This window comes from Myxacorys chilensis, from assembly GCF_059505265.1.
This window is the reverse complement of sequence record NZ_JCACKG010000094.1, coordinates 210843-267470: the sequence shown is the minus strand read 5'-3', so window position 1 is coordinate 267470 and position 56628 is coordinate 210843. Positions and strand designations below refer to the sequence as shown.

56 protein-coding genes (2 of these 56 running past the window's edge) are annotated in these 56628 nt (G+C 48.2%); 29 read left to right on the top strand and 27 right to left on the bottom strand.

What is annotated here, in order from left to right:
- The 4 genes from AC5JLB_RS07290 to AC5JLB_RS07275 form a co-directional block, all read right to left on the bottom strand.
- Positions 1-385 carry the 5' portion of an ABC transporter substrate-binding protein gene (locus AC5JLB_RS07290; protein ID WP_495873170.1) on the bottom strand. 1484 nt of this gene lie to the left of the window's left edge, so the window shows 385 of its 1869 coding nt (coding positions 1-385); the start codon lies at positions 383-385; the stop codon falls past the left edge of the window.
- Positions 386-416: 31 nt separating this feature from the next.
- A complete protein-coding gene (locus AC5JLB_RS07285; RefSeq protein WP_495873169.1) occupies positions 417-2201 on the bottom strand; it encodes an ABC transporter substrate-binding protein in 1785 nt (594 codons plus the stop codon).
- A gap of 67 nt (positions 2202-2268) precedes the next feature.
- Positions 2269-3951 (bottom strand): ABC1 kinase family protein, encoded by a 1683-nt coding sequence (locus tag AC5JLB_RS07280; protein WP_495873168.1) that lies wholly within the window; start codon positions 3949-3951, stop codon positions 2269-2271.
- Between the two features lie 279 nt (positions 3952-4230).
- Positions 4231-6348, bottom strand: coding sequence for a GAF domain-containing sensor histidine kinase (locus AC5JLB_RS07275; protein ID WP_495873167.1), 2118 nt, complete (start codon positions 6346-6348; stop codon positions 4231-4233).
- Between the two features lie 376 nt (positions 6349-6724).
- Between AC5JLB_RS07275 and AC5JLB_RS07270 the strand changes: the two genes are divergently transcribed.
- On the top strand, positions 6725-8407 hold the full coding sequence (locus tag AC5JLB_RS07270) for an ATP-binding protein (RefSeq protein ID WP_495873166.1): 1683 nt from the start codon (positions 6725-6727) through the stop codon (positions 8405-8407).
- 8 nt (positions 8408-8415) lie between these two features.
- Here the strand turns inward: AC5JLB_RS07270 and AC5JLB_RS07265 are convergent, their stop codons facing one another.
- A complete protein-coding gene (locus AC5JLB_RS07265; RefSeq protein ID WP_495873165.1) occupies positions 8416-9285 on the bottom strand; it encodes a hypothetical protein in 870 nt (289 codons plus the stop codon).
- Positions 9286-9456: 171 nt separating this feature from the next.
- Positions 9457-10197 (bottom strand): histidine phosphatase family protein, encoded by a 741-nt coding sequence (locus AC5JLB_RS07260; RefSeq protein WP_495873164.1) that lies wholly within the window; start codon positions 10195-10197, stop codon positions 9457-9459.
- Between the two features lie 159 nt (positions 10198-10356).
- Between AC5JLB_RS07260 and AC5JLB_RS07255 the strand changes: the two genes are divergently transcribed.
- Positions 10357-10707, top strand: coding sequence for an NAD(P)H-quinone oxidoreductase subunit M (locus AC5JLB_RS07255; protein ID WP_495873163.1), 351 nt, complete (start codon positions 10357-10359; stop codon positions 10705-10707).
- Between the two features lie 5 nt (positions 10708-10712).
- Positions 10713-11765, top strand: a complete 1053-nt coding sequence (locus tag AC5JLB_RS07250; RefSeq protein ID WP_495873162.1) for an N-acetyltransferase DgcN family protein — start codon at positions 10713-10715, stop codon at positions 11763-11765.
- Here the strand turns inward: AC5JLB_RS07250 and AC5JLB_RS07245 are convergent.
- On the bottom strand, positions 11762-11974 hold the full coding sequence (locus AC5JLB_RS07245) for a hypothetical protein (RefSeq protein WP_495873161.1): 213 nt from the start codon (positions 11972-11974) through the stop codon (positions 11762-11764). The genes AC5JLB_RS07250 and AC5JLB_RS07245 overlap by 4 nt on opposite strands.
- Before the next feature lie 661 nt (positions 11975-12635).
- Between AC5JLB_RS07245 and AC5JLB_RS07240 the strand changes: the two genes are divergently transcribed.
- The 4 genes from AC5JLB_RS07240 to trpA all read left to right on the top strand — a co-directional run bounded on the left by AC5JLB_RS07240 (position 12636) and on the right by trpA (position 15882).
- The gene (locus AC5JLB_RS07240) at positions 12636-13232 is read left to right on the top strand and encodes an SMI1/KNR4 family protein (protein WP_495873160.1); all 597 of its coding nucleotides are present in this window, start codon (positions 12636-12638) and stop codon (positions 13230-13232) included.
- Positions 13233-14476: 1244 nt separating this feature from the next.
- Complete coding sequence (ndhL, locus tag AC5JLB_RS07235; RefSeq protein ID WP_162424593.1) at positions 14477-14689, top strand: NAD(P)H-quinone oxidoreductase subunit L; 213 nt, start codon at positions 14477-14479, stop codon at positions 14687-14689.
- A 9-nt stretch (positions 14690-14698) separates the two neighbouring features.
- Positions 14699-15016, top strand: coding sequence for a DUF3007 family protein (locus AC5JLB_RS07230; RefSeq protein ID WP_495694268.1), 318 nt, complete (start codon positions 14699-14701; stop codon positions 15014-15016).
- 65 nt (positions 15017-15081) lie between these two features.
- Positions 15082-15882, top strand: a complete 801-nt coding sequence (gene trpA / locus AC5JLB_RS07225; protein WP_495873159.1) for a tryptophan synthase subunit alpha — start codon at positions 15082-15084, stop codon at positions 15880-15882.
- Between the two features lie 100 nt (positions 15883-15982).
- Here trpA and frr read toward each other — a convergent pair whose 3' ends face one another.
- From frr to AC5JLB_RS07210, 3 genes are all read right to left on the bottom strand, one after another.
- Positions 15983-16531 (bottom strand): ribosome recycling factor, encoded by a 549-nt coding sequence (gene frr, locus AC5JLB_RS07220; protein WP_495873158.1) that lies wholly within the window; start codon positions 16529-16531, stop codon positions 15983-15985.
- On the bottom strand, positions 16518-17246 hold the full coding sequence (gene pyrH / locus AC5JLB_RS07215) for a UMP kinase (protein ID WP_495694265.1): 729 nt from the start codon (positions 17244-17246) through the stop codon (positions 16518-16520). Before pyrH ends, frr begins: the two co-directional genes overlap by 14 nt.
- Before the next feature lie 134 nt (positions 17247-17380).
- Positions 17381-17590 (bottom strand): hypothetical protein, encoded by a 210-nt coding sequence (locus tag AC5JLB_RS07210; RefSeq protein WP_495873157.1) that lies wholly within the window; start codon positions 17588-17590, stop codon positions 17381-17383.
- Positions 17591-17664: 74 nt separating this feature from the next.
- Between AC5JLB_RS07210 and AC5JLB_RS07205 the strand changes: the two genes are divergently transcribed.
- The 5 genes from AC5JLB_RS07205 (at position 17665) to AC5JLB_RS07185 (ending at position 24044) form a co-directional block, all read left to right on the top strand.
- Positions 17665-18954 (top strand): glycosyltransferase, encoded by a 1290-nt coding sequence (locus tag AC5JLB_RS07205; RefSeq protein ID WP_495873156.1) that lies wholly within the window; start codon positions 17665-17667, stop codon positions 18952-18954.
- A gap of 256 nt (positions 18955-19210) precedes the next feature.
- The gene (locus tag AC5JLB_RS07200; RefSeq protein ID WP_495873155.1) at positions 19211-20845 is read left to right on the top strand and encodes a DUF2079 domain-containing protein; all 1635 of its coding nucleotides are present in this window, start codon (positions 19211-19213) and stop codon (positions 20843-20845) included.
- Between the two features lie 177 nt (positions 20846-21022).
- Positions 21023-21835: a glycosyltransferase gene (locus tag AC5JLB_RS07195; protein ID WP_495873154.1), complete on the top strand. Its 813-nt coding sequence runs from the start codon at positions 21023-21025 to the stop codon at positions 21833-21835.
- A complete protein-coding gene (locus AC5JLB_RS07190; protein ID WP_495873153.1) occupies positions 21835-23268 on the top strand; it encodes a NupC/NupG family nucleoside CNT transporter in 1434 nt (477 codons plus the stop codon). Before AC5JLB_RS07195 ends, AC5JLB_RS07190 begins: the two co-directional genes overlap by 1 nt.
- A 5-nt stretch (positions 23269-23273) precedes the next feature.
- On the top strand, positions 23274-24044 hold the full coding sequence (locus AC5JLB_RS07185) for a hypothetical protein (protein ID WP_495873152.1): 771 nt from the start codon (positions 23274-23276) through the stop codon (positions 24042-24044).
- A 3-nt stretch (positions 24045-24047) separates the two neighbouring features.
- Here AC5JLB_RS07185 and AC5JLB_RS07180 read toward each other — a convergent pair whose 3' ends face one another.
- Positions 24048-25238, bottom strand: coding sequence for a glycosyltransferase family 87 protein (locus AC5JLB_RS07180; protein ID WP_495873151.1), 1191 nt, complete (start codon positions 25236-25238; stop codon positions 24048-24050).
- 269 nt (positions 25239-25507) lie between these two features.
- Between AC5JLB_RS07180 and ilvC the strand changes: the two genes are divergently transcribed.
- A complete protein-coding gene (gene ilvC / locus AC5JLB_RS07175; RefSeq protein ID WP_495694258.1) occupies positions 25508-26503 on the top strand; it encodes a ketol-acid reductoisomerase in 996 nt (331 codons plus the stop codon).
- Between the two features lie 317 nt (positions 26504-26820).
- Here ilvC and AC5JLB_RS07170 read toward each other — a convergent pair whose 3' ends face one another.
- A complete protein-coding gene (locus tag AC5JLB_RS07170; RefSeq protein ID WP_495873150.1) occupies positions 26821-27054 on the bottom strand; it encodes a hypothetical protein in 234 nt (77 codons plus the stop codon).
- A 165-nt stretch (positions 27055-27219) separates the two neighbouring features.
- Here AC5JLB_RS07170 and AC5JLB_RS07165 point away from each other — a divergent pair, with 165 nt between their 5' ends.
- The gene (locus AC5JLB_RS07165) at positions 27220-28092 is read left to right on the top strand and encodes an EndoU domain-containing protein (protein WP_495873149.1); all 873 of its coding nucleotides are present in this window, start codon (positions 27220-27222) and stop codon (positions 28090-28092) included.
- A gap of 16 nt (positions 28093-28108) precedes the next feature.
- On the opposite strand, the gene AC5JLB_RS07160 is transcribed toward AC5JLB_RS07165, so the two are convergent.
- Entirely contained in the window at positions 28109-29518 is a 1410-nt protein-coding gene (locus AC5JLB_RS07160; protein WP_495873148.1) for an amidase, read from the bottom strand.
- A gap of 218 nt (positions 29519-29736) precedes the next feature.
- On the opposite strand from AC5JLB_RS07160, the gene AC5JLB_RS07155 reads away from it, so the two are divergent.
- The gene (locus AC5JLB_RS07155; protein ID WP_495873147.1) at positions 29737-31266 is read left to right on the top strand and encodes an MFS transporter; all 1530 of its coding nucleotides are present in this window, start codon (positions 29737-29739) and stop codon (positions 31264-31266) included.
- 143 nt (positions 31267-31409) lie between these two features.
- Here the strand turns inward: AC5JLB_RS07155 and AC5JLB_RS07150 are convergent, their stop codons facing one another.
- On the bottom strand, positions 31410-32690 hold the full coding sequence (locus AC5JLB_RS07150; protein WP_495873146.1) for a metallophosphoesterase family protein: 1281 nt from the start codon (positions 32688-32690) through the stop codon (positions 31410-31412).
- A gap of 124 nt (positions 32691-32814) precedes the next feature.
- Positions 32815-35484, bottom strand: a complete 2670-nt coding sequence (locus AC5JLB_RS07145; RefSeq protein ID WP_495873145.1) for a hypothetical protein — start codon at positions 35482-35484, stop codon at positions 32815-32817.
- A gap of 643 nt (positions 35485-36127) precedes the next feature.
- Between AC5JLB_RS07145 and psaA the strand changes: the two genes are divergently transcribed.
- The 3 genes from psaA (at position 36128) to AC5JLB_RS07130 (ending at position 41030) form a co-directional block, all read left to right on the top strand.
- The gene (psaA, locus tag AC5JLB_RS07140) at positions 36128-38383 is read left to right on the top strand and encodes a photosystem I core protein PsaA (RefSeq protein WP_495873144.1); all 2256 of its coding nucleotides are present in this window, start codon (positions 36128-36130) and stop codon (positions 38381-38383) included.
- 23 nt (positions 38384-38406) lie between these two features.
- Complete coding sequence (gene psaB / locus AC5JLB_RS07135) at positions 38407-40608, top strand: photosystem I core protein PsaB (protein ID WP_495873143.1); 2202 nt, start codon at positions 38407-38409, stop codon at positions 40606-40608.
- A gap of 296 nt (positions 40609-40904) precedes the next feature.
- Complete coding sequence (locus AC5JLB_RS07130) at positions 40905-41030, top strand: hypothetical protein (protein WP_495873142.1); 126 nt, start codon at positions 40905-40907, stop codon at positions 41028-41030.
- Positions 41031-41500: 470 nt separating this feature from the next.
- Here the strand turns inward: AC5JLB_RS07130 and AC5JLB_RS07125 are convergent, their stop codons facing one another.
- Together AC5JLB_RS07125 and AC5JLB_RS07120 are read right to left on the bottom strand one after the other, a co-directional pair.
- Positions 41501-41692: a replication restart DNA helicase PriA gene (locus AC5JLB_RS07125; RefSeq protein WP_495873141.1), complete on the bottom strand. Its 192-nt coding sequence runs from the start codon at positions 41690-41692 to the stop codon at positions 41501-41503.
- Between the two features lie 481 nt (positions 41693-42173).
- The gene (locus tag AC5JLB_RS07120; protein ID WP_495873140.1) at positions 42174-42878 is read right to left on the bottom strand and encodes a DUF4230 domain-containing protein; all 705 of its coding nucleotides are present in this window, start codon (positions 42876-42878) and stop codon (positions 42174-42176) included.
- A 212-nt stretch (positions 42879-43090) separates the two neighbouring features.
- Here AC5JLB_RS07120 and clpS point away from each other — a divergent pair, with 212 nt between their 5' ends.
- Both clpS and AC5JLB_RS07110 read left to right on the top strand, forming a co-directional pair.
- Entirely contained in the window at positions 43091-43417 is a 327-nt protein-coding gene (gene clpS, locus AC5JLB_RS07115) for an ATP-dependent Clp protease adapter ClpS (protein ID WP_495873139.1), read from the top strand.
- Positions 43418-43434: 17 nt separating this feature from the next.
- A complete protein-coding gene (locus AC5JLB_RS07110; protein WP_495873138.1) occupies positions 43435-43728 on the top strand; it encodes a DUF2103 domain-containing protein in 294 nt (97 codons plus the stop codon).
- Between the two features lie 37 nt (positions 43729-43765).
- Here AC5JLB_RS07110 and AC5JLB_RS07105 read toward each other — a convergent pair whose 3' ends face one another.
- Positions 43766-44086 (bottom strand): hypothetical protein, encoded by a 321-nt coding sequence (locus AC5JLB_RS07105; protein ID WP_495696669.1) that lies wholly within the window; start codon positions 44084-44086, stop codon positions 43766-43768.
- A 139-nt stretch (positions 44087-44225) separates the two neighbouring features.
- Between AC5JLB_RS07105 and AC5JLB_RS07100 the strand changes: the two genes are divergently transcribed.
- Positions 44226-45143, top strand: a complete 918-nt coding sequence (locus AC5JLB_RS07100) for a histone deacetylase family protein (protein ID WP_495873137.1) — start codon at positions 44226-44228, stop codon at positions 45141-45143.
- A 4-nt stretch (positions 45144-45147) separates the two neighbouring features.
- Here the strand turns inward: AC5JLB_RS07100 and AC5JLB_RS07095 are convergent, their stop codons facing one another.
- The 3 genes from AC5JLB_RS07095 to AC5JLB_RS07085 form a co-directional block, all read right to left on the bottom strand.
- Positions 45148-45444, bottom strand: a complete 297-nt coding sequence (locus AC5JLB_RS07095; protein ID WP_495873136.1) for a Uma2 family endonuclease — start codon at positions 45442-45444, stop codon at positions 45148-45150.
- The gene (locus AC5JLB_RS07090) at positions 45429-45713 is read right to left on the bottom strand and encodes a Uma2 family endonuclease (protein ID WP_495873135.1); all 285 of its coding nucleotides are present in this window, start codon (positions 45711-45713) and stop codon (positions 45429-45431) included. Before AC5JLB_RS07090 ends, AC5JLB_RS07095 begins: the two co-directional genes overlap by 16 nt.
- Positions 45714-45848: 135 nt before the next feature.
- Entirely contained in the window at positions 45849-46550 is a 702-nt protein-coding gene (locus AC5JLB_RS07085; RefSeq protein WP_495873134.1) for a response regulator transcription factor, read from the bottom strand.
- A 361-nt stretch (positions 46551-46911) separates the two neighbouring features.
- Between AC5JLB_RS07085 and AC5JLB_RS07080 the strand changes: the two genes are divergently transcribed.
- Genes AC5JLB_RS07080 through AC5JLB_RS07070 form a run of 3 tightly spaced genes read left to right on the top strand, consistent with a single transcriptional unit; the run spans position 46912 to position 49300 of the window.
- A complete protein-coding gene (locus AC5JLB_RS07080; protein WP_495873133.1) occupies positions 46912-47523 on the top strand; it encodes a CPP1-like family protein in 612 nt (203 codons plus the stop codon).
- 24 nt (positions 47524-47547) lie between these two features.
- Positions 47548-48180 carry a DUF4129 domain-containing protein gene (locus AC5JLB_RS07075; RefSeq protein WP_495873132.1) on the top strand — a complete coding sequence of 211 codons (633 nt, stop codon included), beginning with the start codon at positions 47548-47550 and terminating at the stop codon, positions 48178-48180.
- Entirely contained in the window at positions 48164-49300 is a 1137-nt protein-coding gene (locus AC5JLB_RS07070; protein WP_495873131.1) for a DUF4350 domain-containing protein, read from the top strand. The genes AC5JLB_RS07075 and AC5JLB_RS07070 overlap by 17 nt, the downstream gene beginning before the upstream one ends.
- A gap of 98 nt (positions 49301-49398) precedes the next feature.
- Here AC5JLB_RS07070 and AC5JLB_RS07065 read toward each other — a convergent pair whose 3' ends face one another.
- A complete protein-coding gene (locus AC5JLB_RS07065; protein ID WP_495873130.1) occupies positions 49399-49785 on the bottom strand; it encodes a nuclear transport factor 2 family protein in 387 nt (128 codons plus the stop codon).
- A gap of 52 nt (positions 49786-49837) precedes the next feature.
- Here AC5JLB_RS07065 and AC5JLB_RS07060 point away from each other — a divergent pair, with 52 nt between their 5' ends.
- Together AC5JLB_RS07060 and AC5JLB_RS07055 are read left to right on the top strand one after the other, a co-directional pair.
- On the top strand, positions 49838-50428 hold the full coding sequence (locus AC5JLB_RS07060; protein WP_495873129.1) for a TetR/AcrR family transcriptional regulator: 591 nt from the start codon (positions 49838-49840) through the stop codon (positions 50426-50428).
- A gap of 63 nt (positions 50429-50491) precedes the next feature.
- Positions 50492-51241 (top strand): SDR family oxidoreductase, encoded by a 750-nt coding sequence (locus tag AC5JLB_RS07055; RefSeq protein ID WP_495873128.1) that lies wholly within the window; start codon positions 50492-50494, stop codon positions 51239-51241.
- 222 nt (positions 51242-51463) lie between these two features.
- Here AC5JLB_RS07055 and AC5JLB_RS07050 read toward each other — a convergent pair whose 3' ends face one another.
- On the bottom strand, positions 51464-51940 hold the full coding sequence (locus AC5JLB_RS07050; RefSeq protein WP_495873127.1) for a GNAT family N-acetyltransferase: 477 nt from the start codon (positions 51938-51940) through the stop codon (positions 51464-51466).
- 124 nt (positions 51941-52064) lie between these two features.
- Between AC5JLB_RS07050 and AC5JLB_RS07045 the strand changes: the two genes are divergently transcribed.
- Positions 52065-52649 carry a TetR/AcrR family transcriptional regulator gene (locus AC5JLB_RS07045; protein ID WP_495873126.1) on the top strand — a complete coding sequence of 195 codons (585 nt, stop codon included), beginning with the start codon at positions 52065-52067 and terminating at the stop codon, positions 52647-52649.
- Between the two features lie 80 nt (positions 52650-52729).
- On the opposite strand, the gene AC5JLB_RS07040 is transcribed toward AC5JLB_RS07045, so the two are convergent.
- Positions 52730-53128 carry a tetratricopeptide repeat protein gene (locus AC5JLB_RS07040; protein WP_495873125.1) on the bottom strand — a complete coding sequence of 133 codons (399 nt, stop codon included), beginning with the start codon at positions 53126-53128 and terminating at the stop codon, positions 52730-52732.
- A 150-nt stretch (positions 53129-53278) separates the two neighbouring features.
- Between AC5JLB_RS07040 and AC5JLB_RS07035 the strand changes: the two genes are divergently transcribed.
- The gene (locus AC5JLB_RS07035) at positions 53279-53884 is read left to right on the top strand and encodes a DUF4126 domain-containing protein (protein ID WP_495873124.1); all 606 of its coding nucleotides are present in this window, start codon (positions 53279-53281) and stop codon (positions 53882-53884) included.
- On the opposite strand, the gene AC5JLB_RS07030 is transcribed toward AC5JLB_RS07035, so the two are convergent.
- From AC5JLB_RS07030 to AC5JLB_RS07020, 3 genes are all read right to left on the bottom strand, one after another.
- Positions 53873-54334 carry a DUF2141 domain-containing protein gene (locus AC5JLB_RS07030; RefSeq protein ID WP_495873123.1) on the bottom strand — a complete coding sequence of 154 codons (462 nt, stop codon included), beginning with the start codon at positions 54332-54334 and terminating at the stop codon, positions 53873-53875. The two genes, AC5JLB_RS07035 and AC5JLB_RS07030, sit on opposite strands and share 12 nt — an antisense overlap.
- Before the next feature lie 29 nt (positions 54335-54363).
- A complete protein-coding gene (locus tag AC5JLB_RS07025; protein ID WP_495873122.1) occupies positions 54364-54930 on the bottom strand; it encodes a L,D-transpeptidase in 567 nt (188 codons plus the stop codon).
- A 242-nt stretch (positions 54931-55172) separates the two neighbouring features.
- Positions 55173-55613, bottom strand: coding sequence for a DUF29 domain-containing protein (locus tag AC5JLB_RS07020; protein ID WP_495873121.1), 441 nt, complete (start codon positions 55611-55613; stop codon positions 55173-55175).
- A 376-nt stretch (positions 55614-55989) separates the two neighbouring features.
- Here AC5JLB_RS07020 and dnaK point away from each other — a divergent pair, with 376 nt between their 5' ends.
- Positions 55990-56628, top strand: partial view of a molecular chaperone DnaK gene (gene dnaK / locus AC5JLB_RS07015; protein WP_495873120.1) — the beginning only. It continues 2244 nt past the right edge of the window; the window shows 639 of its 2883 coding nt (coding positions 1-639); it begins with the start codon at positions 55990-55992; the stop codon falls past the right edge of the window.

The window sequence follows — 56628 nt, the reverse complement described above, 5'->3', positions numbered from 1 at the left end:
TCAAATTAGGTCTTAACGTAAAGATGACTTGCTTTTTATCTTCAGAAATCGTCCATGATTCAGCTAAATCTGGCTCATATTTGCCCGTTAATCCATTCTCTTTCGTTAGTCCCGCATAGGTAAACAGAAAGATATTGGGAAAGGATTGATTATTAGCGTAGTTAAACGTCTGGGGATCGCTCGGTGCTGTTAATACGAGTTGAGAAACCTGGGCGGCTTGAGTTTTGTAATCTTGAGCATTACAGCTTGCTAATGTAAATGGAAGCAAAAGCGCGATCGCAAACAGAAATGCAGTTAGCAATCCTTTGGAACTTGACTTTGCCAATCGCGCGATCGCACAAACCCAACGCCAACCTCTTTGAACCGTCAATCCTCTAACTGTCATAGCAGGCAAATATCAACAAAGGACGCACAATCTATTTATCTTCAATGACTTGCATCTTCGCCACATTCCACATCGTTTGTTCATATCTCAGTGGTGACAGTTCAACACCTTTAACTGTGTTTCGCGCCGCCGAGAACGCTAACGAATTGACTAAGTGAATCAAGGGAAGCTTTTCTTGAGCAATTTGCTGCATTTTGACATACAGCGCTTTTCGTTTCGTTTCGTCGTATTCTCTCGCTGCCTGAGTAAAAATGCTACCAATTTCTGCTTCCCAGTCGGCAACCACTCGCCCTTCAACTTTCCCAGTTAAAGGCTTTTGATTGAATAGATGAGATTCCCCATCAGGCTGCCACAAGTTAGCCACACTATTTGGATCAACATCATTGCCAAAGCCTAAAAAGACGCAATCAAAATCCAAACTATTGGTAATCTTTTCTACCAAAGTTCCAAAATCAATAATTTGTGCATCAACCTGAATTCCAATCTTGCTCAAATCTCCTTTAATTTGTGAAAGCAAGGCTTCGACCGTCCGACTTCCAGAGTTGCCGTTAATGGTAAACCGGACTCGATTGCCGCCCGAATCTAGAAGTTGACCTTGAGCATCGTACTTAAATCCTGCCGACTTTAGTAATTCTTTCGCCTTTTGCGGATTATAGTCATACGCTTTCAAGCCTTGTTGAGGAGACAAATAGTAAGGACTTTGAGTTGCAACCGGAGAATCTTGAGGTTCTGCTAATCCCCGATAAATGTTGTTAATCATGGCAGAACGATTGATGCCATAAGCAACCGCTTGCCGAAACTCAACGGTATTAAACCAGCGAGATTTAATCGGGTTGAGAAGCGGTTTACCATTGCGTTTTCCTTGATTCAGGTTAAATGCAATAAACGAAGTGCCCGCCGAAGTTCCGCCATTGTAAATAGTGAAGTTTCCTCGCTTCTCTCCTGCTTTGAGGAGCTGAAACGACGTTGGACCAATATCCAAAACGTCTAAACTCCCCGATCGAAATTGAATCAAGGCTGTATCACTCGATTCAACGATTTGCGACACAACTCGCTCAATGTACGGCAGGGGGCGACCTTGCTGATCTTTGCGCCAGTAGTAAGGATTTCGCTCATACACAATGCGCTGATTCGGATTATAAGCAGCGATTCGGTACGGACCATTCACTACAATCTCACTCGGATTTGTTCCGGTTCCCCAGGTTGAAATAAATTTTGGGTTCCCCTTTGGGTCGTTCTCTACAACGGCTTTCCGTAGAGCGTGAGCCGGTAGAATAGCAGACTGAGAAATACTTCGCAGAAACGGAGAAAACGGCTCTGGTAGCGTGAATTCAACTTGACGATCGCTGACTTTCTTCACAGCAGGTAAAGCTCGTGATTCACCGATCGCAAAAATACTCCGTACATTTGTCGGAATTTTAGGATTAAAGTAAATATCTTTAAACGTAAAAATTACATCGTCTGCGGTTAATGGCTGCCCATCTGACCACTTCAGCCCCTCTCGCAGCGTAAAGACAAATTTGAGTTTATCGTCTGAAACCTTCCAGGACTCAGCCAAGCCAGGCTCTAGCACTCCCGCGCCTGTTGTATCAATCAGTCCTGTGTAGGTATAACCAAAAATATTGGGGGACGAATCGTTCATTGCATAGTTAAACGTTTTCGGTCCCGACCCCATCCGAGCAACAATTTGGGTGGTCTGTGCGGCTTGCGTTTTAAAGTCTTGGGGATTACACGCCGCTACCGCGATCGCAATCCAACCCGTCAAAAACGCAAAGATCCAAAACCGCCAAAACCCTCGACCGGAAGCAGCAATCATATGTCGGATGCAGAAACGTCAAATTGTTCTTGATCTGTTCTACACCCTAAAGTGAACTTCTGGAAAATTACTGATCAATCAATCGATTAATTCGTCCTTGAAGCAAAACGTGAATGAACGACTTGAGCAGCATCACCCCCGACACTGCCGCAATGATGAATGCTGCTACCGCCCCACCTGCATACGAAGCACTGGTTAAAAGTAGAACTCCAATTAGGGATGAGAACCCAGTCAGAGAGCCGTAAATCAGTGTTTTGAGCGTCAGCTTGAGAACTTTGATCGAGCGATCGCGCTCCACTAGCTGCGACTGCATCTGCAATTCTCCCTGCACTAGCCGTTCTTCTAACCGTCGAATAGCTTGCTGTGTCGAGTTGGGTTTTGTCAGTTGATACGTTACAAAACTTTTTGCTTGTCGCGCCAGTTCTCCCATTCCTCCCCCTTGAGACGCGGGAAGAGTGGCCAAACTTTTGACGAATGGCTTGGCGGCAGCGAGCAAGTTGTACTGCGGATCAAGATCTCGCGCCACACCATCTAAAGTCGTTAAGGCTTTGACAATAAAGGTCATTTTAGCAGGCAGGCGAAACGGCTGCTGCTCAAACACAGTGTATAACTCGTTTCTCAAGCTCTTAAATGCCTGCATCTCAATCGGCTTATCCGCAAATCGCTCGACTAAAACACTGACAATTCGCTTGATGGGAGTCATATCAGACGTCGGCTCGATCAAGCCCATATCAATCATCGTTTGGATCACCTGATCGGTGTCCTTCTTTAGCACAGCAAAAAAGGTCTGAACCATCTGATTCCGATTGATTGGCTGCACTTCCGCCATCATGCCGAAATCGTAGAAGATGAGCTTGCCATCATAGCTAACCGCCATATTTCCAGGATGGGGATCGGCTTGAAAGAAACCATCTTGAAGCAACTGTTTGAGATAGGCGCAAATTCCTAAATGGTTGATCTCTTTAGGATCAAGCCCGATCGCCATCAAGCTTTGCCGATCGTTGACTTTGATTCCCGGCACGTACTCCATCGTTAGCACACGCCGAGTCGTATAGCGAGGATAAATTTTCGGAACTACTATGCGGGGATGATTGACAAAGTTGTGACGAAAGCGATCGGCGTTCATCGCTTCCTGAACATAGTCAATCTCACGAGATAGAATCTCTGAAAACTCCTGGTGAATTGCTTTGAGATCGTAGTGCTTCGCCACAGGAAAGAAGCGCGTGATCAGGTTCACCAATCGCCCCAGCGCTTGAAAATCGGTTTCAAATAGTTGCTCTAACCCCGGACGCTGAACCTTGACAACAACTTCTTCCCCAGTATGAAGTCGAGCGCGATGCACCTGTCCTAAACTTGCCGCCGCGATTGGAGTCTTCTCAAATTCCTGGTATAACGTCTGAAGCGGATTGCCAAGCTCTGACTCAATGATCGCGATCGCATGATTTGGGTCAAATCCCGGTACGCCATCCTGGAGGTGCCCCAACGCTTTGACATACTCTAGCGGCAGCAGATCAGCGCGAGTCGAAAGCGCCTGTCCCAGTTTAATAAACGTTGGACCTAAATCAAGCAACGTACCAACTAGCCACTGAGCGCGGCGGTTTCGATGAGCTGAAGAAAGCGTTGTCGAGTTACGGTCGCACCACAAATAGTAGGCAAGCTTACCTGCCGACCTCGAAATATCCACCTGTCGAGCCAAGGTGGACGATTGATGCCGTTGCCAGCGTAACGATGGGGCCGTGGTTTGTAACATAACTTCAGGCATTATACCCAGCTAAGGCAGGTAATTTGTAGTCAACTTCGATCCACCTTGCCAAACTCATAGGAATAGAGGCTGGCAGAAGGACTGAATTTCTCAATCTTGCTGCATGCTAAACGATGAGATCCAAATCGACATCGCTTGATGAAAGAGCCAATGAATTAGCGATTGGCGTTGCCAAACTCCAAAGGATCACTCAACTAAATCATTCACCGCATTGCCACAGTATTGATCAGCTACAAATTACAAATTATTTTTACTCACCAAGGTCAACTACTCACCAAGGTCAAGGTTTTGCGGCAACAAAATGGTAAAACAGGTTTCGTAAGACTGAGACCCATCCATTGGCAGACTTGAGGCTGTGATTGTTCCGTTCAGGTGCTGGACTAAACTCTTCACTAGGGCAAGTCCCAAGCCGGTACCTGAAACCGCATTTTTTGTCATTCCTTGACAGCGACGGAACTTATCAAAAATATGAGGTAGCTCTTCTTCAGAAATACCAGAGCCAATATTTGACAACATCACTTGAATTTGTTGTCCAGGCATCTGTGATATTTTCAGGAAAATAGTGCTATTCGGATCAGCGTATTTTCCAGCGTTGGTCAGCAGTTCCAACAAAATTCGATTAAAGCTCGCTACATCTGTATTAAACTTCGGCGATCGCGGCGGCAAGTCCATGTCTAACTTCAAACCCTTGAGCGCCCAACGCTGATGGAACGATTGCACCAAATCTTGAATCGCTGGATTAAGATTGACCTGCTGAAACTGGAAAGCAACCTGTTTCGTTTCTAATTCTTGCAGCGCTAATAAATCATTGATCAGGCTTGTCTCTTGGGCACACTGCTGCTCCAGAATATTGAGATACTGCTGACGCCGCTCTGGCGATAAATTTGCTTCCCGCAGCATCCGAATTGCCAGCATCATGCTAGTCAGTGGTGTCCGCAGTTCATGACTTAGCGTACTGAGAAATTCATCCATTCGTTGATTCATTTCCCGTAGCTTCTCAATTTGCCGACGAGTGATCTCGTACAACTTGGCTTGAAGCTCTAAGCTCTGCTGAAGTTGAGATGTCCGTTCCTCAACGAGCGATTCAACTTGGCGCAGCGTCTCTTTTTGCAAAATCGCTGAACTCACTTGAGCCGCGACCAATTCAACGAGTTCGACTTCTTCTTGCAGCCAAGTCCGGGGTTGACGCTGCTGCAATGCAATAAACCCAAGTAGGCGATTTTTGCTCTCAAGCGGAACTAGCATCAAAGAAGCCATTGTTTCAGGATCGAAGATCGGAGCGATGCTAGTCGTCTCGGTCAGCGATGGAAAAGCAGACTTGTTTGAAAATGTGAGAAATTCCTCTGTGCTGTTGAGGGCGGTCTGGCAGATCACACACTCGGACGCCCAAAACGATTGGCTCAAGGGCAATACCGCCTCTAGGTCTTCCGAGCTAGACAGTTCTAACGAGCTGTGCTGCCAGTGGCAGTCGACGATTACTCTTGCTTTTGGAGGAACGCGATCGACAATCCGCAAGCTTTGCCTAGGATCCCAATACTTCAATCGCAATAAAAATGCACGTTCGGCTCCAAGCGCTTGTGCGGTTCCTCGAATGGCAAGTTCTGTAACTTGTGACAGTTCAGCAGAATTTTGAATCGCCAAAGTGACTTGTCGCAGTAGCGTTTGGTACTGAGCTTGCTTGTGAACTCGTTGCTGCAATAAAATCTGCGAAATTGCAACGGCCACTTGATCAGCAATTGTGTTGAACGTATTTACTTCAGCTTCTGTCCAGTAGTCAACCGGGCAATCAGAAACTGACATAAGCGATCCTTCAGAGCCTCGCAGCAAGCTAACTACTGCATTCGTCTGCCCTTGACACTGAGTGGCTAGACTGATTACTGTTCCTGAAACGCTGTCGCTATGCTGTAGCTCTAGAGTAAATACATCAGTAGATTCCTCAAATCTGGCTGCGGTTCTTTCAAGCTTGCCTTCCACACTAATCGCATTGTGGTGAGATACGATTTCTGGCAGTGTAGTGGCAATCTGCGAATTAGAAAACCAGTAGATCAACTGTTCAGACACGGTAGAACTGGCTTGCACCGAAATAACACACCCTGCTGCGCCGAAGGTTTGGCTTAACGTTTCTGCAAGGCTAAACAAGGCACACACAGGCGCAGCGGTCGCTACAACTTGCATCAGCCGTCGCGCTGCTATCACCTCTAATGAGCTATGGCTAGACGGACTCGATATTGAGTGCGATGCCGTAGGCTCGACGGGATAGCTAGATAGTAAAGGTACACAATTGGATTGAACGAGAAGAAGGTCTTCTCTAGGATTTAGGGAGTCCATGACTCGTCCCATCACTTCTTGCAATTCTGGCTGCGATCGCGAAATTCTTGCTTGCATCCTGTCATATGCCCGTGCTTACAGTACCTTCGAGTCAACTCACCTTAAAGTCAGGCTGGCAGAGTAGCTGTTAGCGACTAGAGAAAAGTTGGCATTGTTGTTAAAGTTGGTACCTTTTTACCTACGCCTCTTTAGTCATGCTCCTTGCTTTCAGGTTAGCGTGTGCAGACATGAAGAGTATCCGTAAATTCGCGTGATTGAAAACCTAAAAGACAAAATAAAGTCAAGAGGTGTAGGCGAAGGGGAGAGACAAGACATGAAGCTAAGTAGAATGCGAGAATAAAGCGGCGAAAATTGCTGGTTTTATTCGTTCTTTCGGCGTTGGCATAGTACACTTGAACGGACATTAGGTGAATCACAGCAGGCGGTTTTGCCCATGAGCAGAGAGCATTCCCCTTCTTCTGGCGTCGTTGGCACGGTCAAAGGTCCGGGTGAAAACGGCAATCAGTATGTATTCATTACATCGGACAATCGCTATGTCAAGATTGGCGAGTACGTATACTACCAAGTTTCTGAAGCTGGAGAGCCGCGCAAAATTTTGGGCAAAATTTCGGATAGGCGATTGATTGATCACTTACCTGACCGTATTTTTGCAGATACAGAAATTAGCCCAGAAGCGATCGCGGCGCTCGTTGGATTCACATACGCCAATCCTGAGATTTACGAAGTCAGCGTTGATGTGATTGGTTATTTTCACACCGCACTGGGCTTTATGAATCCTCGCAAGACGCCCGATCCAGGGGCGAAGGTGCATTTAGCAGACGATGATATGTTGCGGCACATTCTTAACCGCAAGCAGCCGCGGGAAGTAGGAGCCGCACACATTGGGTCATTGCTGCTAAGAGAAGGAGATGCTGTGCCGATCGCGCTTGATGTGAAAGAGCTAGTTAGCACGCACATGGCGATTTTGGCAGGTACAGGATCGGGAAAATCTTATACCGCAGGAGTCTTGGTCGAAGAACTGCTATTGCCGCACAACCGAGCGGCAGTTCTAATTTTTGATCCGCATGGTGAATATGGAACGCTAACGGACATGCGAGGGCATCCTAGCTTCCAAACACCCGATGGCTATGCGCCAAAGGTAAAAGTGATGACGCCAGATGATATTAGAATTCGGGTGTCGTCATTGGATTATTACGATGTCTTGACGCTGCTGCCCGAGATGAGCGATCGTCAACAATCGATTCTTAACAAAGCCTATCGGTTGTTGCAGCGACACAAGAAAGGGGACTATCGCTGGGGCATTCAGGACTTAATCGCGGCGGTGCGAGAAGCCGATATTCAAGTCGATGATGATGGTAATGAGAAATCTGGTTCGTCGGCTCCTGCGCTGGAGTGGAAATTGGAGCGACTGGAGCGATCGCAGTACTTCCACCCGCTAGAACACAGTATTGGACCCAAAGAACTATTTGAACCGGGGCAAGTCACTGTTCTACAGATGAATGAGATCAGCCAAGAGGAACAGCAGGTCATTTGTGCCGCCGTTCTCCGGCAGACGAATCAAGCCCGGATGAACACTCACAAGGAATTAATTGCCAAAACAGACGAACATTATTTGCCGTTCCCGGTTTTCATTCTATTAGAGGAGGCCCATCGATTTGCGCCTTCTAACGAGCCTTCGCGCTGTAAAGCAGTGATCCGTACCATTCTTAGTGAAGGTCGAAAGTTTGGGCTAGGCGTGGGACTCATCACCCAACGTCCTGGAAAACTAGATTCGGATGTGCTGTCTCAGTGCATGAGTCAGTTCATTATGCGAATTGTGAATCCAGTCGATCAAGATAGTTTGAAGTATGGAGTTGAAGCCGCAGGGCGCGATCTGCTGAAAGAACTGCCTGCTTTAACGAAGGGGCAAATCATTGTGGCGGGAGCCTGTGTCAATACTCCAGTACTATGTAAAGTGAGGCAGCGACTCACCAAACATGGCGGAGAAACGTTGGATGCCCCCGCCATGTGGCAAAGCCACTTCCAGGTTCATCACATTCAAGAACGCACCCTTGAAAGAGCGCCCGTTGCCGTTCCTAGTCGAGCAAAAACGGTTCGAGGGCGCAGTATCGATTAGAGAAGCATTTACTTCAGTCGTTCTAGAGTAGATTCTTTGTACTTGCGGTAGAGAACCGTACGATCTTGCGCGATCGCGCTCCGTTTGTCGGATTTAGGAACAGATGCCATCAACTCAGATGCCTGTTCCCACAGCTTCGCAACGTCCTGTTTCTGTGGAGCCGTCTGAGCCGTTGTACCCATTTTAGAGGCTTTCTCAGCTAGCCGGACAGCCACAGCAAACGGATCTTGCGCCAGATTAGACTTCTTCACTTCCTGACTGCTTGGGGCTGTATCCGATGCAGGAACCAACTTCTGCGCCGTAATTGCTAACGTAGATTGGAGCAATTGAGGAAAGCCTCCAGTTTGCCAAGAGTAGGCACCCCAGCCTGCGGCTAACACGGCAGCACTGATTCCTAAACCGCCAAAAACACCCTTAGCGAACAAACGCTTTTCACGGGCAGCTTGAACCGATAGCGGCTTCCGAAAATCGTCTTTATAAGCAAACGCTTCGCGCCACTCTTCAGCGCTTCGGCGAAGAATATTTTTGCACTTCAGCGATATTTCTTTTGACCACAGCACTTGTCCATCGGGATCGCGATGAATCTCATCCAGCCAAAGAAGCTGCTGCTCACGAACGAGCCGGGAATTGATATTGACTCGCCGAATGTTCTTTGGCGAAATCGATTCGAGGGTTTGGCGGATGCGATCGATCAAATAGGTTTGCTCTAGCTGTTCGGCGGTCGGAGCTTCGCACAGCAATTGCAACACGCCGTTTGCAAAAATAGCGCGAGTTCGTACTCCCGAATCCGCAAGTTTGTCGTTGAGAACTTGGATGATAGCTGCAACACTGCCCTGATGAGCCTGTCGAAGGATGTCGTTCGCTGGATTCGCAATCATGAATTTAGCAGTAAACGATGAAAAGACCCTGCATTTGAAACCAATACGATAATATATCGCTTGATTTGACTTTACTAGATAAAAAACAGGAACCGCGACACGAATGAAGTATGGATTAGCTAGCAAAAAGTGCAGAAATAGTTTTTTGTCTCGAAGTTAGAGGTTTATTTTCTAGTGCAAATGACGATTGTCGTTGAAGCGCCGAATCTGCCATAGGTCAGTATTAAAGCGGTTTTGGTTATCTAAATTCCAACGCGATCGATCGAGCCAAAATTCAAATAAGGCGGTATTTCCAGCACGCAGTCGCCACGAGCGATCGCTGCCCAGTAATTCTGCAATTAAATGCTGCAAAATCCAACTGTGGCTTACGATCCAGACTTGATCTCCATCTTTGTGAAGATTTAGTAAACGCTGTATAAATTTTCGAGCGCGATCGCGAGCGTCTTTCAGCGATTCTGCTTCAGGAATCTGAATCCAGTCTGAGGACGCTTCAAGTTTGCGACAGAACTCGGGATAGCGAGATTGTGCTTCTACCCAAGTCAGACCCTTGAAGACGCCATTTTGAAATTCTTTGAGTTCTTCCGCGTATTTCAGTACGATCGGGCGACGAATCGGTTTATCTTCTGGCGGAGCTTCGGTGGCGGAATCGATTAGATCGCTCACCGTTGAGGGCAAGATTGCCGATTGAAACCCTGATAACAAAATTTCGGTTGTCTGAGCGGCACGTTTGAGCGGACTGCTGTAAACGTGACTTGGACGCCAAGAATCAGCTAATAAGTGTTTTGATAACTTTTCGGCTTGCTGTCTGCCGAGATCCGATAACTCAAACTCTTCATGTCCCTGCATCCGTTTTTCAACGTTGCCTTGAGATTGGGCGTGGCGGATGAACAGGAGTTTTAAGACTTTAGGCATGGACGTGAAGGAGGGTTGAGGGACGGAGTTAAAAGATGGGTTGGGTGAATCTAAAGATGGGGAGTGAAAATTTTAAGTTCGCTCTTAGTAAGCTGACGTGATCGGTCATAAGTACAACTACAATTGCAAGAGAAGAGCCAAGAAAAGCTAGTTTGACCTATGACATTAGTGAAGTCCACGACGCGCCACATTCATATTTTCACAGCAGAAGTGCAAGATAACGAGTTAGTTCCTAGCAACAACGTTATGACGCTGGATGTTGATCCAGACAATGAGTTGAACTGGAACGATGATGCGTTGCAAAAGGTGTATCGCAAATTTGACGATCTCGTTGAGTCGTATGACGGACAAGATTTGACCGAGTATAACCTACGCAAAATTGGATCGGATCTCGAACATTTTGTACGATCGCTACTCAATAAGGGCGAGATTTCTTACAACCTGAATAGCCGCGTGCTGAACTACAGTATGGGAATGCCGCGTCTCAATGTGGATGATACGACTCCGTAGACCCAATGTTGAAGTCTACTGATCGCATTGCTGTCCTCTTAAGCGGAGGAATTCGGGGAACCCAAGGAAAGACAGGACTGGCACTGATTCGCTTTCGTTCTGATGCGATCGCAGTGGTGATTGATCGAGACTGTGCGACTGAATCGCTGCGATCGCTGACGAATACTGCTTGTGATGCGCCCATTGTCGCCTCAGTTTCCGAGGCTTTAGCCTATCAACCTAACGTTCTTGCGATCGGGATTGCGCCATCTGGTGGAGCATTGCCGGATGAATGGCTACCCGAACTGACGCAAGCCGTTGCATCGGGCTTATCGATTGTGAACGGTTTGCACACTCGTCTAGCCGACCTTCCCGAGCTTCAAGAACTGCTTCAACCCAGGCAGTGGATTTGGGATATTAGACAAGAACCTCCGGGCTTAAACGTGGGAAGCGGACAAGCGCGAGAGTTGCCCTGTCGAAGAGTTCTGACGGTGGGAACCGATATGAGCGTCGGCAAGATGTCTACCAGTTTGGCACTCGATCGCGTCGGGCAAAAGCGAGGACTGCGATCGCGCTTCCTGGGCACTGGGCAGGCAGGCATCATGATTGCAGGCGATGGGATTGCGCTAGATGCCGTCCGAGTCGATTTTGCGTCAGGAGCCGTGGAACAGTTGGTGATGCGCCACGGGAAAAATTACGAGATTTTGCACATTGAAGGACAGGGATCTCTGTTTAATCCTGCGTCAACTGCGACGCTGCCGTTACTGCGGGGAAGTCAACCTACTCATCTGATCTTGGTGCATCGGGCGGGGCAACTCCAAATCCGCAATTTTCCTCATGTACCAATTCCGCCGCTCAAGGACGTGGTGACGGTCTATGAAACAGTCGCGGCAGCCGGAGGATCGTTTGCGCCGACTAAGGTTGCGGGCATTGCTTTAAATACGGCACATCTGAATGAGGATGAGGCAGCGGGTGCGATCGTAATCACCCAAGAAGAAACAGGATTGCCTTGCACCGATCCGATTCGCTTTGGCGCAGAGGTACTACTCGATGCCATTCTCGATCGTGAAGCTGATTAGACAACAACTCCGAAATCTTGATCACTGCCGTTTGCGATGTCTGCTTCGGCTTGAGCAATCAGGCCATCCAATTTACCTGATGCCAAATCCGCTTCAATTTGCTGATCCCACATCTCATCAAGGTATTCCTGAAGCCATTTTGCAAGATTGCGGACTTCTTCTTCTGGTAGTTGCTTGATCGCCGATTCAACTTCTAGGCGAGTGGTCATAAGCACTCCACATTACAAGAGTGTACTTGTATGGCCACCAATTATAGCTTGGAGGTCAGCAGTATTGAAAACACTTGAATGAGGCAGCGGGTGCGATCGCACTAGAGAAAGCCGATCGTAAACGATGAACAGTAGACGAACGAATCGATCGTTCATCTGTGCAAATTGAACGCATAATCAATTAGCTCCTTAGCTATGTCAGTAGTTATGGAGTCAGGGCTAGTAGGGTATGACCAGTACTCTGCTAGTCCGTTCTATTGAACGCTAGTGTATCAACACGGGATCAAAAATACTACTGTTTGATTAGTCTTTTTATTATGAAGAAGTGCTTTTAGATGAGTCACTAGAATAATTGGTTTAGTGGATGAGTTCGCCACGGAATACAATTTACTAAAGCATAGATAAAAATAGATATATGACAGTTTGTTCCCCAATCCTTTCAATGCCTGAATTGAGGCTTATTGTCCTGCTTACACTTTCTGGTAAAAACATTAATTATTTAATTAATGTTTTTACCAGAAAGGAAGCATGAGGGAGAACTCATACTTCACAGATTCTATAGAGCACCCCTGAGTAGCTTTATATCTATACTGAAACACTTGAAGTACTGTCTTACAGATGACGAAAGCTTACTGAATTGCAGAAAGTAAAAGTTTCAATCATGTTGCAAGATTTTGAACAGGCAATGTTAGAAGTCCAAGTTGTTGGCGACGAATGGAATAAATCCAATCGTGCAGACCTTGATGCCTTTGAAGCAAGAACCGGATTGCTTCTACCTGAAGAATACAAGGAGTTTTGCCAAGTCTTTGGAGACGGATATTTTCGCTTTGGCATAATCTCTACGCCCTCAGAAGAAGGAAACAACTTTACCGAATATGCATCAGATAGTATGGAGAACTTGGAGATGCAAGATGTTGAAGATTTTGACCCTGAAACGGCAAAGCATTTAGTATCTCTACGTCAATTATTTGCTCATGCACTTGAGTTTGGGACTAATGGTGAGGCAATGTCTTTCTTTTGGGATAGCAGAACTTACAGCGAAACAGACAAAAGCTACGACATTTACATTGCATCCTTTGAAAACTATAGATGGTGCAAGTTTGGGCGAAGCTTTTTTCAGTTTATTCAAACACTATTTATCGAGAATGATTTTCGTCTCTTGCCCCCTGATCTGAGATTGGAGCCAGAAGAAGAACCGCGCACTTTTAATATCCGCGTTACTGTTGAAGACGAAGACACAGAAGATAGGAATGACTAGCTATGCTAAGAGCACGATAGATGAAGCATTAGAGCAGTATGAGTATGACGTAGCAGGCAATCAGACCGTGAACATTAGCAAACTAGTGCCTCTACCTAGGATTTGCGGCATAACTATTGATTAGGCTGACGCTTTCTCTATAGCTCCCCCAATCAAGGGTATTAGACCGAAAGGTGTCGATTGCCCTGCTTGCACACCCCAGAAAAACATTATGTTTTTCATTATGTTTTTGGTGTGGAGTAGGACAGGTGATCTAGCAGATTACCCTCTGACTATAGAGAAAGACTAGAAGGTTTGATGCAGGACTAGGGAATTTTGACATAAGACTGGAGATTTTCTGACATAACTTATGTCAATTCAAGGAATAGCCTAGTGCTACAAGGCTAGTAGACAAACTTCAAAGCTAGTAACTGGTTCAAAAGGTTATGTCAATTTTATGGCAATAGTGGAAAGTTTTTTGGCTAGTGAAGTAGAACTTTTGTATCAAAAACAAAAGGTTCTAGAGAGCTGATAAATCCCCAGAACCTGCTCATACAGACTAGTTGAGCAATTTCACTAACTCTGATGAAATAGGTGCGAAAAATGGGGGCGAAGGGACTTGAACCCTTACGACCTTGCGGTCAACGGATTTTCTTACTACTGTAGCTTTCGCCACCACGCTTTCAGTTGGTTTTCCTTTAAGCGTGTTTGTAGTCTGGACTATGCCTTTACCTTTTAGCGCACTGCACCAGTCAGGTAGGAGCCGTCTAGTCTCTACACTTTCTCTAGCAACACGTTAATCTGAGAGATAACGTATTGACCTAGAGCTTAGCTCGGCGTTGGCAGGTTAAAGCGTTCACCGAATTTGACTCCATTCACACAAAGCATTTCTGCTCAGGTGCTCAATTTATCTAAGTCCGTAGCGTCTACCATTCCGCCACGCCCCCAAGTTTGCTTCAGCTAAAGTGCCAGAACCTAACTTCAGACAAGCAAAGAGTCAGCACACGGCTTTCTTATTACTAGTCGTAAGTCCACTTCGGACAAAGGCTGAGCTTTTACCTTGTTTATTTCACCATTAATTGAGCAACTTATCAACTTTTTACGAGTATTCGTTACGAGCATCCACGTTGTTGAGCAATCCTTCGGAGCTTGGCTTTGTCGATCGCAGCACTCTCTAAGCCCTAAAGTTCAGCATTCTGCGGTTCAGTAAAGATTCCTTACCCCGAAAAACGGTACGATAGGAAAGTTGCTACAGCAGTACAGCTATGCTTGTTGCTCTCTTATACTTAGCGCTCGGTGGTACTTATCTATTAGTCGTGCCCCTGATTCTATTTTTCTACCTACAGAAGCGTTGGTACGTTGCAAGCTCATTTGAACGAGCATTTATGTACTTCATGGTCTTTTTCTTCTTTCCGGGGCTGTTTGCGCTCTCGCCGTTTCTCAATTTCAGACCAAAGCGCCGTCAGATTGAGGCATAAGGAACGTCAATGCGTCGAATTGATGCGATCGCAATCACAATCGGGGTATTCCTGGCGGGTGGAGTGCCCTATTTTCTGCTGAAAGGCGCGGGTATTGATAGTCTCAGCGCTGGAATCTGGAGCCAACTGCTGCTGGTCGGCGGATTGGTGGGCTGGCTAGCCAGTTACTTGTTCCGTGTGGTCAGCAAAGATATGACTTACAACCAGCAGCTAAAAGACTACGAGGACGCTGTACTTCAGAAGCGGCTAGAAGAATTGACGCCAGAAGAGCTAGAAAAGCTTCAGGCGGAGGTTGAGCAGGAACGCAAAGGAAAGCCGGGTTCATGAAGAATGGGTATGTCTAGGAGCAAATTTACAGTACCCTACTGATCTACGCTTTCTAGAGGATAGCCATGACTTCAGTTTCTCAATGCTTCGAGCAGCTTCGAGATCACGCTCGATGTGCCCTGATTCCCTTTATTACGGCTGGCGATCCAGATTTGGGGACGACGGCAGAAGCATTACGAGTGCTCGATCGCAGTGGAGCTGATCTGATCGAGTTGGGCGTGCCTTACTCTGATCCGTTGGCGGATGGCCCAGTGATTCAGGCAGCGGCAACGCGATCGCTGCAACGAGGAACACGTCTCGAAGATGTGCTTCAGTTGCTAAAAGACGTGACGCCAGAGTTGCGATCACCAATCATCCTATTCATGTACTACAACCCGATCCTCAATCGCGGCATCGAACGCTTTCTCAAAGAAATTTCGGAAGCGGGCGCAAAAGGATTAGTTGTGCCTGATCTGCCGCTAGAAGAAGCGGATGCGCTGCTAAAACCCGCCAAGGACTATGGGATTGAAGTAACTCTGCTGGTTGCGCCGACAAGTTCGGCAGAGCGAATTGCCGCGATCACACAGCAATCTCAAGGATTTATCTACCTCGTCAGCACGACGGGCGTAACGGGAATGCGTGCCCAAATGCAATCTCGCGTCAAAGATTTGATTCTAGAACTCCGACAAGCGACAGATAAACCGATTGGGGTCGGGTTTGGAATTTCTCAGCCTGATCAAGCGCATCAAGTGATGGAGTGGGGATCGGATGCGGTGATTGTGGGCAGTGCGGTTGTGAAGCGCTTATCGGAAGGAACACCGAAAGAAGGATTGGCTGCGATCGCAGAGTTTTGCCAAAGTCTGAGAAGCGCGATCGTGTCTGAGTAAACGCAATCAATCACATCACCGTGAACATCTTCAGCGATTGAAAAAGCGATCCAATTTCTTGGATCGCTTTTTCAATTTACGTCTTAGCACATCAATCTAATTAGACGGTCATGATGTCTTTTTCTTTATCCGCTAAAACCCGTTCAACTTCAGCCGTGTACTTATCCGTTAGCTTCTGAATTTTGTCCTGCAAATCTTTCGATTCGTCTTCAGAAATTTCTTTGGCTTTCTCCTGCTTCTTCACCGCGTCCACACCATCCCGGCGAATGTTGCGAACCGACACTTTCCCTTCTTCAGCGTACTTAGCAGCAAGCTTCACAAGTTCTTTTCTACGATCGCTCGTCAATGGCGGAATGTTCAGCCGAATGTTCGAGCCATCGTTGTTGGGCGTTAAACCGATATCTGACAACGAGATCGCTTTCTCGATCGTATTTAAACTGCTGCGATCGTAGGGTTGAATTTGAATCGTCGAAGCATCTGGCGTAGAAATGTTCGCCATTTGCTTGAGCGGGGTGGGCGCACCGTAATATTCAACCACAATTTTATCGAGCAAACTCGAATTCGCTCGACCTGTCCGAATGGTATTAAAAGACCGTTGCGTGGCTTCGACCGCCTTTTGCATATGGTCTTCGACATCAGCAAACTTCACAAGAACCTCCGACAATCGTTCCGATCGACTCGCCCATCACTGCCCGACGAACATTTCCTCTCACCGAAAGGTCAAATACAATGATGGGGATGTCGTTATCTTTGCATAAAGAGATGGCAGTGCTGTCCATAACCTTCAGGTCGTTCGTGAGAACGTGAGCGTAGGTTAGGCTTTGAAAGCGTTTTGCTGCCGGATTCTTCGTCGGGTCAGAATCGTAGACTCCATCTACCTTTGTAGCTTTAAATAAGACATCTGCTCCAATCTCAGCAGCACGCAGGGCGGCGGTGGTGTCGGTGGTAAAGAACGGATTGCCTGACCCTGCGCCAAACACCACGACGCGACCTTTTTCGAGATGACGCATGGCGCGGCGACGAATGTATGGTTCTGCCACTTCTTGCATGGCGATCGCAGTTTGTACCCGCGTCTGCACGTCAATTTGTTCGAGCGCATCTTGCAGGGCGATCGCGTTCATCACGGTCGCGATCATGCCGATGTAGTCTGCGGTGGCGCGATCCATCCCAGCGGCTGCACCCTTGACGCCTCGAAAAATATTTCCGCCGCCCACGACGATCGCAACCTGGACTCCACTTTGAACGATTTCAGCAACTTCTTCAGCAATGCCATTGACGACGGCAGGATCAATTCCGTATGAAAGCTCTCCCATTAGAGCTTCCCCGCTAAGCTTTAGCAGAATCCGCCGATACGTGACTCCCATTGTATTTATTTTTCGTGATAGTTGGTTCCCAACAAAGATAACAGCAGATGGTGGATTTGTGGAAATTTCATCAGGTAGGCTTTAGGTTTTGTCAAGCTGTTTCGTTTGTGAAGTTGCATGAGCTGTACGGCGAGTTATACGGCGTGTACGGTAAGTTGCACGAGCTGTACAGTAAGTTGCATGAGTTGTACGGTGAGTTGTACGGCGTGTACGGTAAGTTGCATAGCGTGAGAAGCAAGTTGCACAAGCTGTACGGTGAGTTGCATGAGTTGTACGGTGAGTTGTACGGCGTGTACAGTGAGTTGCACAGCATGTACGGTGAGTTGAACTTGGAGTGTTGCCACTCACGCAAGATTATTAAGATAAAGTCCGTCAGACTTGTAGAAGTGAATGCAGCGAACGATTAGGAGATGAGGCAATGAGTCGAATTGTGTTAGCGACGATCGGATCGCTCGGTGATCTTCATCCCATGATTGCGCTCGGTTTGGGCTTGAAAGAAAGAGGTCATGAGGTCGTCGTTGCCACTCATGCCGAATACCGTCCGACGATCGAAGCGTTAGGGCTTGAGTTTAGGGCGATGCGTCCTCATTATGCGGCGGAGAGTGAGCCTGAACTCATGGCACAACTGATGGACAGCCGAAGGGGAACTGAGTTTGTGGTGAAGGGGCTGATGAGCGTTGTGCGGGAAACCTATGCTGATTTGCTCGCTGCCGCACAGAATGCAGACTTGATCATTGCAGGCGAAGTCGTCTATGTCGGGCGATCGGTAGCGGAGACGTTAGGGATTCCTTGGGCGATCGCGGTGTTATCTCCCATTTCGTTTCTTTCGGCTTACGATCTGCCCGTTTTTCCAGGATTGCCAGGGCTAGCGGCGCTGCGATCGCTGCCTCCAGTCGTAACGCGCCGAGTCATTGATTCTGCAAATCTTGCCACTTGGGATTGGAGCAAACCGTTGCGGCAACTGCGACAAGAACTCGGCTTACCGCCTACAGGCAATCCGATTACGACAAGCAAATTCTCCCCTTATCTTGTTCTAGCATTATTCTCTGCGGCATTTGCGGCTCCGCAACCGGATTGGCCAGTAAGCACAGTCCAGCCGGGGTTTGTCTTCTACGATGGCAACTCAGAACTGACTCCAGAACTAAAAGCGTTTTTAGACGCGGGAGAGCCGCCGATCGTCTTTACGTTAGGTTCAGCAGCCGTTTTTGACCCCAGAAACTTCTATGACGAAAGCATCGAAGCGGCGAAGCGATTAAATCGTCGTGCCGTTCTGCTGATTGGCAAGAATCCTCAACCGAGCGGACTAACTTCAGATATTGTTGCGTTTGATTATGCGCCTTACTCTGCGATTTTTTCTCGTGCCTCTGTTGTGGTGCATCAAGGCGGCATTGGTACAACGGCGCAAGCACTCAGAGCAGGCTGTCCGACCGTTGTGATGCCTTATAGTCACGATCAGCCAGATAACGCCGCCCGCTTAGAACGCCTGGGAACATCGCGTACCATTCCACGTATCCGCTATCGGGCAGAGCGAGTAGTCAACGTACTGCGGGACGTGTTGAGTAATCCGCGCTATGCCAAAAATGCCGCCGCGATTCAACAGGTAATCAGCAGCGAAGACGGGGTAGGGGGAGCGTGTGCTGCGATCGCGCAAACGTTGAATGCTCATAGGCACAACACGACAGAGATGGGGATGAAGGATGAGGGATGAAGTTGTTCTTATTTCGTCCCGCTTTGCGAAGCGTTGCCGTAGGCGTCTCTTGATTGATACAGCATTAATGGACTGTCAATGAAATTTTGAGGGAGGGCTTCGCCCCGCTTCGCGATGAGGGATGAAATCAAGATGGCTTCTTCACTTCATCCCTCATCCCTTGCTTGACAAAGCACTAGCGTCCTCTCTTTCGGCGAATGAATTACGGTATAGTTGCCTACAACCAATTGGCACAACTCATCGATAGAGCGATTCTATGGCGGCGTTGAAACTTCCGGCTATTTTTGGATCTTTACTTAAACAGGATCGGCTTGGTGTGCAGCGAGCAGTGTTGCTTGCCACAATTTTCTTTTGCGGTCTCCTGCTAATCGGAATTCACCGTTACTTCACGTTCTACACATCCTATGACCAGGGGCTGTTTAATCAGTTGTTCTGGAATAACTTGCATGGGCGATGGTTTCAAAGCTCACTCACGTCGGCAAACTCAGTTGTAACGCTAGAAGATGGAGTCACGCCAACCGTTGCATTTGTCCATCTAGGACAGCATTTTGTTTTAGATTTTCTGCTGTGGCTGCCGTTGTACGCGCTGTTTCCCCATCCGGTCACGCTCATCGTGCTGCAAGTGGGACTGATGACCGCAGGCGGATTAGTCCTGTATGCCTTAGCCCGTCATTATCTCGTACCGCAACTATCGCTGTGGATTACCGGAAGTTATTACAGCGCGATCGCGGTCGTCAGTCCTACGCTCGCCAATTTCTACGAACACTGTCAGATTCCTCTATTCGCGTTTGGCGCATTGCTAGCAATGGAAAAGCAGCGCTGGATCTGGTTTTGGGTCTGTGCCGTGCTGCTTTTAGGGGTTCGAGAAGAAGCGGGAATCATTCTGTTTGGGATTGGCGTGTATCTGATGCTGAGTCGTCGCCACCTGTGGCTTGGCGCGGCGGTCTGCGTGGTGAGTTTTAGCTACATGATGATTGTCACTAATGCAATTTTGCCGAATCTTGCACCCGACAGTTCGCGGCTGTATTTAGCGAAGCGGTTTTCACAATATGTCGATTCGCCTAGTCCATCGACGCTGCAAGTGCTGTGGGGCATGATTACCCATCCGGTACAACTCTTATCGAGCGTGTTTTTACCCCTCGATCGCAGAATTGGCTATCTGTTGGGTCATTGGCTTCCGCTTGCCTTTGTCCCTGCCGTTTCGGGAGTGTCTTGGGTCGTGGCAGGCTTTCCGCTTCTGTCACTGATGTCGCAGAAGGGAGTATCGGCACTAGCGATTCAGTTGCGCTATGCGATCGCGGTGGTTCCGGGAATCTTTTACGGCGCAATCCTCTGGTGGTCACTTCACCCAGAGCGGTTTACACCCAAGTTTCAAAAATTTTGGAAAGCGTGCATTGCTCTGTCACTTGTAGTGATTTTGACCAGCAATCCGAATCGATCGCTTTCATTTATCATTCCAGATTCAATTCGTCCGTGGGTGTTTGTGCCCATCACACGGCAGTGGGAACACGCCAGACATATCAATACTCTGCTAAAACGAATCCCCAGCGATGTCAGCGTTTCTGCCACGACGTATATTATTCCGCAAGTCTCGACGCGGCGAGCAGTCGTGCGATTGCCACGAGTTGAGCTTTACGATGATCGGGGCGAGAAGATTTCGGTGGACTATGCGATCGCAGACATTTGGCAACTTGCTGAGTACAGCAAAGCCTTTCCTGACAGCCGAGCGGCGCTCAGCACGACAGTTCCACAAATCGAAAAACTTCTCGCTGAAGACAAGTACGGACTGCTTCAGGTTGAAGATGGCGTTGTTTTGCTTGCAAAGAGCCAGCCGTCTGATCCTCAAGCGCTGAACCAATGGGCGCTCTTACTGAATCAAATCCGTTCCTAAAAGATCGGGCGGTCAAACCAAATTACAGGCGTCTCTTTCATCTTTTCCTGTATCGTGATTTATGTGTTCTAGTCAACCTGCGGTATGATGGGCTGCCAACTTCAGCAGAAAGGACGGCAAATCAAGAAACCAATGTACCGTAGCATCTCTTGGTGAACCGACTGTGAGTAATTAACTGTGAGTAATTATCCGAAGGCAAGACAAACTCCTCCGATCGCGCGTCGCACCGGGAATCATTCACTGTCTACTCGCTTCAGCGTAACGGGGCAGGTCTCGGTCATTTTGCCCGTCTATAACGAACAAGCGTCTATTCAAAAGACGTTTGAAGCACTGCTGCACTACCTGCCGGATCATCCAAATTATAAGTTTATTTTCGTCAATGATGGATCATGCGATCGCACCAAAGAAATTTTGGCAGCCGGACTGTATGCCACCAAAGCTAGACGAATTGAACTGTTGTCCTATAGCCCTCGTGCAGGTAAAGGATATGCGGTGCGACGCGGCGTGGAATATACCGATAGCGATATTATTTGCTACTTAGATGGCGACCTGAGCTACTCGTTAGATCACTTGGATGAATTGGTTGAAAAGCTGCGATCGTGTGACGTTGTGATCGGCGCTCGAACCCTAGCAAGAGGCAATGGCAAGAAACTAAAGCTGAAGCGCAAACTTGCTGGAAAAGTTTCTAACTTTCTAGCGAGCCGCATTTTGAATCTTAACTACAGCGATATGCAGTCCGGCTTAGTCGGCTTTCGCGGGGAGGCTGCTAGAAATCTGTTTGGTGCTCAAGAGCTAACGGATGCTGCGTTTGATGTGGAGTTGATTTATTTGGCGAAAAAGTGGGGCTATACGATCGGCGAAATTCCAGCCAAAGTTTCTACTCGCCATCGGCTAAAACCATCAAACGTGAATCTGCTGCAAGATTCGATCCGAATGCTGATAGATTTGCTAAAGATTCGATTGAACGATTGTATGGGTTTGTACCGCTAATGTCTTGGTTAAATCTGCTGTCATTTGCTGGCATCTTTGCTCTGTGCGGCATTGCTTGGCTCGGGTCAGAAAATCGCCGAATTATTTCTTGGAAGGTGATTTTGTGGGGAATTGGGCTACAGCTAGTCCTGGGATTGTTAATTTTTACATTTCCGATCACTCGTACCCTCGTGAGTGCCGTTAGCACCAGCGTGAATGCCATTTTAGATGCCACAGAAGAGGGCGCACGATTTATCTTTGGCCCGTTGCTGGTTCCCAATCCCGCCACTCCATCGGGTCCAATTCTGGTAGGACGCTGGATCGCAAGAGCGGTGACGCCTCCCTATGTTCCGGTTCCGGGCGATCGCTTAAGTCCCGAAAACCTCAGCTTGGGCTATGTCTTCGCGTTTCGGGCATTGCCCTCAGTGATTTTCTTCTCTGCCTTGATGTCATTGCTTTATTATTTGAGGCTGATTCAGCCTGTTGTTCAAGCGTTTGCTAAGCTGTTTCGGCGAACCATGAATCTGAGCGGTGCAGAAGCGCTCAGCGGCGCAACGAATATCTTTGTCGGTATTGAATCGGCGCTTGTTGTTCGCCCGTTTTTAGCAGACATGACTCGTAGTGAACTCTGCGCGATTCTCACGGCCTGCTACGGTAGCATTGCTTCAACTGTGTTAGCGCTGTATGCTGGGCTGTTGCGTCCGACGTTTCCAAATATTACAGGACATTTGGTTTCCGCGTCGATAATGGCGATTCCTGCCTGTTTTGTGATGTCTAAATTGTTGGTTCCTGAGACAGAAGTACCAAAGACCTTAGGCAGTCTGCCCGAAGAGAACATTAACGAGAGCGATGATAAACCGGCTGAATCGATCAATGCGATGGAGAGTGTGATCGTTGGGGCAATGGAAGGGGTGAAGTTGGCCATTGCGATCGCGGCTCTACTCATTGCGATTCTCGGACTGATTGCCTTGGTCAATCTCTTCTTTGGGAATCTCGCGTCTCTCGCAAACAGCAACAGTTTAATTTTGCGGCGGATTGGCTTAATTTTCCAAGTGATCACCCTGCAAAACATTATGGGAGCGCTGTTTTTGCCGCTCACCTTTCTCACAGGCGTTTCGCAAAATTGGAATGAACTCTGGCAAGCTTCGGTGTTGATTGGTAGCCGATTAATTCTGACCGAAGTGCCGTCATATCAGCAGCTTGCGGTTCTAGGAAGTCAGGGCGTGATTAGCGATCGCGGTTTGCTGATTGTCAGCTACGCCCTGTGTGGATTTGCTCACTTGCCCTCAGTCGGAATTTTTGTCGGCGGATTTTCGGCTTTGATTCCGTCGCGTCGCAAAGATTTGAGCGAATTGGGCTGGAAGGCACTGTGGGCGGCGACGTTAGCAACGCTGATGATCGGCTGTGTCGCTGGCGTGTTTTATTTTGGTAATGCATCGGTACTAAGAGGGTAGGAGTCATGAAATCGAGACGCCGTTGGATGATTGGATGCACTATAGGTGCGATCGTTGCTATTGCGTTGCTGATGGGTCGCCCTGTTTCTGTGATTGCTCAGTCGCCCTCGCCGTCTCCGAGTGGTGGGATAGGCGTCCCTGTCGATCCAATTCCCGTTGATCCGAGTCTGCCCAATCCACGACCCCCGATTCCGACGGCTTCACCGTCTGCCTCTCCATCTCCAAGCGCTTCTATCACGCCGATTCCGACGATTACGCCAGTTCCCATTGCACCCGGAGGCATTCCCTCGACTCCGTTGCCTGCTGCTCCGACGGCTACTCCATTACCCCTAGGCGGAGAGTATCAAGATCCGAGTGGACAATTTAAGGTCGGCATTCTCAAGGATTTTAAGGTGAGTCCGTTGGCAGGTTCAGTGTTGATCGAGTCGCCTGATGGTAACTTGGCCTATACCGTGCAGATGCAGCCTCAGGCGCAGTTAGGCGTTGCGGGCGGACTACTGCCTAACGATGCCTTGGTTAGAGTCGTGCAGAACGCGTTTAAGCAGGGTGAAGGCTTTGCTACAGGAGAAGTGCGATCAATTGCGGGCGGACTGCAACTCGACTGGACAGGGAATCTAACGATCGCGGGGCAAACTCAGCCCGTGGGCGGTGTGATTCTATCGCGTCAGGTGCGGGATGGTGTGCTACTGCTGCTGATTGCGGCAACAGAATCAGGCGGCGATCGCGTGTTAGGCGCGGCATCTGCGTTAGTAGATGGTTTTCAATCGCTTCGGTAAACCTTATTGCGGCGCAGTCATAGGCTGCAATAGTCGCTTTCTTGATCGAGGAGTCGCAAATGCTAATGCGATCGCATAGGCCAACATTCCGTTACTGTTAGTAAATGGGGGTATAAACAGCGGTAGAAGCAGAATAAACTTACCTAGATGATTCGCTTTGCCAAACAAATAGACGAATAGCGGAATATACCAAACGATTCCTGTGATCCAGGGTTTGGGATTGAAAAGATTAATGCTATTGATCATGGCAAAAAACTGAAATTCGAGCGTGTCTCGCCGGAGATAATAGAGTAGGAGGGCAAATGCGATCGCGCCCACAATCATTGACGCTACTGGGCTATGGCGTAAAAACGGATTCATGTAACCGTTGACGAAATCGTGGGTCACTCGCAATCCTCGGCTATCGACCGACGTAACGACTCGATTGAGGGTGTTTTGTCCATGCGTGCTGATGGGCACTGAACTCGTAAGTCTGCCAAACACCTCAGGTAAGATTCGCTGCACGTAATGAACGTAAATAGACGAATTGAAATAGGTAAGCGGCGCTAAAAGAAACGCCATAATAAACCCCACTCCATAAGCAACTAGTTTGTACTCTCGCTTAATTAAAAAATAAACCAGCGCAATTCCGGGGAATAGTTTGATGCAAAACGATATCGCGATTAGAAAAGCGGGCAGAACTTTTTGTCTTGACTGCTGATAAATCAGAAAACTTAAGACCGTGAGATAACAAACAAGAATGTCGATTTGTCCACGTTCAAATGTAGCAAAAACAGGAAAACTAGTCATTGCAAAGAGTAAAGGTTCGCCCTGAATCACAAAATTACTCTGCTTGACTAATTCAAATAAAAGCAACCATAAAACAATTAAAATAACAACGCTGTAAACAATTTTTGCCGTCATGTAAGGCATTAGCGCAAGCGGCGCAAAGAAGAACGCTGCGATCGGTAGATAAATAAATCCTGAACCGGGCGAGTCATTTGCATTTACTGGCGTGTAGAACTCGGGATATTGATTGACATGGTTGAAGTAAGGATCTAATCCATACAAAATCGATTTGCCCGCAATGTAATAAGGACGAAGATCAATTTGATACGACTCTAAAACCAGATAAACAATCAGTGCAGATGGTAAGAGATAAATGAAGTATTCGCGAATGAAGCGAAGTAACGAAAATCGGGGTGCAGAAGCCATAAATTCAGTCGTCTTCTCAACAATCAATGACGCAGAACGAAGCTTACTCTACACCACAACTTTGTTCAAATTGTCGTTCAACGCGGGGATGATTTGCAAAGCGTTGCCGTAAGGGATTCTTCTTGCAAAGTGGGTCGAAGACGCTCCTTCTTACAAAGCCTTGCCCATGCCGTTTTCCATTAACAACTAATGACAATTCTTCATCCCGTCCCCCCCTTCTGATACCATTAGGGGTTCTGACATTACTTGACTCGCTGGAAGGAGACCCTATGGCTCGGATGTACTACGACGCTGATGCCAACTTAGATTTACTGGCTGGAAAAACGATCGCGATTATCGGTTACGGCTCTCAGGGGCACGCTCACGCCCTCAACCTCAAAGACAGCGGCATGAACGTCATTGTAGGACTGTATCCGGGCAGCAAGTCTGCTGTCAAAGCCAAAGACGCGGGCTTGACCGTTCACAGTGTTGCTGATGCAACCAAAGCGGCTGACTTCATCATGATTTTGCTGCCCGACGAAGTGCAGCGATCGGTTTACACGAATGAGATTGAACCGAATTTATCAGCAGGAAATGTGCTGGCATTTGCTCACGGCTTTAACATCAACTACGCTCAGATTGTTCCTCCGGCGGAAGTCGACGTAGTCATGGTGGCTCCCAAAGGGCCTGGACATTTGGTGCGCCGCACTTATGAGCAAGGGCAAGGTGTGCCAGCGCTGATTGCCGTGTATCAAGATGCGACGGGTCAAGCCCGCGATCGCGCAATGGCGTATGCAAAAGGAATCGGCGGCACACGAGGCGGCGTTCTCGAAACGACGTTCCGGGAAGAAACCGAAACCGATCTGTTTGGTGAACAGGTGGTGCTGTGCGGCGGTTTGAGCGCATTGATCAAAGCTGGATTTGAAACTCTCGTGGAAGCGGGCTATCAGCCAGAACTCGCGTACTTTGAGTGCTTGCATGAAGTAAAGCTGATTGTCGATCTGATTGTCGAAGGTGGTCTAGCCACGATGCGCGACAGTATTTCTAACACGGCTGAGTACGGCGATCTGACTCGCGGTCCTCGAATTGTCACGAACGACACTCGCGCAGAGATGCGGAAAATTCTAAGCGAAATTCAAACGGGACAGTTTGCTCGTGAGTTTGTGTTAGAAAATCAGTCGGGTAAAGCTGGGTTCCACGCGATGCGCCGCCGAGAAGCCGAACATCAGATTGAAGAAGTCGGCAAGGATCTGCGATCGATGTTTAGCTGGTTGAAGAAAGCCTAGTCAACCTCAGTTCAGGTCAAGCCACAAGCGCCAAAACCAAGAACCAACCGTCCTCGCCTCCCCACCCGTCGTTCTCATGTCCCTTAGCGAGGGGGTGTCGGGGGACGGCTCCCGTCTCCTGACAAGCGGGGGCGCGCGGGGAAGTCCCCCGAATCGTGGCGAAGCCACCCAGCCCGCTCCCGTCACATCACGTCTTATTTCAAATTCACGTTAGCTAGGTTGGCAGCGGATTGGGTAGCAGATGTAACGGATAAGATCGTCTGTTAATCTGCTGCCACGTTACAACATTCGCTGCCAACATACTGTGGATTAGCAGACTATGGATTAGCAGATTTGCCTTGTTTTTCGATGCGATCGATCGCATCATTCGTTCGCTTATGCGGATTCGTTTTCGGTCGCCAAGAGGGAAACAACCCAACCAATGCGGTGTCGATCGCGCTTCGCGTCTGCAAACTGTAGCGCCCGACCTCAGATGGTAAAAACTGATCGCCAAACCCCACGTAAATTAAACCGAGAAGTAGTATCAACGCAAACGGGAACTTGGAACGCATAGCTCAATGACAGACGATATTGGGAGTTTACCCATCCACCAATTTTTAGAACGCGCTGAAGAAAGTTGCTGCACTTTCAGGATTTCGTGACACGATCGGCGGATGACGTGATTGATTACACAATTGATTACCCATCCCGTTATTCATTACCTGTAGGTGCGTTCTATGACGATGCGTTTTCTCGGATTGCTGCTCATTTTGGCAGGAGTAGTTACTCCACTTCACGATTTGGCGTTGGCTCAAACTTCTCAAAGCGAGTATCGAGTTCGTCCTAAAAAGCGACATTCCTCTAAAAATACAAGCAGCGCTCTATTGCCGTTTTTCGATCAAACCAGTAATCCGGTTTCAGTCGGCGTTCCTAAAAATCGCAAGGTCGATATCACGCCATCTGCACCGCCACTCAATGCGTTTGATCAGAAAGTGTTGGCAACGTGCGGAGCATTTGGCAGTCAGGTTGGTACGATCGCGCTTCGTCGTTTGTTTACAGAATCGCCAGAAGTGGTTCAGAAAATCAAGGCGGCAGTGGGCGGAGAACTGTTTGCTGGACGCCGGAGTAATAGTCAGTTTCAGGATGACCTGATTACGATTTGGTCCGATCGCAAGGGGTTTGAACACATTTTTTGTGGTGAGATTCGCGGCTCACAAAAGATTGGCGGCTTGCATTTCAGGGGTCGCTATCTGCAGCTGCAAACCGAAGGCATTGGCGGACGCTTAGCAAACAATTCGGGAGCAGAAGAAGTGTTAGATGGAGAAATTTATACGCTAGGCGTTGAAGTTCAGCAAGGCAATCGGAGAATTCGAGATTCTAAGAAGGGGTATTCCTACGTCAGCGATGCTCAAGATATTTTGGTTGAAGCAAGTCAAGCGTTTAAAGGATTTGCTGGAAAGTCTACTGGTAACGCCGCCTGCTTGTATACCGTTCAAGATCCTGATGCAAAGCAACCGTTTAAGGCAGTATTTGTAAAAACCAGTCGGGCGATCGTGACCTACTATCCCGACGCCACACCCAACGCTGGCGACCCCGACTGTGGCGTTTAGCAAGGGCTGACAACCTCTAGGGGATCGAACGGGTTGCAAAGGCGGGGCGGTCGCTGGCCCACGGTTGCGCCTGTTCGATCTGTGCCGCTAACGATAGAAGTGTTCCATCCCCTGCCGGACGCCCGACCAGTTGCACGCCAATCGGTAGCCCGCGCGCATCAAATCCGGCGGGGATGCTGATCGCAGGTTGACCGCTCATATTAAAGGGCGGCAATGGCGCAATCCATCGAATGATGTGGTCGAGCGTCTGCACGGGGCTTAGCTGTTTCCATTCGCCGACGCGGATCACCGGAGCCATAAACGTTGGAGTTAGCAGCACGTCAAACGGCTCACACAGTTGCACCAAGCGACGGGCAGAGGCTTGGACTTGTTGCGTTGCCCTAACATAACGAGCGGCAGTCGTAAATTTTGCTCTCCACCAGAGCCAACGATTTACTTTCTCTAAGAAAAATGGTGGGACGCCGACATCGGTTTGAGTTCGCCACAGAATGACGAATGGCTCTACCATATCGCCTAAGCTAACGATCGCAGGCTCAACCTTATGCCCCAAACCCTCCAACAGCCGACCCATCTTTTCCACAGCGGCCACACATTCTGGCTCCGCTTTTCCCACTGGCTCAATTCCTGTCACTACTCCAATCTTTAGCGGTTTCGGCGATCGCTGCGTCATTGCTAAAAACGATGGCTCAGGATTGGGCAACCAGTATGGATCGCCTGTAACGTACCCGGCGGTGATGTCCATGAACGCTGCTAAATCTGCAACCGTATGGGCGATTGGTCCATTTGTCGCGCAGCCCGCTAAATGGTCGCCAATTGGGGCTTGAGAAATGCGTCCTCGGGAGGGCTTTAAACCCACCAATCCACAGCAAGACGCCGGACCTCGCACCGATCCGCCGCCGTCAGACCCTTGAGCGATCGCGCACAATCCTGCCGCCACTGCTGCTGCCGACCCGCCGCTAGAACCACCCGGCGTGTAGTCAAGATTCCAGGGATTGCGGGCGGGCGGAAAACCCGGAGGCTCTGTGTAGGGGAACGAACCCAGCTGGGATGTTGCAGTTTTGCCAAGTAAAATTCCACCCGCCGCTTTCAGTTTGGTGTAGGTCAAGTCATCCAGTTCGGCTACCCGCTTTTTAATAATGCTGAGACCGTAGGAACACGGAATGCCTTTCACCGGATTGAGATCTTTGATGGCGATCGGCACCCCAAATAGAGGCGGCAATTCTGAATCCTGCATCATCTGTTCGGTTTTTGCTGCGGCATCTTGCAGGGCAAGCTCTGCCGTCACCGTGTAAAAACTGCCTAAATGCGGATTGAGTTGCTCAATGCGATCAAGGTAAAGCTGCGTTAGCTCTAGGGGAGAAATTTGTTTTTCTCGAATCAGTCGTGCTTGTTCTAGAGCTGAAGAAAATGCTAAGTCCAAATCCATGAATGCTATCCCAGAGGCAGAAGGTTTCTATTATGTAAAGCAAATAATATATTTACGTTTATATTTAAGTCGTCTATTGGATCTTGACACGAGTTTCTTAGCGTAAATCGCAGACTTTGCAAAACGGTCTCTGATTCGCGGGATAAAGCTTCGTGAAATCACAATGGATTTTTTGCAGCGAATGCATTTTGTAGCCAACGATCGCAGAGGGGTTACCTGTGGATTTAGGAACGAGCGAAACGATTACCCACCTTTCACAAACATCGCCGGAGCCGATCACGGGAACCGAATCTGTTATTTCATTTGGCAAAGAACCTGAATCCCGATTGTCTAAACCTGAAATTCGTCAGAGCCTACGCGCCTCTACGCTAGACGGAATTTTTGCAACTGTGTTCTCAAACGTGGCGGGGGGCGTTCTGCTTAGCAATTTTTTGGTCGAGCTACACGCGAATCCAACGGAGGTTGGTATGTTAGCCTCGATTCCGATGCTGGCAAATTTGATGCAGCCCATCGGCGCTCATTTTGGCGATCGCACTACGAGTCGTCACAACTATTGCTTATGGATTTATGCTCCAGCGCGTCTGGTCTGGTTGCTGCTGGTCGTTGGCATCGCCTTATTTAGCTGCGGTACGATTGATTCCCATATCCTGATTATTTGGACGCTGGCGATCGTATTTATTACCCATGTGATGGGCGCATTTGGCAGCGCGTCTTGGCTGAGTTGGATGGCAGCGTTAGTGCCCCGCCGCCTTAGAGGACGCTATTTTAGTATTCGCAACAGTGCGGCTAATCTCACGTGTCTAATTTCGATTCCGCTCGCTGGATTGATGGTGTCGTTGTTTCCAGACGGATCAATCGAAGGGTACGGGATAATCCTGTTTCTTGGAGTTCTGATAGGGCTACTGAGTCTAGCGTTTCAGTGGGGGATGGTGGATGTAAATCCTCGCCAACAGCATGAATTGCACCACGCGGAGGAGTTGGCTGCTTCTTCCAGCCTTGCTTCTGGCGAGGAAGAGAACTCTGGTAACGAGGCAGAAAACTCTAATGAATTTTCAGTAGATCAGTCTCCAATTCAAGCCATTCTGAAGGACAAAAACTTCTTACGCTTTCTCATCTACTTTGGCGTATGGATGTTTTCGGTCAATTTAAGTGCGCCCTTTTTTAATCTGTATATGCTAGATAATTTGGCGCTCGATATTTGTTGGGTGACACTCTATAACAGTCTGGCAGCAGGAGCAAACTTGGTAATGCTGATCTTCTGGGGCAAGTTGGCAGATCGAGTTGGAAATCGTTTTTTGTTATTGACGGTTGGTGTATTGGTTGCTGCTACTCCGGTTCTCTGGATAGGAACGGGAACAGATGCGCTGTCGATCTGGCTGTGGCTACCGTTGCTGCATATTGTGGCAGGAGGAACATGGGCAGCGATCGATCTGTGCAACAACAATATTCAATTGGAAGTTGCGCCGCTCAGAAATCAGTCTAGTTATTTTGCGATCGCCGCGGCGATCGCGGGGGTCAGTGGCGCATTAGGCACAACGGTTGGTGGAGTTCTGGCTCAGTTTGCTGACTATGGTGGCTTGCCGGGATTGTTTGCCCTCTCAAGCGGCACGCGATTGCTCGCGCTGCTGCCGTTGATTTTTGTGCAGGAAAATCGGCAAACTTCAGTGAGACAGATGCTTTGGGCACTGTTGCCAATGAAGTCTCAAACGGCATCAACGGAACCTGTTGAGGCTATTGATCCGATGTAAGGGCTACGCGCCCTATTACAGAACCAATTCCTGTTTGTTAATTAGATACTGAAGCCATCTCTAAAGCCTTCTAGAAGCTACTTTCTACTTAAGATGAGTGAGCAGGTTACTCGGTCGTGATGTTTATAGGTCAGCCTAAGATGTCAAACTTCATTGCTTTGCTCAATTAGCCGTTCTGCAAACTCGTACAGTTCCATCTCTGCTCGATCTTCTAACTGCAAATCTTTCAAGTCGATCAATCCTTTGGCTAAATCGCTTGCCCGTTTTTTATAAGTATTATTTGCCGCTAACAAATCGGTAAAGACTTCTTGCTCGATCTGGACTCGACTCGCATCTTCAGCTAAAGGTGTGGCGTACTCAAGTAAATCCACATCATATTTCAGCAAGAAAATCAGCGCTCCACTCAGTTTTTTGAGTTCTTGCTGAAGCTTTTTGATGTCTAACTCAAAGCGATCGAAGCCGACCGATCCTTCAATTCGCAATTCCACCATCGGTTCAACAGCAGGATTAAGTTTCCCAGATTGAATTGCTGACTGAATGATCGCGATCGCGCCCTCCTCGATCTGCTGCGAACTCTCCTGTCCCGTCGCTTTGAGTTTTAGCCGAACGAGCGATCGCTGAAGATAATCTGTTTTGAGTTCTGCCTGAATGCCATTGGGCGTCAACTCAATCAGAAATGCCCCGCGATCGTAGTTCGCTTCTTCAACGCTGTTTGCCTCCAGCGAGCCAGGATTGAACACCCAATTCTGCTCAACATAGCTCTTGTGAATGTGTCCCAATCCCAAATAATCAACGCCCGCCTCTTTGAGCGGTAACAAATCGCTATATTTCAACGCTCCTTGATATCGCGCAATTTGTCCTTCTAACCCATGATGAAACAGCATTACCGTATGTCCTGGACTTGGCGGTAATTTGTAAATCGCTTCAGCCAACGACCCGATCGCGCGAGGGGCAGACGCCCCATACCACTGAGATCCCAACACGCGAACGCCACAATCTAGATCGATATATCCCCCCGCTTCACCGTCCCACATCTCATAAACGATGTCGCCGTCGGGCGATCGCTCTGGTTCCAGCAAAATTAGCAAATCATCATCTGCTAAATATTTGATCCAATTTGTCTGCGTGCCATAGGGTCGATTATCGTGATTTCCCTCAATTGCGATCGCTGGAATGTGATGCTCTTTCAGCATCTGCAAACAGAGTTTGGCTTGGTTCAGAATGTTGGGTTGAATGGTGCGATGCTCAAACAGATCGCCCGCAATCACGACAAAATCAACCGGAGGCACACCTTCAGTGTTGTTACCAACAGCGTATTTGTCCAACACATTTTCAAACGCTCGGTAGAAATCCTTCGTTCGTTCTTTGCTGTCGTAGCGATCGAACCCTAGATGAACGTCCGCTAAATGAAGAAAACGAGGCATAGCTGTTAAAGCAATGAGTACATTAGCATTAGTCTACCAATAGCTCCGCCCTCATCTTCCACATCCAACTCTTACTCCCTCGCCTGTGGGAGAAGGTCGGGGTGAATCTACTCACACCCTTTACTTAAGGTGTGGGAGATAAAGCTTTGAGTGGTATTCCAAGTCGTCGTTCTAGCTCTGTCTGGGGTTGAACCTCCGAAGTCTCAGGAACTTCAAGTTCTGTAGGCGAAGCAACAGGTGTTTCTACTTTAGGTATGGCAGGAGTGGATACATCTTTAGAAGATGGCTCAGTAGGTGCAGGAGTTTTAGCCGTAGGTTCAACGCTAGGCGCAGACGATGCTGTTGGCTTCGGACTGCTGAGTGTCGAATTGTTGGGTTTGCTCTCAGCAGGCTTCGCGATCGCGGGGGCTGGCTGAGTCGGTTCTGGCGACTTTAAAAGACGATCGACTAAGCTATCGCGTCGCTCATCGGCACTCGGTTCACTCGGCTTATTATCCGCCGTTTCTTTCTTCTCTAAAATCTGTAATGGATCTTGAGAGTTAGGCGTTGGGCTTGGAGTTGCTTTTGGAACCTCAAAGCTAGGTGTTGGAGTTGCTTGCGGAGCTTTAGTAGAACGGAAGCGATTAAAGAACCCTGCTTTTGGAGTGGGTTCGGGTGTGGGTGGTGCGGCAAGCTCAGGTAAGGTTGTCTCTGTAGCTTCAAGATCTTCCACAGGCGATGGATTGATTGGAGCAGGCGCACTAGTCGGAGCTTTAACTGGAGCTTTTGTTGCTGACGGTTTAGGAACAGCTTTCTCGATCGCTTTTAACGGCTCAGAAGCTTCAGGCTTTGCGGCAGGCTTCGATAGCTTAGCAGGACCGTCTTCTAGTTCTTTGAGCTTGTCATCGTAACGCTCCACTACTGAATCCTTATCGCTTGGTTCCGCTTTAGGTTCTACTGCTTTTTCAATTGCTTCAGCAGGCGACTCAGGCAAGGTAGGTGCTGGAGAAGATTTTGCACCGGGGCGGAACCGATTGAAAAACCCACCTTTTGGTGTTTCTTTTACCGGAGGAACTACAGGTGTTGGTTCCTTCACTTCAGGTGCTTCAACAGCAGAGCTGTCTTCTGGCTCTCTAAGGCTGCGATTCTCTTCGCGAAACTGAGAATCGTAACGCTCAACCACTGAGTCTTTAGAATCGCTTGGTTCCACTTCAGGTTCTATTGCTTTTTTAATTGTCTCAACAGGTGCTGGGGAGGATTTTTCCCTGGGGCGGAACCGATCGAAAAATCCACCTTTTGGAGACTGTTTTGCTGGCGGAATTATAGGTTCAGAATTAAGTTGAGAAGCATCGGGTTCTGAACCTTTGACTTCAGGCACTTCAACAGCAGGAACGGCTTCTGGTTCCTTGACCTCTACCTTTTTAGGTTCTAACTCCTTCGCTTTTATAACTTTTGGTATTTCAGGAGTTTTGCTTTCTGTCGTCTCTGAAGGTTCAGATGTCTCTTCAGGGTTTATAAGCTTCGGTGCTTCACTCGGAGCAGGAGCTACCTTTGAGCCTGATTTCTCAGCACCAGAACGGAAGCGATTGAAGAATCCGCCTTTAGGTTTCTTACTAGATTGACTTTCCGGTGCTGGCGCAAGCGGAGTTTCTTTCTCCTCAGAAACGGTTTGAGGTTCAGCAGGCAGCTTTTCAGTTTCTTCTGGCAGAGGAACCACTGGAACAAGCGGAGTTTTGTTGTTTACCTGCGGCAGAGGAACTACTGGAGCAATATCAGGAGCAGGCGTTACCTCAAGGCGAGGAGCAGGTTTTAGAGTTGGAACCTCTGGTGTTTTTGGCTCGGACGGTGTGTAATTTGGGTCAACAATACTCCGGGCAGCACCAAATGATAAATCGCCTCGCACGAGTTTAGAGAGGGCATCGTTGCCACCCGACTCGTAAGTGAAGATTCGCGCCGTATTGTTGTAAACGTTTTGAATTGCGTTGCCGTTCTCATCGATGTATTCTAGCTGAACCCAATTTTTGCCAGGTTCAAAGCCCTTTAGATAGATCGGTTGCCAGCGATCAAGGATAAAACTACTGCCATTTACGGTTGCTTTGATGCGCCAGTCGGCAATCTCATCTTTCTTGTCTTCTTGAGCGACAAAGTGAAGCGGTGCATTCGTGAGATAGAAATCTAGCATGATTGGCTCTGCGCCATAGCTTCCTTGGGGACGGCTATAGGTTAGAAGCGGCTGAGCAGCACTAGGATTGTTGTCCGGCGTCTTGGTAAAAACGTGAAAAGTTGTTTGGGCGTAAGCGCCTTCGTTTTTAAAGCTTTCGTGCCAAGGACGACTTGCAAAAGCACGAACTGTGTGCGTTCCTGCGGCAAGATCTTTTAGAACAACAGGTTTGCTGATATCGTAAATCGCTTGGTAAGGCTGATCATCTAAGAAAAGATGAATATGAGGACCTAAGCCTAGTTTTTCATCTTTAAATACAGGTAGATCCTGGACTTGAAACTTGATCGACACAGTATTGTCGTTTAAGACTTCATCGGAGCGGGGACTTGCGATCGTAAGCTGCGGCTGGTACTGATCCAACACGTCCTTTAGCTGCCCAATCACCTCTGGAGGCGACACTTCCGAAATCTTTCCAGCAATCTTTGTGGGTGCGGGCTTTAGTTTCGACGCACCTGTGCGCCCTACGCTAATTGCTTCTGGCGGAATCGCTGCCGGAGCAGACCCTCCACAGCCCCACAAATTTACTGTCATTGCCAACACTAAAGAGAGTGAAAGCATCCGAGTTTTGCGCCAGCGCGTGATCCCAAACACCAAACCGTACTCCTAATAACAGTCAACACTCCGAGAAGACCCAAGTCATTCAACAGGAACAGCTTGTGATGTCTCGATTTTCTAGCCATCCATACGGAACTATAGCGGAAAAACTCGGTCTGCCTGTGGGAAATTCAGAGAACGTAAAGCGGCGTTGCGCGTCTATAAATCATTTCACAACGTTTTATTAACAATTAAATAAAAGAAATATCAATTTCAGTTATGGGGCTGAACTTCAACATCCAACCTTTAAGGAATATTAACTTCAGTAAAAACCTCTTGACTTTGTTACCGTTTGTCCAAGCGTAAATCTTGAAATAGAGGGCGATCGCTTCCCAAGCCCCGTAAGGATCCCGGAACTTTGAATTATTGTTAAATCCGTCAGAAAAGGCTTAACAGACCACCCTATAATGACCGAGTGAGAACCCACAAAAGCGGCATCCACCATAATTTCAGCTTCTGAAAATATTTTGGATGTTTCTTGTATCTCAAACTGAACCTGAATCCTGTATGCCATCCCTAGCTGGATCGATCTGCTGGGCGGCGTTTAAGCATCAGGTTGCTCACTAACGAGTGGTAAACGGTTTGAGATACGTGCCCAAGTGTGCGGATTCCTCGTTCCTTGTCTAGAGAGAGGAGAGTCTCAATGACAATTAGCCCACCGGAGCGTGAGGCAAAGGTACGGGTTGTCGTCGATAAAGATCCCACTCCAACTTCTTTTGAGAAGTGGGGGCAACCGGGTCATTTCGATCGCGCCCTATCCAAAGGTCCTAAAACCACCACCTGGATTTGGAACCTACACGCCAACGCTCATGATTTCGATAGTCACACAAGCGACTTAGAAGACGTTTCACGTAAGATCTTTAGCGCTCACTTCGGTCATTTGGCAGTCGTGTTCATCTGGCTCAGTGGCATGTATTTCCATGGCGCTAAGTTTTCAAACTATGAAGCATGGCTCGCCGACCCGCTTGGAGTCAAACCCAGCGCCCAGGTTGTGTGGGACATCTTCGGTCAAGAAATTCTCAACGCGGATGTCGGCGGCGGCTTCCGTGGCATTCAAATTACTTCTGGATTCTTCCAACTGTGGCGTGCAGCTGGCTTTACAAACACCTTCCAGCTTTATGTGACGGCTATCGGCGGTCTGGTGATGGCTGGTCTCATGCTGTTTGCAGGCTGGTTCCATTATCACAAGCGCGCTCCTAAGCTGGAGTGGTTCCAGAATGTGGAGTCGATGCTGAACCACCACCTATCCGGTCTGTTTGGACTGGGTTCGCTGGCTTGGGCAGGGCACCAAATTCACGTTTCGTTGCCCATCAACGAATTGCTGGATCGTGGCGTTCCTGCGGATCGGATCCCTCTGCCTCATGAGTTCATTCTGAATCCTCAACTGATGGCAGATATCTATCCCAGCTTCGCAAAAGGGTTGGTTCCGTTCTTTACCCTGAACTGGGGTGAGTACGCTGACTTCCTCACCTTCAAAGGTGGTCTGAATCCTGTGACTGGTGGCTTATGGCTGACGGATACCGCGCATCACCACTTAGCGATCGCGGTGCTGTTCATCATTGCAGGTCACATGTACCGCACCAACTGGGGTATCGGACACAGCATCAAGGAAATTCATGAGGCTCACAAAGGTCCTTTCACTGGCGAAGGCCACAAAGGCATTTATGAGAACCTAACCACTTCCTGGCATGCTCAGTTGTCAATCAACTTGGCAGCAGTCGGCTCTCTGAGCATCATTGTTGCCCAGCACATGTACTCGATGCCGCCTTATCCCTACTTGGCAACTGACTACGCTACCCAGTTGTCGATCTTCACCCATCACATGTGGATCGGTGGATTCTTTATCGTCGGTGGAGCCGCACACGCTGCCATCTATATGGTGCGTGACTACGATCCGGTTGTGAATCAAAACAACATCGTCGATCGCGTCCTGCGTCACCGCGATGCCATCATCTCTCACTTAAATTGGGTCTGTATTTTCTTGGGCTTCCATAGCTTTGGACTGTACGTCCATAACGACACCATGCGTGCCTTGGGTCGTCCCCAAGATATGTTCTCAGATACCGCAATTCAACTCCAGCCAGTGTTCGCGCAGTGGATTCAAAACATTCACACGTTGGCTCCTGGTGCCACCGCTCCCAATGCTTTAGGACCTGCTTCTGTAGTGTTTGGTGGTGATGTGGTTGCTGTCGGTGGCAAAGTTGCCATGATGCCGATGGCCTTGGGTACGGCAGACTTCATGATTCACCATATCCACGCCTTCACGATTCACGTGACGGTGCTGATTCTGCTCAAGGGCGTGCTGTTTGCACGTAGCTCTCGTCTGATTCCAGACAAGGCGAACTTGGGCTTCCGCTTCCCTTGCGACGGTCCGGGACGGGGCGGTACTTGCCAGGTTTCTGGTTGGGATCACGTCTTCCTCGGTCTGTTCTGGATGTACAACTCCCTGTCGATCGCAATTTTCCACTTTAGCTGGAAGATGCAGTCGGATGTCTGGGGAACAGTTGCTCCCGATGGCACGGTTACTCATGTCACCTACGGCAACTTTGCTCAAAGCGCAATCACGATCAATGGTTGGCTGCGTGACTTCCTGTGGGCACAAGCCTCTCAGGTGATTAACTCCTACGGTTCTGCTCTATCTGCTTACGGACTCTTGTTCTTGGGCGCTCACTTTGTTTGGGCATTCAGCTTGATGTTCTTGTTTAGCGGTCGTGGCTACTGGCAAGAGTTGATCGAATCCATTGTATGGGCACACAATAAGCTCAAGTTTGCACCGGCGATTCAGCCTCGTGCCTTGAGTATTATTCAAGGACGGGCAGTGGGTGTAGCTCACTACCTGTTGGGAGGAATTGTCACCACGTGGGCGTTCTTCCTTGCTCGGTCACTGTCAATTGGATGAGCCGGGAGGATTAATAAACAGTTATGGCGACTAAATTTCCAAAATTTAGCCAAGACCTTGCCCAAGATCCCACGACTCGTCGGATTTGGTACGGGATTGCTACGGCACACGACTTTGAAAGCCACGATGGCATGACTGAGGAGAAGTTGCATCAAAAGATTTTTGCAACTCACTTTGGTCATCTGGCAATTATCTTCTTGTGGACATCAGGCAGCTTGTTCCACGTTGCTTGGCAAGGCAACTTTCCGCAGTGGATCAAAGATCCGCTGAATGTGCGACCGATCGCACACGCAATTTGGGATCCTCAGTTTGGTAAGCCCGCGGTTGATGCGTTTACGCAAGGCGGCGCTACCTATCCTGTAGACATCTCCTACTCTGGTCTGTATCACTGGTGGTACACGATTGGCATGAGAACCAATGGCGATTTGTACCAAGGTTCAATCTTCTTGCTGATCTTGTCTGCGATCTTCTTATTCGCAGGCTGGTTGCACCTCCAGCCCAAGTTCCGTCCGAGCTTGGCGTGGTTTAAGAACGCTGAGTCTCGCCTAAATCACCACTTGGCTGGTTTGATTGGCGTTAGCTCTTTGGCTTGGACAGGACACTTGGTTCACGTTGCGATTCCCGAATCTCGCGGTCAGCACGTGGGCTGGGGTAACTTCTTGTCTACGCTGCCTCACCCCGCAGGCCTACAGCCATTCTTTACGGGCAACTGGGGAGCGTATGCTCAAAATCCGGATACTGCAAATCATGTGTTCGGCACAGCGCAAGGATCAGGTACAGCAATTCTGACGTTCTTGGGTGGGTTCAATCCGCAAACCGAATCGCTTTGGTTGACGGATATGGCGCACCACCATCTGGCGATCGCAGTGATCTTTATCATTGCGGGTCACATGTACAAGACCAACTTCGGAATTGGTCACAGCATTAAGGACATCCTCAATGCTCACATTCCTCCGGCTGGTGGACTGGGCGAAGGTCACAGAGGTCTTTATGACACGGTAAACAACTCCCTGCACTTCCAGTTAGGCTTGGCACTCGCTGCTTTGGGCACGATCACCTCCTTGGTGGCACAGCACATGTATGCGATGCCTCCCTATGCGTTCATGTCGAAAGACTTCACTACGCAAGCGGCACTCTACACGCACCACCAGTACATTGCTGGGTTCCTTTTAGTCGGCGCATTCGCCCACGGAGCTATCTTCTGGGTACGTGACTACGATCCGGATCAGAACAAGGGTAATGTGTTGGCGCGGGTGTTGTCGCACAAAGAAGCGATTATCTCTCACCTCAGCTGGGTCTCCCTGTTCTTGGGTTTCCACACACTCGGTCTCTATGTTCATAACGACGTAGTTACCGCGTTCGGTACGCCTGATAAGCAGATCCTGATCGAGCCGGTGTTTGCTCAATTTGTTCAGGCTTCCTCTGGTAAGGCGCTGTATGGCTTGAACGTACTGTTGGCTAACCCTGATAGCTTGGCATCAAATACCGGTGCGCTTTATCTGCCCGGTTGGTTAGACGCCATTAATAATGGAACAAACTCTTTGTTCCTGACCATTGGCCCCGGCGATTTCTTGGTTCACCATGCGATCGCGCTCGGTCTGCACACCACCACCTTGATCTTGGTCAAAGGTGCGTTGGATGCTCGCGGTTCCAAGCTCATGCCAGATAAGAAAGACTTCGGATATGCCTTCCCTTGTGATGGTCCGGGTCGTGGCGGTACATGCGATACCTCTGCATGGGACTCCTTCTTCCTGGCAATGTTCTGGATGCTGAATACGATTGGTTGGGTTACGTTCTACTGGCACTGGAAGCACCTCGCCATCTGGTCGGGTAACGTCGCTCAATTCAACGAAAGCTCCACCTACCTCATGGGTTGGCTGCGTGACTACCTCTGGCAGTACTCTGCTCCATTGATTAACGGGTATAACCCGTATGGAATGAATAATTTGGCGGTTTGGGCTTGGATGTTCCTATTTGGACACCTGGTGTGGGCAACCGGATTCATGTTCTTGATCTCCTGGAGAGGCTACTGGCAAGAACTGATCGAAACTCTGGTTTGGGCACATGAGCGGACTCCTCTAGCGAACCTAATTCGCTGGAAGGACAAGCCAGTTGCTCTCTCTATTGTTCAAGGTCGGTTGGTGGGTCTAGTTCACTTTACGGCGGGCTATATCTTGACCTACGCTGCCTTCTTGATTGCGGCTACAGCAGGTAAGTTTAATTAATCCTTGAGATTGGTTAACGCTGTAGAGTAAAAAAATCCCCTGCCTTTTAGGTGGGGGATTTTTGCATATTTCGGTTGAACTCGAATTGAGACAAGGAACACAGAAGGGATTTAGTGTTGATGAATGAAGCTCAAACCTTCGCAGTGGCAGAGTTAAAATGCATTAACCAAGATGGGCATTGGGTAAACGGTGAGAGATGGCTTAGGATTCACCTTGTACGGCGTCAAACAAAAAATTCGAGAAGTTTTCTCAGTATCGATTCCCTTGGGATGAGGTCGAAAGCTTTGCGCTAATCAATGCAGGATTCTATTACGAAAGAAGAAAAAGATACTTTGACGCTTAAAGCAATTTCTGCTGAGGTGAAAGGGGATAGCAGCATGCGATCGCGTGAAATGGCAGTTTTCAAGCTGATGTGGAAGTAATTCGGTGAGGAATTAATGATTCAAGAGGGATTAGCAATTCAGCGAATTTCGCGCCGCCTTTCTTTCAGAGTTGCGCTTTGCATTAATCACGCTTTAATCATCGAGGTAGTTCAACTCAAGAACTTCTTCAACCACAGAAGGAGATTCACTCGGAAATGTGTCGATTGATAGTCCTGTTTCAACAGCCACCAGTTCTCGTGATCTTGCTAGAATTCGTTGAACACTTCAGCAAAATAGAGCTTTAGACTTGAACTTTCTTAAGCGCTTTTTGTAACCTTTGCCAATGCTCTAGAAAAGTTGTCTTCCAGCTATTCGAGCGTCTTTCGGGTTAGTAACTGTACTTTAGAAGATGTACTGCTACGCTTTCTACCTAAGCAGTCTTTTGAATCTATTGTCATAAAAAATGTGGAGACTGTAATACTATCTCCACATTTCTTCTATAAAATTTTTTAGAGTGCGGCTCTAAGTCATTAGGATAATGCTAAGCGCTGAGCATAAATTCCGGGTGCATACGCTTCAATAACCTTTCCTGTTTTGGAACAGGTAATCATTAGATAATCGCAGCTATGACATTGAGTGCGAGTAAGTTGCCCCACCGGAACATGAATGCGTTCAGCATAACTACCGCAGTTTGGGCAGCGAACCGTTTGAACTGTTTTCATCTTCGTCTTCCTTAATGTTTAGCTAATTTTGATCGATAAAAAAAGAGGTCTACCTGAAGTTTCAGATATTAACTTTCAAAGCTCGGTATTGCTAGATACCAAATCTCGAAAATTACTACTGACAGAAAACACTGCCTGTCTGTCTATTATTGCCAGAGTCTTTAATTTGATCTCTAAAATCCATTTTTATTTTAATTTTTTCCAAACTCGGGATCACCTATCGGGAGTGTGATCCCGGGTTTGAGAAAGCTGTAGTTTAAAGTACGAAATGCAAAAATACTCGATTAGGAACTAAAGTAATTCTGCTCTATGAAAGGACTTTAGCCCAGAAAGCTAACCGCTAAAACTTGCGTAATATCCCTTATAAAAGTTCATACAAGGACATTACTGACGTTTGATTTTTAGAAAACGGCTCGTTAAGAAATCTAACGATTCAGGATACAAAAACTACAAAAGCAAAAGATGATTCCCTGAGATCAATCTACGAAGAAGGACAGGCATGAGGAGCAGGCGCTTGAGTTTCTACTAAAACAGATTTGACACCTGACACGCGAATCAATTGAGTGACGACCAGTTTTGCACGATCGCTGGCCTTCTCCAGCACTCCATCCGCACACGCGGCGGCCTGAATCTTCTTCAATGCTTCTTCTTGTGCCAATCGCTGCAATTCTGGAGCCGTATCGGGTCCTAAACCTAAAAATCCGCGATTGTAATCATAAACGCTTGATTTCGTGACATCAATTTTTTTATCTAATAACTGCGGCGGTGGTAAACGTAGCCGCAGCGTATCTCCTGTTACTTGCACATCGGAAGGGTTAAGCGCGCTCAGATCAACCCCTGCCCGAACCTCACCACGAGCAATGTAGAGCAGCTTCGTGGTTCCCACAACCATACCCGCGATCGCGGCGTCTTGCTGCGTCGGCACGACCGCTTCCATTGTATAAACGGCGGTGGTTAGTTCGCTCGCCTCCCGAACCTGCTGAATCACGACGGAACGAGTATCCACCTTTGGCGCAGGCGGCTGACTATTAAACAGCGAGGTTAACCGTTCTAATACGTTGTTACCGGAGCGTCCTAAGTTAACCAGCGTCACGATGCCAACCAACGCCAAGCTTAGTGTTAGCATTCCACCTAAATCTTTAAACAATAGAGGAGTTCCCCGATTTGGACACTTTTTACCGCGCATGTGCCTCACCTTAACGCCTATCCCCGTCCTCAGTTAAGCAGAAAAGAAATTCCTGTAAGGGGAATTTTAATTGAGTACGTCCTGATTAAATCAGCTTCAAAGCGTTGACAACAGGATTTCTAACGATGTTGGTTAGAAATCCCTTGTACTTTGAGTCAGGTACTCTACAATTTTTGGTATGAAATTTTGATTGTTTCAATTCTAAGTAAGCCATGACTAGACACTTCCAGGATGCAACAATTGTGATGATGGCTGGGGCCGTCACAACGCCCGAAAAAACTAGTCAAACGACGCGGCAAACTTATCCAAACTATAAGATCATTGTGTTGAATGACGATTTCAACACGTTTGAGCACGTCGCCGAGTGTTTGATGAAGTACATCCCAAACATGAACGGCGATTTGGCGTGGAAACTGACTAATCAAGTCCATTTTGATGGACAAGCGATCGTATGGTCAGGACCGCTAGAACAAGCGGAACTTTACCACATGCAGCTTGGTATGGAAGGATTGACACTGGCTCCGCTAGAAGCGGGTTAACTGAGGAGACAACCATTATGGGGGACGAGGAAAAGCAGGGGCGACTCGTGTGGAATCATTCGACTCACATTCCGGGGCTAATTCCCATTCTAAAGCGGCTCACTCAATGCCCTGGAATTCAGACGATTACTCCTGGCGTGATTGGCTCCGTCCGCTCTCACGCGCCTCAGTTAAAGCTAAAAATCTCTGTGCCAATTCGCGGAGGCTATAAAGTAATTGCGCGTCAAGGAAAGACTGTGCAAGAAGTGTTTGTGCTGACGACTCTTGATCAAACTCAGCTCGAAACGGCGATCTTGCAGAGCTTGGCCTAAGCCGAGCGCTCACATTTTCAACTCCAAATAACTAAAACTACTCCGTTTGCCGTTGAGAGGCGGAGAAGCGGTGCATGGGCAAACTCAGGGCACATGAGAAGGTTAACAAGTAGGAAATCACCGCTGTCCACTTAAGACTGAGCATGAAGATGTCCCAATCAGGAGAAATCCACTTCTGGGCACCCACCGCCACAAGATGCACAATCCAGTAGGCAAAACTCATGGCGAATAGCGTTAGATCTGCCGCATCAGCATCATCTGCCTGAGCCGATTTTCGATTCACTACAATGTATAGACCAATGACACTTGCAAAGAATGAAAGAAGCTTTAGATATTCGTGCCAAACAGGATGAGACATGAGCGTTTCAGATAAAAAATTTCGGACTGGCAATCAGTCTAAAGGATGAGGCTGAAGATCTTCTAGAAACTCTTACAAACAGCAATATTTGACGGGATTAATTTACAAAAGTAAAGACAGATATCAGTCGAATTACTAAATGGATTTACCGCTGATTTATCACCCTGATTACGTTGTGCCTTGGTCATTGGATCATCGGTTCCCAATGTCAAAATTTAAGAAACTTTACGAGTTGCTATTAGTAGATGATGTCGCAACGGCATCACAATTCCATTGTCCACAGCGATCGCCTCAAGAGTGGCTTGAACTCGTTCACACGTCTGAGTATGTGAAGGATTATTGTGAAGGCACACTAGATCCGAAAGCTCAACGGCGCATCGGATTACCGTGGAGTCTAGCTCTTGTAAATCGCACCTGCGTTGCTGTTGGAGGAACGGTTCTCACCGCTAAATTGGCCTTAGAGAGCGGACTGGCGTGTAACACTGCAGGCGGCACTCATCATGCGTTTCCCAGTTACGGATCGGGGTTTTGCATTTTTAATGATCTAGCGATCGCGCCTCGAGTTGTGCAAACCCTCGGACTTGCTCAAAAAATTCTCATCGTCGATCTCGATGTGCATCAAGGCGACGGAACCGCTTTCATCTTTCAAGATGATTCCAGCGTCTTTACCTTCTCCATGCATTGTGAAATTAATTTTCCGGGTACAAAGCAGCAGAGCGATCTAGATGTGCCCTTACGTGAAGGCCTGGAAGATGACGAATATTTGCAGACATTGGCAGAATATTTGCCAGATCTACTGACTCAGGAGAAGCCGGATCTCGTATTTTATGACGCTGGCGTTGATCCGCATTCGTGCGATCGCTTAGGTAAACTCGCCCTCACTGATTCAGGATTATTTCGTCGCGATATGCAAGTCCTCACAACTTGTCTTTCGCAAGGCTACCCGGTAGCGTGTGTCATTGGAGGTGGCTACGCAGATGATATGGATGCTTTGGTCTATCGTCATTCTCTCGTGCATCGCGCTGCCAGTGACGTCTACCGCCAATATCGCTTGTAGATGGTTATTCTCCTCCCCTAAGCACCTGCTCTGCATTTAACTTCAATGCTGGAAATGTGAGAGAAGAGAGCGTTTGATTTGCTGTAAAAACGGTTTCCTCATAAAGCCCATCCACTAGCAGCAATACCAGAATCTGTTCTTTTTCAGAATCAACAATCCAGTACTCCAGAATTCCTCTTGCTGCATACTCAGAACGCTTGTAGCGATAGTCCCGATTCTGGTTCTCCTTGCCAGGTGAGACAACCTCTACAACTAGCGCGTGAAGGCATTTCTCGTGTAATCGTGCTACGTTTCTGACCATGTAGAGCGCTTTCTAACTCTTCTGTCAGAATAGCGAGTTGTTGCCCGTCGTCCCATCACTTCGATTTCAGTATCTTTCATGCAAATGCGATTGAAAGGTACAAGCTGACCAAACTGTATAAATAGAAATCGAGCAATGTTACAGTTCAACGGGCTTTCTGGCGGCATCTCGACTAGCTCTCCATCGACCAGTTCATAGCGAGTGTCAGTACCGTCGTCATAAGCAAAATATTCCTCAAAGGTCAGTAATCGTTTCGTATTTGTAACCATAAGACACGCCTCCTGATATCACTATAGGGCTGAAACCGAGAGGGCTAAAGCAACACTTACAAGCAGCAACACCTACAAACAACAATTCCGCCGCCAAGCTTGGCGGCGGATTGAGAACTGCAACGGTTCATAGGGCTAACTCACGGCGGTAGGTGACTCGAACTTATAGCCAACCCCACGGACAGTTTGAATAAGAGCAGGCTGACTCGTATCGATTTCAATCTTTTTGCGGATCTGACCAATATGAACATCAACTACACGCTGATCGCCCACATATTCGTAATCCCAAACTTCCTGAATTAGTTCAGCTCGACGCCAAACTCGGCCCGGATGACTTGCTAAGAAATGTAACAAATCAAATTCTAATGCCGTCAGGGGCACAATATCTTCATTCAGCTTGACTTCGCGCCGGACTGGATCGATCAGCAGCTTGTCAAACACCAAGCACTGCTGCTCGGCTGTTGTCACAATGCGCTGACGCTTAAGAATTGCACCAACCCGCCCGCCAAGTTCGCCTAAGCTAAACGGCTTTGTAATGTAATCATCTGCACCTTGAGCGAAGCCCCGGAGCTTATCGGCTTCATCCGTTCGGCTGGTTAGCATCAGCACAAAAACGTTTGTGCGGCTCTGCATCTCTTGACACAGGCTGTAACCATTAGCATCAGGCAAATTCACATCCAAAATGACTAAATCAGGATTGAACTGCTCAAACATGGCCATTGCCGTTTTTCCGTCCTCCGCAGATTCCATTTGGTAACTCTGTTTAGAAAGAAAACGGTGAATGAGATTCCGGATAGCCGGGTCATCGTCAACTACGAGTATCTTGGCTGGAGCCATGACCATAACTTTGCGCTGCGATCGTGAATTGAGAAGGACAGTCGGACTTGCGGAGCTTCGGGTATCCAGGTCTATCTGTATGACACAGGATATTCTGTATTACACGAGATATATTGAGCATCAGCATTAGTATGCCTTAGCTTTTGACGAAAATATCGAGTCTTACCCTGGTTTTCGTAAAAAAAGCTGGCAAAGTAGAATAGAAATACGAGAGAATAAACAATTTTGTTTAAGGCCCTCAAATCTTTCTAAAGCCAAAGATTCATCGTCTAAACTCTAATGGTCTAGACTCTAAGTGTAATCACATGTGCGATGACCTGTGAGGCGACATAACCTTCAGGAAAAGGTGGAGTAACAGCGAATGAGCGACAGTCCCTACGAAAAACTTGGTGTTCCCGAAGGTTCTTCGTTTGAAGAAATCCAAACCGCCCGGACTCGGCTAGTAGCAGAGCTAGCTGGGGATCAGCGTAAGATTTCTGAGATTGAAGCTGCCTACGATGCCGTCTTAATGGATCGCCTGCGTCTACGACAAGAAGGCAAGATAAAAGTTCCAGAAGGAATTCGATTTCCAGAAAAGGCCGCACCAACCGCGCCGCCGCAGGCCCCTGCGCCTACCAAATCGTCTCAGTGGCTACAGAATTTCATTGATACACCCAGTTCTGTTGATATTGCCCTACCGGGTGGTATCTTGGCAGCCATGGGGACTGCTATTTATTTCTACCCTGTAGATTCTGTGCTACAAGTGGCGATGGCGATCGCTACGGGTTCGACGCTCTACCTCATCTATCGAAAAGAGCAAAAGCTGGGGCGGGCCGTGCTGCTAGGGGTTGGAGGATTGGTGCTGGGGTTTGCGATCGGGGGTCTGATATACGGGCTGATTCTCCCGCATGTACCCGGTCTACCGCGAGATGATGTCTTCATCAGCTTGGTGACGTTCCTCATTCTGTGGCTCGTTAGCAGCTTCACAAAATAGCTTCACCTCACGAAGAGCAAAGCGATGGCGGCGGGGACATTCCAGAAAGATAGTTTAGATTGGCAGTTTCAGCAGTTTTGGTGGCGAGTGGGCGAATGGATTGAGCTGCATTTTCCCAAATTTGACGCCCCTAACGTTCCGAGTGCGCCCCAGTGGAGCTTCCCGATGTGGTTGTTTCAAGGAGCGTTTTGGGCGATTGTAGCTGCCTTGGTCTTGTGGCTGGGTTGGCAACTGTATCAATGGCTCAACCCGTACTTTGATCCAAACCGTCTGAGGCTTTCTAAGCGGCTAGATCGCAAAGCAGAGTCTCATGATCGCGATCGCACGATCGCCTTTTGGATGCATGAGGTTCAACGGTTTCAGCAGCAGGGAAACTACCGAGAAGCCTGTCGTGCCCTTTATATGGCCACGCTACAGCGACTCAACGATACAAAACTTGCTCCTCATCAAGCCAGTCGCACCGATCGCGAATACTGGAATCTGGTGCAACTGTTGCCGCGATCGCACGCGTATCAAACGCTGCTCAGAACTCATGAACAGCTTTGCTTTAGCAATGCCACCATTTCAGCCGAAGTCTTTCATCAGTGTCAGCAAGCTTATAGCGACCTTGAGCGCAATTCTTTAGATGAGGAAGGAAAGCGTGCTGAAGCGTATTGATCGAAGAATTCTGGCGGGAGGCCTTGCGATCGCAACCCTCATTCTTTTAACGCTATTTATCGCTCCTAAAAGCAATCCTCAAATCAGTGGCTCTACGTTCAGTCGTGCGCCCGATGGCTATGGAGCGTGGTCTGTCTATATGGAGCGCCAAGGAACACCCATTAGTCGCTGGCAAAAGCCCTCTGAAGCCTTTGTCAGTTCTCGCAAGGGTACGAAAACAACCTTTTTGCAAGTTAATAGTGGCTGGTTGCCCTTCAGTTTGTCCGATGCTGAACGAGAATGGGTGCAGCGGGGAAACACGCTGGTTGTTCTAGGAGCAGGCACTCCATCCGCAACGGAGGCTTCCTTCACCACAATTCAAGAGGGCAACGTCAGGATTGATACGGGGCGACGGGAGAAATGGACCGATCACAAGTCACCGATCGCAGATGATAGTGAGACGTTGCTCTATAAAGGCAAACCGCTGTTGCGCGATCGCTATGGCACGATCGTTTGGGAAACAGCGATCGGCAAAGGTCGCGTAATTTATTCAATCACTCCCTTTCTGGCTGCTAACGCCTATCAAGGTGAACCGGGAAATTTTGCGTTTTTAGAAAAATTAGTCAAACAGAACGGTAACACCGTTTGGGTAGATGAGTATCTGCACGGATACAAAGAAGCAGAAGTTGCAAAACGAGAAGATGCTCAGAACTGGTTCATCTACCTGCTCAAAACACCGTTGCTTCCGGTTACAGTGCAAGCTAGCGTTTTGCTGCTAGTTCTAATCTGGGCGAGTAATCGTCGATTTGGGCAACCTGTGCCTCTAGCCGAGTTGGCAACTGAGAATAGCAGTGCTTACATCAAGGCATTAGCAGGAGTATTGCATCAAGCGAATCGTAGCGAGTTCGTTGTTGATGTGGTTGGGCGCGAAGAACAGCTTGGAATCCAGCAAGCGTTAGGGTTGAGCGATTCTCAGCTAGTCGATACCGCAACGCTGAAATCGGCGTGGATGCAGCAAACCGGACGCTCTGAAGAAGAGTTAGAGCAAATTTTGCCGCGGGGTTTGCACTTTAGTGCCCAAGATCTGTTGGCTTGGCTCAGTCGAGTTCAAGAGATAAAAAAGCATCTCCCTCGCTTCTAACGTTGCCCATCACCCGCCGCCGATAATCTTTGCGTCATAACCAGTAGACTTTCAACGGTCGGTGTGCCTGGGCATTGTTATGCAGCGATCGCCACCGATTAGTTCATTGCGTCCCAGATTACCTTAATATCCGTAAACTGTCGAAATCGAGAGACTTTTCCATCACAAAGATTATACACATGGGCTGCCGAAGAGCAGAACGATTTACCCGTTGAACGATTACGACCCGCATAACTGCCAATAACGATGACAGTTTTCCCTGCATCTAGATACTGTTCAATATCAAACGACCACGATTCCCAGTTGTCATCAAATGCTTTGAAAACCCCCTCGACGACTGCTTCGGCTCCTCGATGGGTTGCCCCTCGCGGGAATCCTTCATTTTGAATCCATTCAAGATCAGGTGTGCAAATTCGTAGAAAGGCATCATAATCCTTCTCACGGAAAGCTTGATACAACTCCTGAATAATTTCGAGGTTTGTCATAGCCTGCCTCAAAACTTTGACCGTTTGGTATAAGTAGTGCTACTATACCACCATGAGCAGAGGACCTGAAAAACAATTCGATCCTGAAGTTGCCCTAGCAAAGGCAATGAAAGTGTTTTGGGCACGAGGATATGAGGCAGCCAGCCTTGCTGAACTGCTTGAACACATGGGAATCGGTAAAAAGAGTCTCTATGACACGTTTGGCAACAAGCGATCGCTCTTCCTTAAGGCGTTAGACCACTATGCTCAGACAGAGGTGAAAGCCATCCGAGATCAGCTTCTAGCCCCAGGTTCGCCGTTGGAAAACCTGGAACAAGTCCTCCAACACTTGCAGCAACAACATTCGTTACCCGGAAGTCAAGGCTGCATGTTGGGCACTAATATTGCTGACTTTGATACAGATGAGGTGGAAATTGCATCCATTTTGCGTTACCACCTTCAAGCAACGGAAGATGCTTTTTGTATTGCGATCGACCGTGCTCAAAAAGCAGGCGAAATCAATACGGCTGCTAGTTCCCGCAACCTCGCGCGCCTACTGCTGTGTACAACACAAGGCATGGCATTAATTGGTCGAGTCTTGGAAGATGAAGTACTTTTACGCAGCACTGTAGAGGCAACACTGGCACTGCTCAAAACTGTCTAATTTTTTTGCTTTAACTTAGACCAATCGGTATAGGTTATCGTCACTAACAAGCGAGGAATCACAATGGCACGATTAGCAAATAAAACAGCCGTTATCACCGGAGGCACAACTGGAATTGGATTTGAAACTGCCAAACAGTTTGTTGCAGAAGGAGCGCGAGTCATCATTACTGGGCAGAATGAGGAGCGTTTGCAAGCTGCTGCAAAAGAGCTGGGTGAAGCGGCGATTCCAGTTCGAGCTGATGTTCGCTCCCTACCTGACCTGGAATCGTTGGCAGCACGAGTAAAAGCAGAATTTGATGGACTGGATATTCTGTTTGCGAATGCTGGTATCGGATTGTTTGCACCCCTAAATGCCATTGATGAAGCATTCTACGATAACCAGTTTGATGTCAATGTCAAAGGTGTATTTTTCACGGTGCAGAAGCTTGCTGAATCCCTAAATGAAGGAGCAAGCGTTATCTTGAATGCATCAGCCGTCCATGAGAAGGGTGCAGCAATGGGAAGTGTGTACTTTGCCACAAAAGTAGCGGTGCGATCGTTGGCTCGATCGTTGGCTGCTGAATTAGCATCTCGCCAGATCCGAGTTAATGCGATTAGCCCTGGTTTTGTGCCTACGAATTTTCAAAGCAAAATGGGACTACCACCAGAAGCACTCAACAGTTTTGGTGATTATATTAAGCAATCTGCCCCATTAGGGCGATTTGGAAACCCAGTCGAGATTGCTGCTGGTGTCGTTTTTCTCGCCAGTGATGAGTCATCTTACATGACAGCAGCAGATCTCGTGATTGATGGCGGATTTATGAACGTTTGAGGCTAAGCTGCACGATTACTTAATTAAAGTGCGATCGTTTTGTTCCGTATACGCTCAAAGCGATCGCCGCACCTCGGTAACTTCGGCATCATTACCAAGATCTCTCGGCAGTTCGCTCCAACCGAAACGTTAGCTGGTTGGCATCAGACGCAATTTAAAGTGAGCAATTGCATAAGGATGGCTTCTAGTTGGCGACTATAGCTAGTCCGCTGCAAAAGCTCACTACCCCTGACTGGATAGTGCCTTGCGGAAAACAATCTTGTCCGCCCCTTCTGCATAAAACTCGCGTATAAGTGCTTCCTCGTCGTAACCGTTCTTTCGATAGAACGCTCGCACATGCTCAAAGTCTGGCGTACCCATCGTCTCAACTAGTAAGATCCGTGCACCCCGGTCTGCCAAAATCTGCTCCACAAACAGTAGCAGTTTCGCACCGCGTCCTTGTCTTTGCTGAGTCGGGTGGACGGCAATCAATTGCAGGTTCCATGTCCCGCTGGTCATTCGTTCCGGTTCGCAGTAGGCTAATCCTACAAGTCCGTCATCATCGTCCGTAATCCAGAAGGGATGAGTGTCGCCATCTTTGCTCAACGAGTCAGTCAACATTTGACGCAACTCCTCTAGTTCGTCGGACGAAAAGAGTTCGGTAGAGTCGGCTAAGACAATCAGCGTATCTGTGTCATCGGGCGTGATTGAGCGAATCATAGCGACTCCATGGATGTAAAAGAGGAAATATTACAACAGTTGTTATGTAGTAATGAAAATATAACAACTGTTATGATGAGATGTCAAGATGACTGTTCTATGTGGCTGCAAACTAGGGAGAGCTATGAGTTATGAGGAGCGACGTATTGAAGTTGCTAATGCGGCATGGCGGGTGATTGTCCGTGAGGGATTGGATCGTACCAGTATGCGGGCGATCGCGCAGGAACTTGGCTCCTCGACCGGAGTTGTTACCCACTACTTTCGAGATAAAGAAGAACTCATCTTATTTGCTTTAGAACAAGTGTTTGAAAACGTCCTAAAGGATATGAAAGCTTGTACCAAGAGAGGGCAAGGAATTGACAGGCTAGAACAGATGATTTTTATGGCTCTCCCTCTGGAGGTCAGTGATAAAGCTGATTGGAAAGTTTGGGTAGCGTTTTTGGGCTACTCGATCGGGCGCGAACACCTAGTTCAGGAGCACCGAAAACGCTATGACTTTTTACGGCAAATTATTTCTCAAGAGTTAGCTGATTTGCAAACAGCTAATCTAATTCGAGCTGATCTTGATTTAACCCTCGAAGCCAATGCACTCGTTGCCCTAGTAGATGGCATTGGCACTGGAATTATCATCTGCCCTGAGCAATTCTCGGCAGAGCAACAACAATACCTTGTGCGGCGACATATCAATGCTTTACTGGCATCATCCTGAACATCGACGAGTAAGCTTTAAACTACTGCCACCACCCGTAGACGAAGACAGCTAACGACTAAATTAACCGCTCATGCGGCTTAGACTCGACGAGCGAATTCGTTCTGCTGATAGATCGGAATCAGCTTTTTCTTAAGCCAAATGGATTCTCTAGCGTGTAGGTAACACGGATCAGGATAAAGGTCGATGGCTCGATCGAAGCACTCCAGCGCATTGCCATACGCCTGCATCTCGGTAAGCAGCAATCCTCGGTTAAACCAGGCCTGATGGTGATCAGGCTGCATCAGCACCGCGCGATCGTACGACCCCAGCGCCTCAGCAAACCGCTTTAGACCCGATAGCGCATTTCCTCGGTTGTTCCAGGCTTCCGCAAAACTTGGAGCAAGCGCGATCGCCTGATCAAATGCCGCGATCGCCTCACCGTACTGTTCTTGCTCACAAAGCTGACACCCCTGCTGATTCCAAGACGCCGCACTCATATCATTACCTCTAAACCCTATAGCTTTTAGTTTGAGAGAAACTGGTTGCCTCGTCTGGGGGAGATTCCTCTACTCGATATGATTCGGTTGGCCTGTAGTAGAGATTAGTCTTGTCTCTTACACTGAAAGTGAAGTTTGCCTAAACGTCTTGTGTCTCAACTGCTTGATCCGCACGTTCTGATCGAACTGATGTTAGCAATCAGCCTCAGCGCTGCCTCTGGCTTTCGGGTATTTGTGCCCTTACTTGCTCTGAGCGCCGTATCGGTATTAGGGCACTACGATTTGCCGCCAAACTTTGACTGGATTGAGAATCCTCAAGCCTTGACGCTATTTGCGATCGCTTCGGTTTTAGAAGTGGTGGGCTACTCGATTCCCTGGTTTGATCACGCCTTGGACGTTCTTGCAACTCCAGCGGCAGTTATTGCAGGCACAGTGGTTGCTGCCTCGGTTGCACCTGACATGAACCCGCTGATCCAGTGGACGCTTGCGCTTGTTGCAGGCGGCGGAACTGCTGGACTGACGAAAGGTTTGCTAAATCTATTGCGAGGCACATCAACGACCGCTTCAGGCGGACTGGCTAATCCGATTTTTGCTGCGTTAGAGCTAGTAATGTCTATTTCGCTATCGGTATTAGCCTTTACTGTGCCTGTCTTAGCTGGCGTTCTAGTGATTGCGCTGTTAGGGTTTGCGCTCTACAAACTTGTGCAGCTAATCGCTCGATTTCGTCGCGCCAAGCCAACGGATTTACCCTCCTAACAGATATTTCAACTGAATTTGAACCTTGGTTGATCCGCCTGCCACTCGAAACGCCGTTTCCGAAAAGCTCGGAGCGCTTAAGCGAATCGCTGGATTTTTAGAGAACCCAAAGCCTTCTGTAGGAATGCCAAGTCCGTTTCGATTCGCTTGTTTGTCACCATTGGCATCGTGCAATACCGCGATCGCATAATTCCCAGGTTTAAGGTTCTGAATCTCGACTTCAAACGAACGGTTCGTGATTTTAACGCACTGATTTCGCACCGCATTTGTCGTTTCGGTGGGAAATCCTTGCTTGCTTGCGAAAATGCTGTAGCAGATATTTCCCCGCTGACTCCGCAACCCATCGACTTCGACCTTCAGTTTGGTTGACTCTGCTGTCGCGTGCGAGGCAGACATCAAGCTACTCAATACAGTTAGCAAAACAGCACCAATTTGAACTGACCTCGCCATACCGCTCCTTGCAAAAGATGTGACTTCTACTAGGGTTGCACAGAAACTGGTGTTCCGACCTCAACCTGCTCAAATAGCTGGGTCACATCTTTATTCCACATGCGAAGGCAACCATGTGACACCGCTTGCCCGATCGACTCGGGTTGATTTGTGCCGTGAAACCCAATCTGAGTTTTACCGTCTGTCCAAATACCAATCCAGCGTACCCCAAGCGGATTGTCATAGCCGGGTTGAATTTTACTACCCGTCTTGAAACTAGTGAAAATAGGATTCACTTCTTTATTAAGCACCTGATGTTCGCCGACGGGAGTTTCCCAACCCGATCTACCGATCGCAACCGGGTAGCTGGCAATTACGGTTTCACCGTCATACACATAGACCCGCCGCTTTTTCAACTTCACCACGAGCCGAACCGTTCGATTTTGATCATTTGTTAGACCCGCAGGCGAAGCATCTTTTGGAGCCGCAGGCGAAGCATCAACGGGTGAATCGGGCAAGGACTGAGCCACTGCTGCCCAAGGTGTTAGCCCTAAAACAAGAATGCTGAGAATCAGAAGCGACTGGCTTTGCCAAGCTCCGAAGGATCGCTGAACCATAACCAAACATCATGAATTTAGCCTTCTACAGATCGTTGGAACACACCTGTTCGAGCAAGGCAAAGATCTTTTCTCTTCCGCCTTTTCCTTAGATATAGAATGTCCCATTTCTGCGCTTCGCTATCACAAGCTGCGAAGAATCATTCTTCTGGTGTAGAGCAACGTATTTATTGATGTGACCCGCTGACTAAACCACCGCGACGACAGATTCAATCGCTATAGAAAATAGACTAAAAGATAAGTCAAACTAAAAAATCTGCATCAAGAACCTGCTCAACCGGGTAGGGGCACTCAGTTGGAAATGTTGCCACTGGCTTTTGCGTTTCTCTCGCTGCATCTCGGCGAGCGCGTCGGTAATACTTCTCCACCCACTCTGAGTCTTGAAGAAAACGTTGCAAGCTAGGAGTATCTTCCAAGCAATCTTGAATCTTGTCCCGGCAGTTAGAGAGGGTATCATCCCAACTTTTGGTTCTTCGCTCAGGCTGATACTGGCATTTAAGTAGGTGCATCAAAAGGATCTGTAAGTAGCTGCCAAGTTCTCTCTGTTCACTACGCCCCAACGCTTCTAATTCCTCTGCCAAATTTTCAACGTCCAACCCCGCCCAGCATCCATTCCGCAGGTACTCCGCTTGTTGTTGCGTCCATTGCAGGAAATCTTGATCATAAAGTGTTGCTTTACTCATTAGTCGTTGCTCCCCTGCCCGATAATGGGTCAAGCTTTTTGTCTAATGCTTGTTTAATGTAAGACTGTGCGACAATTTTACCTTGAGATTTTTAGCTTGACAGAATGATCAGCCTGACAATGTATTGCTCTACCAAGCTGTACAGAGAAACTTAGAGTGAGAAGGCTAAGGCAACCGTGTAAGACTTTATGCTTCAGGCGTCTACATTTATCATCTTCTAGTGAACAATTTCTTTGCAAAAGTGATGCTCCGACACTCCGTTCCCTCTACTTGTAAAGCATAATCGGAGGCATCCCTCATTCCTTTTCTTATCCCCTCTTGCCCTAGCAAGATAGAATGAATCCAGCAATTCTCAACATTAGCTTCAGCAAAGAACATGGGCAGAGTCGTTGGTATTGACCTGGGAACTACAAACTCGGTGGTGGCGGTCATGGAGGGCGGGAAGCCAGTGGTCATCGCCAACGCAGAAGGCACGCGGACAACTCCTTCCGTGGTTGCTGTCAGCAAAGACGAAGAACGGATGGTGGGGCAACTCGCTAGACGGCAAGCCGTCCTTGATCCGCAAAATACATTTTTTGCAGTGAAGCGCTTTGTGGGGCGCAAATACGCCGAACTTTCGCCCGAATCGAAGCGAGTTCCTTATACGATCCGCAAAGACGAGGCGGGCAACATCCGAATCAAATGCCCTCGCCTCAATCGCGACTTTTCGCCTGAAGAGATCTCGGCTCTGGTTCTCAAGAAGTTAGCCGATGAAGCTACTCGCTATTTGGGAGAACCCGTGACCGGGGCAGTAATCACTGTGCCCGCCTACTTTAATGATTCTCAGCGCCAAGCGACCCGCGATGCTGGACGGATTGCCGGACTCGATGTGAAGCGGATTTTGAATGAACCGACAGCTGCCTCGTTAGCTTACGGTCTCGATCGCGTCAGTCAAGAAACAATTCTTGTGTTTGATCTAGGTGGCGGTACGTTTGATGTCTCGATTCTAGATGTGGGCGATGGTGTCTTTGAAGTC

Excerpts from the sequence above, each read along its gene's own strand:
- AC5JLB_RS07285 (WP_495873169.1), bottom strand. The coding sequence starts at position 2,201 with ATGATTGCTGCTTCCGGTCGAGGGTTTTGGCGGTTTTGGATCTTTGCG.
- AC5JLB_RS07280 (WP_495873168.1), bottom strand. The coding sequence starts at position 3,951 with ATGTTACAAACCACGGCCCCATCGTTACGCTGGCAACGGCATCAATCG.
- AC5JLB_RS07275 (WP_495873167.1), bottom strand. The coding sequence starts at position 6,348 with ATGCAAGCAAGAATTTCGCGATCGCAGCCAGAATTGCAAGAAGTGATG.
- AC5JLB_RS07270 (WP_495873166.1), top strand. The coding sequence starts at position 6,725 with ATGAGCAGAGAGCATTCCCCTTCTTCTGGCGTCGTTGGCACGGTCAAA.
- AC5JLB_RS07265 (WP_495873165.1), bottom strand. The coding sequence starts at position 9,285 with ATGATTGCGAATCCAGCGAACGACATCCTTCGACAGGCTCATCAGGGC.
- AC5JLB_RS07260 (WP_495873164.1), bottom strand. The coding sequence starts at position 10,197 with ATGCCTAAAGTCTTAAAACTCCTGTTCATCCGCCACGCCCAATCTCAA.
- AC5JLB_RS07255 (WP_495873163.1), top strand. The coding sequence starts at position 10,357 with ATGACATTAGTGAAGTCCACGACGCGCCACATTCATATTTTCACAGCA.
- AC5JLB_RS07250 (WP_495873162.1), top strand. The coding sequence starts at position 10,713 with ATGTTGAAGTCTACTGATCGCATTGCTGTCCTCTTAAGCGGAGGAATT.
- AC5JLB_RS07245 (WP_495873161.1), bottom strand. The coding sequence starts at position 11,974 with ATGACCACTCGCCTAGAAGTTGAATCGGCGATCAAGCAACTACCAGAA.
- AC5JLB_RS07240 (WP_495873160.1), top strand. The coding sequence starts at position 12,636 with ATGTTGCAAGATTTTGAACAGGCAATGTTAGAAGTCCAAGTTGTTGGC.
- ndhL (WP_162424593.1), top strand. The coding sequence starts at position 14,477 with ATGCTTGTTGCTCTCTTATACTTAGCGCTCGGTGGTACTTATCTATTA.
- AC5JLB_RS07230 (WP_495694268.1), top strand. The coding sequence starts at position 14,699 with ATGCGTCGAATTGATGCGATCGCAATCACAATCGGGGTATTCCTGGCG.
- trpA (WP_495873159.1), top strand. The coding sequence starts at position 15,082 with ATGACTTCAGTTTCTCAATGCTTCGAGCAGCTTCGAGATCACGCTCGA.
- pyrH (WP_495694265.1), bottom strand. The coding sequence starts at position 17,246 with ATGGGAGTCACGTATCGGCGGATTCTGCTAAAGCTTAGCGGGGAAGCT.
- AC5JLB_RS07205 (WP_495873156.1), top strand. The coding sequence starts at position 17,665 with ATGAGTCGAATTGTGTTAGCGACGATCGGATCGCTCGGTGATCTTCAT.
- AC5JLB_RS07200 (WP_495873155.1), top strand. The coding sequence starts at position 19,211 with ATGGCGGCGTTGAAACTTCCGGCTATTTTTGGATCTTTACTTAAACAG.
- AC5JLB_RS07190 (WP_495873153.1), top strand. The coding sequence starts at position 21,835 with ATGTCTTGGTTAAATCTGCTGTCATTTGCTGGCATCTTTGCTCTGTGC.
- AC5JLB_RS07185 (WP_495873152.1), top strand. The coding sequence starts at position 23,274 with ATGAAATCGAGACGCCGTTGGATGATTGGATGCACTATAGGTGCGATC.
- AC5JLB_RS07180 (WP_495873151.1), bottom strand. The coding sequence starts at position 25,238 with ATGGCTTCTGCACCCCGATTTTCGTTACTTCGCTTCATTCGCGAATAC.
- ilvC (WP_495694258.1), top strand. The coding sequence starts at position 25,508 with ATGGCTCGGATGTACTACGACGCTGATGCCAACTTAGATTTACTGGCT.
- AC5JLB_RS07170 (WP_495873150.1), bottom strand. The coding sequence starts at position 27,054 with ATGCGTTCCAAGTTCCCGTTTGCGTTGATACTACTTCTCGGTTTAATT.
- AC5JLB_RS07165 (WP_495873149.1), top strand. The coding sequence starts at position 27,220 with ATGACGATGCGTTTTCTCGGATTGCTGCTCATTTTGGCAGGAGTAGTT.
- AC5JLB_RS07160 (WP_495873148.1), bottom strand. The coding sequence starts at position 29,518 with ATGGATTTGGACTTAGCATTTTCTTCAGCTCTAGAACAAGCACGACTG.
- AC5JLB_RS07150 (WP_495873146.1), bottom strand. The coding sequence starts at position 32,690 with ATGCCTCGTTTTCTTCATTTAGCGGACGTTCATCTAGGGTTCGATCGC.
- psaA (WP_495873144.1), top strand. The coding sequence starts at position 36,128 with ATGACAATTAGCCCACCGGAGCGTGAGGCAAAGGTACGGGTTGTCGTC.
- psaB (WP_495873143.1), top strand. The coding sequence starts at position 38,407 with ATGGCGACTAAATTTCCAAAATTTAGCCAAGACCTTGCCCAAGATCCC.
- AC5JLB_RS07130 (WP_495873142.1), top strand. The coding sequence starts at position 40,905 with ATGCAGGATTCTATTACGAAAGAAGAAAAAGATACTTTGACGCTTAAA.
- AC5JLB_RS07125 (WP_495873141.1), bottom strand. The coding sequence starts at position 41,692 with ATGAAAACAGTTCAAACGGTTCGCTGCCCAAACTGCGGTAGTTATGCT.
- AC5JLB_RS07120 (WP_495873140.1), bottom strand. The coding sequence starts at position 42,878 with ATGCGCGGTAAAAAGTGTCCAAATCGGGGAACTCCTCTATTGTTTAAA.
- clpS (WP_495873139.1), top strand. The coding sequence starts at position 43,091 with ATGACTAGACACTTCCAGGATGCAACAATTGTGATGATGGCTGGGGCC.
- AC5JLB_RS07110 (WP_495873138.1), top strand. The coding sequence starts at position 43,435 with ATGGGGGACGAGGAAAAGCAGGGGCGACTCGTGTGGAATCATTCGACT.
- AC5JLB_RS07105 (WP_495696669.1), bottom strand. The coding sequence starts at position 44,086 with ATGTCTCATCCTGTTTGGCACGAATATCTAAAGCTTCTTTCATTCTTT.
- AC5JLB_RS07100 (WP_495873137.1), top strand. The coding sequence starts at position 44,226 with ATGGATTTACCGCTGATTTATCACCCTGATTACGTTGTGCCTTGGTCA.
- AC5JLB_RS07095 (WP_495873136.1), bottom strand. The coding sequence starts at position 45,444 with ATGGTCAGAAACGTAGCACGATTACACGAGAAATGCCTTCACGCGCTA.
- AC5JLB_RS07090 (WP_495873135.1), bottom strand. The coding sequence starts at position 45,713 with ATGGTTACAAATACGAAACGATTACTGACCTTTGAGGAATATTTTGCT.
- AC5JLB_RS07085 (WP_495873134.1), bottom strand. The coding sequence starts at position 46,550 with ATGGCTCCAGCCAAGATACTCGTAGTTGACGATGACCCGGCTATCCGG.
- AC5JLB_RS07080 (WP_495873133.1), top strand. The coding sequence starts at position 46,912 with ATGAGCGACAGTCCCTACGAAAAACTTGGTGTTCCCGAAGGTTCTTCG.
- AC5JLB_RS07075 (WP_495873132.1), top strand. The coding sequence starts at position 47,548 with ATGGCGGCGGGGACATTCCAGAAAGATAGTTTAGATTGGCAGTTTCAG.
- AC5JLB_RS07065 (WP_495873130.1), bottom strand. The coding sequence starts at position 49,785 with ATGACAAACCTCGAAATTATTCAGGAGTTGTATCAAGCTTTCCGTGAG.
- AC5JLB_RS07060 (WP_495873129.1), top strand. The coding sequence starts at position 49,838 with ATGAGCAGAGGACCTGAAAAACAATTCGATCCTGAAGTTGCCCTAGCA.
- AC5JLB_RS07055 (WP_495873128.1), top strand. The coding sequence starts at position 50,492 with ATGGCACGATTAGCAAATAAAACAGCCGTTATCACCGGAGGCACAACT.
- AC5JLB_RS07050 (WP_495873127.1), bottom strand. The coding sequence starts at position 51,940 with ATGATTCGCTCAATCACGCCCGATGACACAGATACGCTGATTGTCTTA.
- AC5JLB_RS07045 (WP_495873126.1), top strand. The coding sequence starts at position 52,065 with ATGAGTTATGAGGAGCGACGTATTGAAGTTGCTAATGCGGCATGGCGG.
- AC5JLB_RS07040 (WP_495873125.1), bottom strand. The coding sequence starts at position 53,128 with ATGAGTGCGGCGTCTTGGAATCAGCAGGGGTGTCAGCTTTGTGAGCAA.
- AC5JLB_RS07030 (WP_495873123.1), bottom strand. The coding sequence starts at position 54,334 with ATGGCGAGGTCAGTTCAAATTGGTGCTGTTTTGCTAACTGTATTGAGT.
- AC5JLB_RS07025 (WP_495873122.1), bottom strand. The coding sequence starts at position 54,930 with ATGGTTCAGCGATCCTTCGGAGCTTGGCAAAGCCAGTCGCTTCTGATT.
- AC5JLB_RS07020 (WP_495873121.1), bottom strand. The coding sequence starts at position 55,613 with ATGAGTAAAGCAACACTTTATGATCAAGATTTCCTGCAATGGACGCAA.